The organism is Enterococcus wangshanyuanii (genome assembly GCF_002197645.1).
In the GTDB taxonomy this organism is placed as follows: Bacteria; Bacillota; Bacilli; order Lactobacillales; family Enterococcaceae; genus Enterococcus_L; species Enterococcus_L wangshanyuanii.
The window spans coordinates 3,055,807-3,113,477 of the sequence record NZ_CP021874.1 but is presented as its reverse complement, the minus strand read 5'-3'; the positions used below and the strand labels follow the sequence as shown (position 1 = coordinate 3,113,477).

General features: G+C 37.9%; 48 protein-coding genes and 1 pseudogene (2 of these 49 only partly in view). 13 read left to right on the top strand and 36 right to left on the bottom strand.

The window, feature by feature from the left end:
• From CC204_RS15580 to CC204_RS15535, 10 genes are all read right to left on the bottom strand, one after another.
• On the bottom strand, positions 1 to 19 hold the start of the coding sequence (locus CC204_RS15580) for a DUF4767 domain-containing protein (RefSeq protein WP_088270999.1). 911 nt of this gene lie to the left of the window's left edge; only the first 19 of its 930 coding nucleotides appear in the window; the start codon lies at positions 17 to 19; its stop codon lies beyond the left edge, outside the window.
• Between the two features lie 153 nt (positions 20 to 172).
• Positions 173 to 823: a bifunctional 4-hydroxy-2-oxoglutarate aldolase/2-dehydro-3-deoxy-phosphogluconate aldolase gene (locus CC204_RS15575; RefSeq protein ID WP_088270998.1), complete on the bottom strand. Its 651-nt coding sequence runs from the start codon at positions 821 to 823 to the stop codon at positions 173 to 175.
• 21 nt (positions 824 to 844) lie between these two features.
• Entirely contained in the window at positions 845 to 1,915 is a 1,071-nt protein-coding gene (gene uxuA, locus CC204_RS15570; protein ID WP_088270997.1) for a mannonate dehydratase, read from the bottom strand.
• A gap of 42 nt (positions 1,916 to 1,957) precedes the next feature.
• Entirely contained in the window at positions 1,958 to 2,407 is a 450-nt protein-coding gene (locus tag CC204_RS15565) for a PTS sugar transporter subunit IIA (protein ID WP_088270996.1), read from the bottom strand.
• A gap of 33 nt (positions 2,408 to 2,440) precedes the next feature.
• Positions 2,441 to 3,334 carry a hypothetical protein gene (locus CC204_RS15560; protein ID WP_227011176.1) on the bottom strand — a complete coding sequence of 298 codons (894 nt, stop codon included), beginning with the start codon at positions 3,332 to 3,334 and terminating at the stop codon, positions 2,441 to 2,443.
• Positions 3,335 to 3,366: 32 nt separating this feature from the next.
• Positions 3,367 to 3,873, bottom strand: coding sequence for a PTS sugar transporter subunit IIB (locus CC204_RS15555; protein ID WP_088270994.1), 507 nt, complete (start codon positions 3,871 to 3,873; stop codon positions 3,367 to 3,369).
• Between the two features lie 24 nt (positions 3,874 to 3,897).
• On the bottom strand, positions 3,898 to 4,755 hold the full coding sequence (locus tag CC204_RS15550; RefSeq protein WP_088270993.1) for a PTS system mannose/fructose/sorbose family transporter subunit IID: 858 nt from the start codon (positions 4,753 to 4,755) through the stop codon (positions 3,898 to 3,900).
• 20 nt (positions 4,756 to 4,775) lie between these two features.
• Positions 4,776 to 5,621, bottom strand: a complete 846-nt coding sequence (locus CC204_RS15545; protein WP_088270992.1) for a PTS mannose/fructose/sorbose/N-acetylgalactosamine transporter subunit IIC — start codon at positions 5,619 to 5,621, stop codon at positions 4,776 to 4,778.
• A gap of 14 nt (positions 5,622 to 5,635) precedes the next feature.
• On the bottom strand, positions 5,636 to 6,739 hold the full coding sequence (locus CC204_RS15540) for an iron-containing alcohol dehydrogenase family protein (RefSeq protein ID WP_088270991.1): 1,104 nt from the start codon (positions 6,737 to 6,739) through the stop codon (positions 5,636 to 5,638).
• Between the two features lie 18 nt (positions 6,740 to 6,757).
• Positions 6,758 to 7,756, bottom strand: coding sequence for a D-isomer specific 2-hydroxyacid dehydrogenase family protein (locus tag CC204_RS15535; protein ID WP_088270990.1), 999 nt, complete (start codon positions 7,754 to 7,756; stop codon positions 6,758 to 6,760).
• Between the two features lie 657 nt (positions 7,757 to 8,413).
• Here CC204_RS15535 and CC204_RS15530 point away from each other — a divergent pair.
• Positions 8,414 to 9,304, top strand: coding sequence for a MurR/RpiR family transcriptional regulator (locus tag CC204_RS15530; RefSeq protein ID WP_088270989.1), 891 nt, complete (start codon positions 8,414 to 8,416; stop codon positions 9,302 to 9,304).
• 315 nt (positions 9,305 to 9,619) lie between these two features.
• Here CC204_RS15530 and CC204_RS15525 read toward each other — a convergent pair whose 3' ends face one another.
• The 5 genes from CC204_RS15525 to CC204_RS15505 form a co-directional block, all read right to left on the bottom strand.
• The gene (locus tag CC204_RS15525; RefSeq protein ID WP_088270988.1) at positions 9,620 to 10,447 is read right to left on the bottom strand and encodes an oxamate carbamoyltransferase subunit AllH family protein; all 828 of its coding nucleotides are present in this window, start codon (positions 10,445 to 10,447) and stop codon (positions 9,620 to 9,622) included.
• 226 nt (positions 10,448 to 10,673) lie between these two features.
• Positions 10,674 to 11,897, bottom strand: a complete 1,224-nt coding sequence (locus CC204_RS15520; RefSeq protein WP_162288361.1) for an amidohydrolase family protein — start codon at positions 11,895 to 11,897, stop codon at positions 10,674 to 10,676.
• Between the two features lie 21 nt (positions 11,898 to 11,918).
• Positions 11,919 to 13,256, bottom strand: coding sequence for a citrate transporter (locus CC204_RS15515; RefSeq protein ID WP_373285326.1), 1,338 nt, complete (start codon positions 13,254 to 13,256; stop codon positions 11,919 to 11,921).
• A gap of 48 nt (positions 13,257 to 13,304) precedes the next feature.
• Complete coding sequence (arcC, locus tag CC204_RS15510) at positions 13,305 to 14,237, bottom strand: carbamate kinase (protein ID WP_088270986.1); 933 nt, start codon at positions 14,235 to 14,237, stop codon at positions 13,305 to 13,307.
• A gap of 24 nt (positions 14,238 to 14,261) precedes the next feature.
• Positions 14,262 to 17,270, bottom strand: coding sequence for a bifunctional FdrA/YlbE family protein (locus CC204_RS15505; RefSeq protein ID WP_088270985.1), 3,009 nt, complete (start codon positions 17,268 to 17,270; stop codon positions 14,262 to 14,264).
• A 122-nt stretch (positions 17,271 to 17,392) separates the two neighbouring features.
• Between CC204_RS15505 and CC204_RS15500 the strand changes: the two genes are divergently transcribed.
• The 3 genes from CC204_RS15500 (at position 17,393) to CC204_RS15490 (ending at position 21,285) form a co-directional block, all read left to right on the top strand.
• Positions 17,393 to 18,985 carry a PucR family transcriptional regulator gene (locus CC204_RS15500; RefSeq protein WP_088270984.1) on the top strand — a complete coding sequence of 531 codons (1,593 nt, stop codon included), beginning with the start codon at positions 17,393 to 17,395 and terminating at the stop codon, positions 18,983 to 18,985.
• Positions 18,960 to 19,769: an alpha/beta hydrolase gene (locus CC204_RS15495; protein WP_088270983.1), complete on the top strand. Its 810-nt coding sequence runs from the start codon at positions 18,960 to 18,962 to the stop codon at positions 19,767 to 19,769. Before CC204_RS15500 ends, CC204_RS15495 begins: the two co-directional genes overlap by 26 nt.
• 76 nt (positions 19,770 to 19,845) lie before the next feature.
• Positions 19,846 to 21,285, top strand: a complete 1,440-nt coding sequence (locus CC204_RS15490) for a helix-turn-helix domain-containing protein (protein WP_162288376.1) — start codon at positions 19,846 to 19,848, stop codon at positions 21,283 to 21,285.
• A gap of 8 nt (positions 21,286 to 21,293) precedes the next feature.
• Here the strand turns inward: CC204_RS15490 and CC204_RS15485 are convergent, their stop codons facing one another.
• The 8 genes and pseudogenes from CC204_RS15485 to CC204_RS15450 form a co-directional block, all read right to left on the bottom strand.
• Positions 21,294 to 23,846: an HAD-IC family P-type ATPase gene (locus CC204_RS15485; protein WP_088270981.1), complete on the bottom strand. Its 2,553-nt coding sequence runs from the start codon at positions 23,844 to 23,846 to the stop codon at positions 21,294 to 21,296.
• Between the two features lie 344 nt (positions 23,847 to 24,190).
• A complete protein-coding gene (locus CC204_RS15480) occupies positions 24,191 to 27,196 on the bottom strand; it encodes an LTA synthase family protein (protein WP_088270980.1) in 3,006 nt (1,001 codons plus the stop codon).
• Between the two features lie 138 nt (positions 27,197 to 27,334).
• Positions 27,335 to 27,647: pseudogene (locus CC204_RS21830) on the bottom strand (HI_0552 family protein); the annotation flags it as partial.
• Between the two features lie 220 nt (positions 27,648 to 27,867).
• Entirely contained in the window at positions 27,868 to 28,605 is a 738-nt protein-coding gene (truA, locus tag CC204_RS15470; protein WP_088270979.1) for a tRNA pseudouridine(38-40) synthase TruA, read from the bottom strand.
• Positions 28,606 to 28,837: 232 nt separating this feature from the next.
• Positions 28,838 to 30,775, bottom strand: coding sequence for a bifunctional metallophosphatase/5'-nucleotidase (locus CC204_RS15465; RefSeq protein ID WP_088270978.1), 1,938 nt, complete (start codon positions 30,773 to 30,775; stop codon positions 28,838 to 28,840).
• A 190-nt stretch (positions 30,776 to 30,965) separates the two neighbouring features.
• Entirely contained in the window at positions 30,966 to 32,855 is a 1,890-nt protein-coding gene (locus CC204_RS15460; protein WP_088270977.1) for an ABC transporter ATP-binding protein, read from the bottom strand.
• Positions 32,848 to 34,584, bottom strand: coding sequence for an ABC transporter ATP-binding protein (locus tag CC204_RS15455; RefSeq protein WP_088270976.1), 1,737 nt, complete (start codon positions 34,582 to 34,584; stop codon positions 32,848 to 32,850). The genes CC204_RS15460 and CC204_RS15455 overlap by 8 nt, the downstream gene beginning before the upstream one ends.
• A gap of 4 nt (positions 34,585 to 34,588) precedes the next feature.
• The gene (locus CC204_RS15450) at positions 34,589 to 35,047 is read right to left on the bottom strand and encodes a MarR family winged helix-turn-helix transcriptional regulator (RefSeq protein WP_088270975.1); all 459 of its coding nucleotides are present in this window, start codon (positions 35,045 to 35,047) and stop codon (positions 34,589 to 34,591) included.
• 397 nt (positions 35,048 to 35,444) lie between these two features.
• Between CC204_RS15450 and CC204_RS15445 the strand changes: the two genes are divergently transcribed.
• The 3 genes from CC204_RS15445 to CC204_RS15435 all read left to right on the top strand — a co-directional run bounded on the left by CC204_RS15445 (position 35,445) and on the right by CC204_RS15435 (position 36,818).
• On the top strand, positions 35,445 to 35,675 hold the full coding sequence (locus tag CC204_RS15445) for a DUF3130 family protein (protein ID WP_088270974.1): 231 nt from the start codon (positions 35,445 to 35,447) through the stop codon (positions 35,673 to 35,675).
• Positions 35,676 to 35,742: 67 nt separating this feature from the next.
• Entirely contained in the window at positions 35,743 to 36,480 is a 738-nt protein-coding gene (locus CC204_RS21540) for an EndoU domain-containing protein (protein ID WP_227011173.1), read from the top strand.
• A gap of 26 nt (positions 36,481 to 36,506) precedes the next feature.
• The gene (locus CC204_RS15435) at positions 36,507 to 36,818 is read left to right on the top strand and encodes a hypothetical protein (RefSeq protein WP_088270973.1); all 312 of its coding nucleotides are present in this window, start codon (positions 36,507 to 36,509) and stop codon (positions 36,816 to 36,818) included.
• A gap of 284 nt (positions 36,819 to 37,102) precedes the next feature.
• Here CC204_RS15435 and CC204_RS15430 read toward each other — a convergent pair whose 3' ends face one another.
• Positions 37,103 to 37,612, bottom strand: a complete 510-nt coding sequence (locus CC204_RS15430; protein ID WP_088270972.1) for a DinB family protein — start codon at positions 37,610 to 37,612, stop codon at positions 37,103 to 37,105.
• Positions 37,613 to 37,744: 132 nt separating this feature from the next.
• Between CC204_RS15430 and CC204_RS15425 the strand changes: the two genes are divergently transcribed.
• The 4 genes from CC204_RS15425 to CC204_RS15410 all read left to right on the top strand — a co-directional run bounded on the left by CC204_RS15425 (position 37,745) and on the right by CC204_RS15410 (position 40,307).
• Positions 37,745 to 38,188 carry a LytTR family DNA-binding domain-containing protein gene (locus CC204_RS15425; protein WP_088270971.1) on the top strand — a complete coding sequence of 148 codons (444 nt, stop codon included), beginning with the start codon at positions 37,745 to 37,747 and terminating at the stop codon, positions 38,186 to 38,188.
• Between the two features lies 1 nt (position 38,189).
• A complete protein-coding gene (locus CC204_RS15420; protein WP_088270970.1) occupies positions 38,190 to 38,603 on the top strand; it encodes a DUF3021 family protein in 414 nt (137 codons plus the stop codon).
• Positions 38,604 to 38,728: 125 nt separating this feature from the next.
• The gene (locus tag CC204_RS15415) at positions 38,729 to 39,484 is read left to right on the top strand and encodes an ABC transporter ATP-binding protein (RefSeq protein ID WP_088270969.1); all 756 of its coding nucleotides are present in this window, start codon (positions 38,729 to 38,731) and stop codon (positions 39,482 to 39,484) included.
• Positions 39,465 to 40,307 (top strand): ABC transporter permease, encoded by an 843-nt coding sequence (locus CC204_RS15410; RefSeq protein ID WP_088270968.1) that lies wholly within the window; start codon positions 39,465 to 39,467, stop codon positions 40,305 to 40,307. Before CC204_RS15415 ends, CC204_RS15410 begins: the two co-directional genes overlap by 20 nt.
• A gap of 302 nt (positions 40,308 to 40,609) precedes the next feature.
• Here CC204_RS15410 and CC204_RS15405 read toward each other — a convergent pair whose 3' ends face one another.
• The 7 genes from CC204_RS15405 to CC204_RS15370 form a co-directional block, all read right to left on the bottom strand.
• Positions 40,610 to 41,323 (bottom strand): WxL domain-containing protein, encoded by a 714-nt coding sequence (locus CC204_RS15405; RefSeq protein ID WP_088270967.1) that lies wholly within the window; start codon positions 41,321 to 41,323, stop codon positions 40,610 to 40,612.
• Entirely contained in the window at positions 41,313 to 41,693 is a 381-nt protein-coding gene (locus CC204_RS15400; RefSeq protein WP_088270966.1) for an LPXTG cell wall anchor domain-containing protein, read from the bottom strand. The genes CC204_RS15405 and CC204_RS15400 overlap by 11 nt, the downstream gene beginning before the upstream one ends.
• A gap of 13 nt (positions 41,694 to 41,706) precedes the next feature.
• Positions 41,707 to 44,175 (bottom strand): hypothetical protein, encoded by a 2,469-nt coding sequence (locus tag CC204_RS15395; protein ID WP_088270965.1) that lies wholly within the window; start codon positions 44,173 to 44,175, stop codon positions 41,707 to 41,709.
• 51 nt (positions 44,176 to 44,226) lie between these two features.
• Complete coding sequence (locus CC204_RS15390; protein ID WP_088270964.1) at positions 44,227 to 45,399, bottom strand: WxLIP family cell surface protein; 1,173 nt, start codon at positions 45,397 to 45,399, stop codon at positions 44,227 to 44,229.
• A 239-nt stretch (positions 45,400 to 45,638) separates the two neighbouring features.
• Positions 45,639 to 46,723, bottom strand: a protein-coding gene (locus tag CC204_RS15385) for an IS3 family transposase (protein WP_120308903.1) whose coding sequence is annotated in 2 segments (ribosomal slippage) — positions 45,639 to 46,486 and positions 46,486 to 46,723 — 1,086 coding nt in all. Because the reading frame shifts where the segments join, the coding sequence is not laid out codon by codon here.
• 271 nt (positions 46,724 to 46,994) lie between these two features.
• The gene (locus CC204_RS15375; protein ID WP_227011267.1) at positions 46,995 to 47,750 is read right to left on the bottom strand and encodes a WxL domain-containing protein; all 756 of its coding nucleotides are present in this window, start codon (positions 47,748 to 47,750) and stop codon (positions 46,995 to 46,997) included.
• A 47-nt stretch (positions 47,751 to 47,797) separates the two neighbouring features.
• The gene (locus CC204_RS15370; RefSeq protein WP_088270962.1) at positions 47,798 to 48,583 is read right to left on the bottom strand and encodes a WxL domain-containing protein; all 786 of its coding nucleotides are present in this window, start codon (positions 48,581 to 48,583) and stop codon (positions 47,798 to 47,800) included.
• 542 nt (positions 48,584 to 49,125) lie between these two features.
• Here CC204_RS15370 and CC204_RS15365 point away from each other — a divergent pair.
• Entirely contained in the window at positions 49,126 to 50,556 is a 1,431-nt protein-coding gene (locus CC204_RS15365; protein ID WP_162288359.1) for a helix-turn-helix domain-containing protein, read from the top strand.
• Between the two features lie 336 nt (positions 50,557 to 50,892).
• On the opposite strand, the gene CC204_RS15360 is transcribed toward CC204_RS15365, so the two are convergent.
• The 4 genes from CC204_RS15360 to CC204_RS15345 all read right to left on the bottom strand — a co-directional run bounded on the left by CC204_RS15360 (position 50,893) and on the right by CC204_RS15345 (position 55,670).
• Complete coding sequence (locus tag CC204_RS15360; RefSeq protein WP_088270960.1) at positions 50,893 to 52,332, bottom strand: 6-phospho-beta-glucosidase; 1,440 nt, start codon at positions 52,330 to 52,332, stop codon at positions 50,893 to 50,895.
• A gap of 28 nt (positions 52,333 to 52,360) precedes the next feature.
• On the bottom strand, positions 52,361 to 53,671 hold the full coding sequence (locus CC204_RS15355) for a PTS sugar transporter subunit IIC (RefSeq protein ID WP_088270959.1): 1,311 nt from the start codon (positions 53,669 to 53,671) through the stop codon (positions 52,361 to 52,363).
• 266 nt (positions 53,672 to 53,937) lie between these two features.
• A complete protein-coding gene (locus CC204_RS15350) occupies positions 53,938 to 54,696 on the bottom strand; it encodes a MurR/RpiR family transcriptional regulator (protein ID WP_088270958.1) in 759 nt (252 codons plus the stop codon).
• 44 nt (positions 54,697 to 54,740) lie between these two features.
• Positions 54,741 to 55,670: an ROK family protein gene (locus CC204_RS15345; protein ID WP_088270957.1), complete on the bottom strand. Its 930-nt coding sequence runs from the start codon at positions 55,668 to 55,670 to the stop codon at positions 54,741 to 54,743.
• A gap of 257 nt (positions 55,671 to 55,927) precedes the next feature.
• Here CC204_RS15345 and CC204_RS15340 point away from each other — a divergent pair, with 257 nt between their 5' ends.
• Positions 55,928 to 56,743, top strand: coding sequence for a hypothetical protein (locus CC204_RS15340; protein ID WP_157894312.1), 816 nt, complete (start codon positions 55,928 to 55,930; stop codon positions 56,741 to 56,743).
• Between the two features lie 92 nt (positions 56,744 to 56,835).
• Here CC204_RS15340 and CC204_RS15335 read toward each other — a convergent pair whose 3' ends face one another.
• Positions 56,836 to 57,671, bottom strand: the 3' portion of a protein-coding gene (locus CC204_RS15335) for an anti sigma factor C-terminal domain-containing protein (RefSeq protein WP_088270955.1). Its footprint extends 91 nt past the window's final position; the window shows 836 of its 927 coding nt (coding positions 92–927); its start codon lies beyond the right edge, outside the window; it ends in the stop codon at positions 56,836 to 56,838.

The following is a 57,671-nucleotide window of genomic DNA, read 5'->3' as shown; positions in this document are numbered from 1 at the left end:
CCACAATAATCTTTTTCATTTGCTAGACTCCTTTTCCTTTGACCCATATTTCTGTCTGATCTTACTGACAATTATACCCAAACTTCCAATGAAAGTAACGCTTAATCCAAGACAAAAAACCACGACGTTCAATAACATCGCGGTTCTCCTATCTCCTATTTTCACTATGTTTTTATTTTTGAGTGACGGCTATTTTCTGAACAAGTGCCTTTAGTTCATTATTAGCTGTCACACCATTATCTTGCTTTATGCATTGCTCAGAAATAATGAATGAACCACCAACAGCCAGAACATGCTCATTTTCGATATATTCAAGAATATTATTTTTGTCGATACCGCCAGTTGGTAAAAAAGTCATGTCGTAAAACGGTCCGCTCAAAGCCTTGATTGCGTGTATCCCGCCATAAACATCTGCTGGGAAAAATTTAACGGTTTTAAGTCCATACTCTGATGCTTTTTGAATGTCTCCCGGAGTAGCTGTTCCTGGAAATATCGGAATATTTTCTAGCAAACAATACTCGATCACCTCTGGAACGATAGCAGGTGAAACAATGAACTTCGCTCCGTTTGCAACTGCTATTTTGGCTTGCTCGATCGTTCGAACAGTTCCCGCTCCCACAATCAACTTTCCAGATGCTGCTAATGTTTGGATCGCTTCTGCCGCCAGCTGACTTCGAAACGTAACTTCAATTAGATGAACTTCATTTTGAAGTAAAATCTCTTCTAGTTTTGCTAAATTACTGCTATCAGTCGCTGTATATAGCGGCAGCAACTTGCTCTCGGCCAATTGTTGATACACATCTCGCGTTATGCTTTTATTCACTTGCCCGCCCCTTTCATCGTCTTAGTTACGGTCATTTTTGATGATCGCTTCGTGCAGCCCTTGTAAATAGCTGATTCCTAAAGCCCGATCATATAAACCATATCCCGGCATTGCAATCTCACCCCAGATGGTTCGTCCATGGTCCGGTCGGATAACGCCATCGAAGCCAGCCTCTACTAATGCCTTCATGATTGCATACATATCCAGCGATCCTTCTGTACTCAAATGGGCGGTTTCTTTGAATTTCTTTTCCCCCATAAAACCAACATTCCGAAAGTGAACAAAATTGATTCGGTGTCCAACTTGGCGGATCATCTCAACCAAATCATTGTTTGGATCTGCGCCTAAAGAACCCGTGCAAAACGTGATTCCATTGTACGGAGAATCAATGATATCCATGATTCTTTTTAAATCGGATAAATTCTTGGTGATGCGCGGAAACCCGAAAATTTCCCAAGGTGGATCATCCGGATGGATCGCCAGTCTGACATCTGCCTCTTCACAAACTGGAATCACTTTTAACAAGAAATATTTTAGATTTTCAAATAAATCCTCTTCCGTTACACCCTCATAAATTTTGACCAGCCCATCAAATTTTTTCAGTCGTTCTTCTTCCCAGCCAGGTAAACTAAACCCCTTTGACTGACTATGGATCAGTTTGTACATCTCACTTGGCTCCATACCATCTACCACAGCCTGATCATAAACAAGAGAAAAACTGCCGTCACTATTTTCATATGCTAAAGAGGTTTTTGCCCAGCCAAAAATCGGTTTAAAACTGTAGCAAACCATTTTTATCCCACATTTAGAAAGGTTACGAATCGTTTGGATATAATTTTCGATATACTGATCTCTGTCAGCCGTGCCCGCCTTGATCGAATCATGAATCGCAACACTTTCGATACCTAATAACTCTAATCCGCCTTTTTCCACAGAATCCTTCAAGTCCTGAATCTCATCAACTGCCCACACGTCTCCCGGCAGTTTATTTAACAATGTACCCACAATTCCGTTGATTCCCGGAATTTGTGTCACATGCTGCAGTGGTATCGTGTCTTTTTTTTCACCATACCATCTAAATCCCCACTTCATGTTGCACCATCTCCATTATTTTGATTTTCTATTTCTTTCGGATCAAAAATCATCGTCCTCATCCGCTGCTTCTGTTTCAATCATCGAAACATGCCAAACCCCTAATCCATTTTCACCTTGTTCGACAACTGCTTCCGGAATTTGTTCAATCGGTGTTTCTAGTAATTGATGATTGATCGTTTCAAGCAGCATCGGCAAATTAGCCCCACTGATGATATAGATCTTTTCTTGTATTTCCTTTTCTAATTCTCTGATCGTAAGCAATGCCTGATTGTATGGACTGGCGCTCACTAAATCAACGAAAACGACAATACCATTCCCTTGGTCAACGAGCTGTATTGCTTCTTTGATTTTTTCTCCGACTTTTTGAATGTCTTCTCCTTGATTTAAGCTGACTGTAGCAATATTTTCAGTAGTCCCCATGATTACTTCAGCTGCATCTTTCAACCCTGTGCTGAGCGCACCATGGGTCGCAATAACGATTCCAAGCATTCTTTTAGCTCCTTTCAAAAAGGATTTTTTGCTTTAGTTCGTAAAAAAATCCTTGATTTGTTTTAATTTGTTTCGATCGATTTCCTTTTGATTCAATGTAGCCTTCTCAAGAAAATACCTTTCTCCTTGCTCCGTTTCACTTACTTTGGCTCCGAAAATGTAACTGATTTTAGAATCACTGTCTTGGTGTATGATAAATGACTGCGCTGCTTTCTCAGTGATTCGCTGACTAATAAAATGGAGCTCTTCCTGACTACCTACACAATCCAAATAATAAATCTGTGCTGCCGACCGACACGTTTCTTTCAGCAAGTTTAATCCTTGATCACCAAAACAGCCCTCATCCAAAAAAGCGAATGCCGTTTTAGAATTTTTGTGTGAAGCGATCAACATCAATAACGCTAAAATCGAAGACGTATTCCGAATCGTATTTTTGCGATTGGACAACCCTTTGGCAAGTTTACTAAATAGAAAAAAGTAAAGGCCATAACACAGGATCGCTGCCCACGTAGAAGGTTTTCCTAAATGGAACATCCCTGTCATGCGATTCATATAGAACACCGTCGCAACAAGTCCAAGAAGTAAAAATAGGAACAAACTGACCACAATAAAACGAATTGTCGCCTGTCGTTGTTTGGTCCGATCAAATAGCTGATAAGAGCCAAAACTTCTGAGAGGTGTATCATAATAGGTACAAATGATCCGATCAGCTGTTTCAATATTTCCGACGTAGACATTGCTGGAAATATACTGCTTTTTTTGCTGATACTCGATCACCTGAATATCTTCACGTAGCTTAGCGATATCTGTGACTAATGTAGCTAAAAAACGTTGCTTTTGTTTTTTTGTCCGTCTAACCTTATTAAGGTGCTGGTAGTGGAAAATCCAGTCCTCCAGCTGATCGTTTCGTTCCATCTTACGACTCACTTCCCATCCTCGCTTTGACTCGTTGACCTTTTTTATAAATTAAATTTTGCCAAAACCTCTTTCAGCGTTGATTTAGGAGCTGAGGGCGTTGCTTGAAAATAAATATCTTCTACACCGTAATTTTCGTTTAAGTCTTTTAATTTTTCTGCATCTGATTGATTCAAATACACGGATTTTGTTACTAGTAAGTCTTTTTCTGGATCTTTTTGTGCAATTCCACCGATATTCAATTCCTTCATTGGTACGCCGTGTGTGACTAGATCATAAATCACACTGATCGTTTTCGTGATCAAAATGCAGTTGTATTCTTTAAAATTGTATTCATCCCAATAAAATTTAGCTTTATCTGGTGTAATAACGATTGTTTTTTGTCCTGTTCGTCCTCCAGCACTTTTATATAATTCACGCATAAATTTATCTTTTGCAACCACATCATCCACCACAAAAATCGAATTTACACCGTTTTTTTGCGATAACGTCATCATAACTTGTCCATGAATCAAGCGCTCATCCACGCGAGCTAAATTGATAACACCCATTTCTATTCACTTCCTCTTCTTGTTTTATAAGATTCCAATAGCGGCCAGTACGATCAAAATTCCGGTCAGCCAAAGTAATGCTTGCGTTACTTTTAATCCTTTTTTCGTGTAGAACCAGTAAACACCCATCACCACAGCCAGCGGCAAGATTCCCGGAACGATCTGATCTAAGATATCCTGTATGACAAATTCTCGTCCTGAAATCTTAAATTGCAGTGCAGAAGAAACTTTGACATAATTTCCAGCTAGAATCCCCATCATGAAAAGCCCTAAAACAGACAAGGTTTCGATCGCATTTTGAACACCTGAACTTTGCATCAGGCCAGTTGCATTCCGTCCCATACTAAAGGCCTGACGAGCAAAGAACACACCTAGAATTGCTTGATATAAGGCAAACGCGATGAATGGGAATAAAGCACCTAACGCACTCCCTTGTTCAGCCCACGGTACTGCTATAGCAATAAAAATGTATTGAACCGTTCCAGAATCAATAGCATCTCCGATCCCGGCAAGTGCGCCCATCAATCCCGCTTTCGTGTTATACATCAAATCGTCCTGCATCAAAATTTCGGTCTCTTCATATTCTTCCTGTGCACGTTGCTGCTCCATAGAAGACATCAATCCAGTGATGACGCCGCCGCCCCAGCTTAATTGTGTATTGAAAAAGAGTAGCTGTCTTTTATACGCTGCTTTTAATTTATCCTCATCTTTATAAAGCTTTCGTAAAATCGGCATCATCGCATAAAGCAGCGAAGGTGCCAGATAGCGTTCAAAAGAATGGGGAATTTCGTTTGCAAAATGCCATCTAAGATAGGCTTTCGTTACATCCTTTTTCGTGATTTCCTCAGGCGCAAGATTTGTACTTTTGTTGATCTCTGTCATTTTATTCCCTCCTCTTTCCATTAGAATCCATCATCGTAATCGTCATCGTCGTCATCTGAAAAAGTTGCCACTGCTTCTCCATTGCTGCTTTGAGTAACTGGCGCATTCTTGCCTTTTTGAGATTGAACAAAAATCAATGCAATCAATACACCGAAAATCGCATAAGTCACCATTGTAACTTCCAAGGATTTGAAGACGATGCTGATGAAATAAGCAAGAAAGAAAAAGACCATATAATCTTTACGTCCGATAACATAAATCGTTGTAGCGATCCCAATGGCTGCTAAGCCTCCGCCGACAACTTCTAATACGTGGATCACAACAGTACCTTCCAGTGCAGTGATCACATCCGCGATCACTGGCGCGCCAAAATACAGAGCCACAAAGACCAACGGAACGAATAAGATAAACGAAGCAATCGTCGGGTACATGATGACCGAACGAGAAATAGCTTTCGGGTTTAAATCTTCTACTGCTTTATCCGTATATTTCCCTAAAAACGTATTGATAAAGAATCTGAATTGATACAAATAGCTACCCAACAAGCCAACGGGAACTGCTACAGCGATCGCAGCCTCTGGTGTTAAATTCCCTAACAATGCGACTGGAACAGCGATCGCAGCTGCAATCGAAGGTTCTGCCGGCATTGATCCGCCTGGTGAGAAAACCCCCATATAAATCATTTGCAGCGCAGCTGTCACGATCATTGCCTGTGCAACATCCCCCATCACTAACCCAACGATCAGACCCGTCATCAAAGGCGAGAAGCGTAAGGTAAGCGTTGCTCCTCCCCCTAACCACCTTGACATGACCGCCGCTGTCCACAATGCGATCAAGAAACTTTGCATCACACTTAATGTTTCCATATGTCCTCCTCCTGTTACCTTTTTTCTTTTATATAATCTTCCAGTGCCAGCAACGCATCTTTCAATGACGATCGAGTGATCGTTACAGGAATCAGATGAACCTTTTCTTTAGAATCAATAAATTCAATAATCTCATCGATCACACTTTCCTCAGGATAAATGCCCATTTGCTGTAAAGATACTGGTAAATCCAATGCTTGATAAAACGGCAGCAGTTGATCGATCATGCCCCATTTCTCTTCTAATGCCAATTGATAAAAAATCCCATAGGCCACTTTTTCACCATGTAAAAACGAATGACTTTCAGGAATATATTTGCTCATACCATCATGCATTGCATGCGCCGCAGCATTTCTAGCATATTTATCGCCTAACCCGCCAACCATTCCAGCTACTGCAAAAATGATTTCTGATAAGTGAACAAATTCTTCTGAAAGAATGCCTTGCTTCATATCCTCGATCGCCTTGACTGAATCCTGCATAATAGCCTCTTTACATAATTTTGCTGTGAAAGCCGCAAGCTGTAAAAAAGGCTCATTTCTCAAATGTTCCTGCTGTAAAATCGCATCTGACTCATACCATTTGGCTAATGTATCTGCTAACCCTGCGATAAAATAATCGACCGGGGCATCGATCACTAATTTAGGATCCGTAATCAAGAAAGCTGCTTGTCTTAAGTAATGCTCTGTCTTACCTTCTGCTTCACCGCTTTCTTTGTACATAACAGATAACGGTGTCCACGGCGCGCAATTACTTGCCAATGTAGGAATCAAACCGAAATCAAGATTAAGTAGATGAGCCGCATATCCTACTAAATCTGCCAACTTCCCTCCACCTACACCAATGATAAAATCAATTTCAGCCGTTTGTGCCAAATCAATGATCAAATCAACACCATAATAACTACATTCTCCACTATATTGATGATACGTAACCTCATACTTCTCACTTTCAACAAAGCTCAGATAGGTTTTAGCTTTTTCCCATGAAACCGTTCCGTGAACGAGCAAAATCTTTTTAGTCCCATATTCGTTCAACAAAGCTGGTACTTTTTCAATCGCTCCTTCATGGTACTGATAAAACTGCGGCCCAACTTTTACCTTCAAATCATTTAACATTTTTCCCACTCCTACTCATTAAGCAGTCACATGATCACGCACTTGAACCGTCCGTTCTGGCACTCTACCTGCTGCAACATCCTCAACATCTCTTACGCATTTTTCCCCCATTGCTTCGAGACACTCCATCGTATATGCAGAAGTATGCGGCGTCATCACTACATTTTCCATCGTCAAATAGGGATGATCTTTCCGTCCAGGCTCTTCTTCTAAAACATCTGTCGCAAAACCAGCGATCTTCCCAGTTTTTAAACCGTTTACAATTGCTTCTTCATCAACTAGCGCACCTCTTGCACTATTTGAGAGATACACATTGTCTTTCATTTTCTCGATTTCTTTATATGAAATCATGTGATAATTATCCTCTGTGAGATTTGCACACAAACAAATAATATCCGCTGATGCCAGCAACTCTTCCAGTTCAACTTTTTTGGCTCCATAGCTTTGAATATGCCGTTCTGATTTATAAGGATCATAGGCTAAGACTTCACAACGAAAACCATTTCGAACGATCTCAACTACTGCACTACCCGTATTCCCCACGCCAATTACACCAACAGTTTTATTGAATAACGTTCTTCCAACAAACTGCGCCCGATTTTCCCACAGGTCTTCTCTAACACTCAAATCTGCTTCCACTGTCCGACGTAAAATCGTCATCAAATTCGTTACATTATTTTCGGCTACCGCATCACGCTCAACTAGTGCCGGGATGATCGAAACGATCGTATGATGCTTTTCAGCTGCATGGATGTCGATATTGTTATAGCCGATGCCATGTCTGGAAATCAATAATAATTCGTCTTTATAATCAAAAAATTCCTCTGTAAAAAACGGGGTAACACTAGCAATAATGATATTGAATCCCTGAAGAACTTCTGCCAATTCCCGACCAGAAATTTCCGAATCGACTGTGACATGTTCAACCCGACCAAGAGCTTGTAGACGTTTGATATGATCTGGAAAAACTTTCCCAAAACTACTGGAATTGACAATTGCAATCGTATATTTTGACATGCTTTCACTCCTTTCACTGCCTCTGCAGGATTAAAATAAGTCTCAACAATAATTAAACTGACTGTATCAACGACATTTCTCTGGGTAAATAAGCACGCTTTTTACTATCGATAGTTTTTTTGAGTCAAAGCGTATTCAGTCAACATTTCTTGATTTCTGTACTGAACACCTAAATAGTACTTCTTAAAAAAAATTATGTAAAGGTTTACAACAAATAAAAAATATTTTTTATTAACAAGAGAAAGACTTTCATCATATTCGATTTGAAAGCGCATACAAAAAAATAGCGTAAACCTTATGAAAACAGCTGATCATTTCCTTCATTAAAGTGTTGTTCTCTTCAGTAAAGTACTTTAAGTATAAGTTTATGATCTTCTATCAAAAATAAATCCGGCGTATTGTTCACTCTTGTTATCAGAAAAAAATACCTAAGAGTTTAGATATAGTCGAATTTTTCCATTGTAATTTTCTAAAAAAATAAAAATTGTTTTTTACATTTTTATTCTCTATAATGATGTCTAAGAATTATCTGCATTTTTTTATGAAAAAAGTGCTATATTATATAGAAAGCGTTTAAATAGGTACTTCTTTTTCCTAAAATTGATTATCTGATTCCAAGCGTCATCAACTAGTTTCGTACTTTGAATGGAGGTTACTATGAAAAATCATTATCTAGACCAAAGAATACGATTAAAAAAAGGCAATCTCAGCGAAACGGAACAAAAAATTTCTCACTATTTTGTCCATTCCGATGAAATGCTCTCCCGCAAAACATTAGAAGAACTGGCGAATGAAATCGAAGTCTCACAATCATCCATTTATCAGTTCGTCAAAAAAATCGGCTATAATGGCTTTCAGGATTTTAAAATCGATATTGCCAGAAACTCTAATTATCAACCAGCCTTTCAAAATTTAAATATCAATACTGGCGCAGACGATATCACCCCAGAAGATACCAGTATCGATATTGCTAAAAAAGTAGTTCAATCAAATATTTACTCTTTAAGCAATGCGACACACTTTTTGACAGAAGAGCTTTTAAACCGCGTCTTAACGATCATCTATTCTGCTAAAACTTTACATTTTTTTGGGTTGGGTGGTTCATCGATCGTCGCTTTTGACAGCTTCCATAAATTTATCCGAACAAAATACCGCTGCAATTATATTTTTGATTATCATATGCAGCTCAGCTTTGTAACTAAACTGACTAGTGAAGACTGCGTGTTTATTTTCTCTCATTCCGGTCAAACGAAAGAATCCGTCAACTTAGCGCGCCAAATCAAAAAAACTTCGGCTAAAATTATCGTTTTAACTGGAAATAGTGGTTCAGAGCTAGTTACTTTGGCAAATCAGGCGATCATCGTTTTGACGGAGGAAACCTTGTTTAGAACCGAATCCCTCGCCTCACGAATCAGCTATTTAACGGTGATGGATATTTTATATACGAATGTCATGCATCATAATTATGATCAAAATATTGAATCGATCAAAAAAATTAGAGATAATATCAGTACGACGAAAACGAATCCTTATAATTTTACACCTTGATGTGATGGAAATGATCGAATCAGATCTAGTTGTTGTATTTAGTAGCATATCCTGATTTTAAGAGCCACTAGTTCTTTCAAACAAATAAAAAAAATTCCTGAATCTACTTTGATTCAGGAATTCTTTATCCACACGATTATTATTATATTTTCTGCCATAAATTCCAAGTTATATATACCCTCTATGCATTTATATGGTTATATAAAGATTTTTTAGTTTTCTATTAATCAACAGTTATATTATTTAACTTTTTGAATGCAGCCAAACTATCTTCATCCATAAAAAACAAGCCAGTAACTGAAAGGACCACCTCTCTTACTGAACTTGCTCTTTTATCACTGCCTTCGTTCCTAACAAAACACCATAGCACATATCATGTCCCGAAGTATGACCGACTTCTAACAGTCGATCGATTTTTTCTGCCACTTGTTCCATCGCTTCGTTTCTTTCTAATGATCTCCAGACATCCATCACAACTGAACTAACGTAGTTATCAAGCAATGCATAAAAATAATTTTCACTAATACTCGTTGTGGCTTTTATATGCCTTTTTATCTGCTCTGCAACTGCCGAAGCGTCAAGGTGTTCATAGGTTTTCAGCATAAATAAATACCCTAATAAAATATCATCTCCACTAGGTGTCAAGCCTTTGCCTCGTCCAATCAAATAGGTGACGATCGGCTCTAGATTAGTTCCTTTATTTTCAGCTAGCTGCGCAAAATAATCGGTCTCTTTTTTTCCTATGGGCAAACCGATGGCTTCTTCTAAGTGTTTCGCCTCCAGTAGTTCTAACAATGATTGAAGCTTTTCTTCACGATAGATGACCTGTTGGATTTTCAACTCTTCTTTACTGATCGGCGTTAACTGAATCGTCTGAATCCCTAATTGACTGTATACAGTCAATGAATCACGTGTCAGCTTGACTAGGTTTCCTTGTTGACAATACGGTTGAAGCTGATCAAAGTGAACTGCTGAAATTGTCATACCAAAACTAGATAAAAAATCCGTTGCAGTGTTCACATTGATCAAACGGTCATTTACAGATATATTGAATGAACGATCAAAAACACTGTGGATCTTGCCCATTTTGCCAAATAAATTCAATTCAGTTAAATATGTACTGATAATTGTCTGCTCTTGCATTTACTTCACCTTCTTTAAAAAAAAGAAAGAGTGAGCCTAGAGGCTGAGACAAAAGTGTTTAGCTCCGAGAAATAAGAAGGAATTCACGAAAATTGTTCTACAAATTTTTGTGAATTCCAGCTTATTTCCAAAGGAGCTACTTTTTTCTCGCCGTTGATTCGGGTTTAGAGAGCGAAACAAAACTGATTTTTAGTTTTGTCTTACTCCTATCCTCTTTCCTTCAAAATTATCTTAAAATATTGACTTTCTTATCGACTTTCACAGTCACTTTTCCGTTTTTGATCACGTAAGAGCGTTCTGGAAAATCGATCAATGCAGTTGCTACTGCTTGTGTATCCAGCAAGACTAAATCTGCTTTTTTGCCGACTGCTAAACCGTAATCTTTCAAGCCTAATGCTTTTGCAGGATTTTCAGTGATCATCGGTAAAACGGTTGGCAGGTCATCTGCTCCGCCAAGGTGTCCAACAGGAACAGCTAGCATAGCGATTTGAATCAAGTCACCATTGCCGTATGGTGTAAACCCATTGCGGATATTGTTTGTTGCTAAAGCTACGTTCACGCCTGCATCACGCAATTTACGAATCGGTGTAACTGCACGACGAACGTTGTATTGATCATTTCGTGCACCTAAATGCAGATCTGTAGCTGGCAACGGCATCACATTGATTTGCGCTTTGACCATTAGATCGATCACTTTAGCTAATTGTTCCGGCTCCATCGCATGTAGAGCTGTCAGATGCCCAACTGATACACGGCCTTCGTAGCCTTCTTTGATGGTTTTTTCGCATAGATATTCGATTGACGTATTATCTGCTTCATCTGCAAAATCTTGGTGTAGATCGATATCTTTATCATACTTCTTAGCGATCTCAAAAATCAAGTCGATATGCTCATTCGCTGGTGCATCGTTATAAGGGATTCCTCCAACAACGTCTGCACCCATGTCCATCGCTTCATACATCATTTTTTCAGTTCCTGGTGCTTTGAAAATTCCTTCTTGCGGGAAGGCAACAACTTGCATATCGATCAAGTCTTTGTATTCTTCTTTTAATTTCATGATCGTGTTGAAGCCTGTAAAGCCTTGTGCCGGATCAAATTCTGCATGGGTTCTAACTGCTGTCGCCCCATGGCTGATGATCATTTCTAATGCTTGTTTGGCACGGCTGTATATGTCTTCTTCTGTAAATGTCGGTTTCAACTTAGCTGTTACTTGAATCGCTTCTTGCAAGGTACCAGATTTGTTAGGTTCTCTATCTGCGATCAAGGCTTTGTCCAAATGAATATGGCTTTCTACTAAACCAGGAATCAACACTCGACCATTTGCTTCGATCACTTCTTTGGCATCTCCAGTGATTTCAGGTGCAATTTCAACGATTTTTCCATTGTCGATCGCTACATCTTGTAATGCTTCGCCATCTTTAATACGTGCTTGTTTGATCAATAAATCCATTTTTTCCACTCCTTATTTTGTTTATCCAAAAATAAAACCAATAACTAATAGAATAACTGACGCAAGACTCAACCATTTCACATTTCCTTTTACCACATCTAAAATCGGGATTTGGAAACCAGAAGACAATGCCTGCATCGTGATATTTACGAAACTCATTTGGCTGCCTAAACCGACACCTACCGTCACAAAACCTAATGCCAATGGCGGGAAGCCCAATGAAACAGCGACTGGCAAGACTAATGTCAATACCGAACCAACATAAGCTCCTGCTGGAATTCCGATCAAGATACCTGTTAAGATCGCTACAGGTACTACGATAAACTCAGGCGCATTTTGAGCAACACCTGCAATGACAGCAAAGGTTCCTGTTTGAGCGATCACATTGATGAAGGCTAAGAAAATCCCAACTTGGAATAAACGAGTCAAAATATACGTCGAACCATCGACCATCGCTTCGACAGATTGATTCATCGTAAAGTTTGTACATAAGTAAACCAAGACCAATGTCAACACCATATACACAAGCGGTGTGAAGAAAGCAAAGCCGATCAAGTCATTCACAACAGGGCCAAAAATTACAGCGAATAATAAGAAAATAGCTGGTAAGGTGATTTTGAACAACTCACCATTACTTTTTTGTTCATACTCATCATCTTCTGACTCTTTAAAGCCGATATTACGATGTTTCGTACCCCAAAAGGCTAAAACGATCGCTAAAACAACAAATAATAACCAGAATGGACGCATTTGTGACACATAAGAAGCCACGCTGACATCGCCTAATTTTGACACAATACTTGATTCAAGAGAAGCTGGTGAAGTTGTAAATGATACTGCTGCCGCTAATGACATCGCTGCGATCAACTCAGGTACAACACCCACTGCTGCAAAGGCTAATGGCGCAATAACCATTGCACTTCCGCCGCCGATCCCTGACATATAGGTTGCTGCTGCTAATAGAATAACGATAAACGCTGAAACATATTCTACTTTTCCTTTTGTCCCGCGTTTTGCTAAGGTTAGGGCCGCTGAATAACTGCCGGCTTTAAATACAGCCATTGCAACAGCTGAGTTGATGATCGGTACAGTGATACTCAACATAGATGGAATGGTTTCCAATAGTTGTGTATTCGCATCTGCTAAACTGATCCCGCCGATGATCATGGCCAAAATCCCAGCAACTAACCCAGCGATGATCATATCAACTTTTTTGAACAATAATACTAAAACTAAAATCAATGGTATCAATACTAAAATTGCTTTAAATCCTGTAGGCGCAACGACTTTATCCATTTCTGCCGCGTACGCACTGATTCCCGATAATCCCCCAATAAAAATCGAGAATAAAAGAAACATCATTTTCTTTCGTAAGTTCATCGTCCTACTCCTTCTTGTTCTTTTTAGTTAACAAACGATTTTTGTTCCATAGCCTTTAGGAATGTTCCCAAGGTTTTCGATAGAGGTGATGACAACTTCTCTGTCTTTTCGATCGTTGACAAAGGCAATCGCTGACTCTACTTTTGGCAACATACTTCCAGCTGGAAACTGGCCTTCTGAAATGTACTGCTGTGCTTCTGCAACCGTCAGTGTTTCTAATTTCTTTTGATCTGGTTGATTGAAGTTAACATAAATGTTATCAACACCTGTCAAAACAATCAAACGCTCTGCTCCAATTTCTTCAGCTAATTTTTGTGCAGATAGATCTTTGTCGATCACTGCTTCAACCCCCGTCAATATTCCTTGCTCGTCAGAAACAACTGGAACGCCACCACCGCCGACACAAACGGTAATAACGTCTGCTGCGATCAATGATTGGATCGCTGCTTTTTCGATGATTCGTTTTGGCTCTGGGGACGCGATCACCTTACGGTAACCACGTCCAGAATCTTCTGCGTAAACGCCTTCTCCTTTCATCACTTTTTCATCTGCTTCTTCTTTTGTATAAAAAGGCCCGATCGGTTTTGTTGGTGTCGTAAATGACGGGTCGTTTTTATCCACTTCTACTTGTGTTACAACACTGACAACACTTTTTTCTACCCCTTGTTTCTTTAATTCATTTTGAAGCTCTTGCTGGATCCAATAGCCAATACTGCCTTCGGTCATCGCAACATTTGTATCTAGTTTCATCATCGGTGTTTTTTCAGAATCACCCATTTGTTGCTGGATCAGCAAGTTCCCCACTTGCGGTCCATTTCCATGACACAAGACAACTTGTTCTCCTTGTTTGATAAATGAAGCGATCTCAGTTGCTACATTTCTAACAACCTCACGTTGTCCTTCATCTGTCGGAATTTTATCTAAAATGGCGTTTCCGCCTAAAGCAATCACGTTCAGCACGTTTTCTTCCTCCTTAGTAGTCGATTAATCGACAGTGATACCTAACTCTTTTGCATACGCTTCTAAAGCTTTTTCAAAACAAGCGAGAGGTGCACGGACAGTTCCTGCACCGATTTGGCCAACACCGGCATCTTTATGAGCGATCCCTGTATTGATCACTGGTGTGATCCCTGTTTCAACGACTTTACGGATATCGATACCTAAACAAGTTCCTTGGAAGTCCCAAGTTGGAATCGTCCAGGTTGGATTGTGTGTATCACTGATTTTTGCCATTTCATTTGATGTATCAAGCGCATCCTGGAAGCCACCTGCACCAACGAAACGAGTAACACCAGGCGCTGCAACCATTGCCATACCACCAACTCCGACTGTTTCTGTGATCGCACTGTCACCCATATCAGGGTTGCCGTCTTCTTCTGTAAAACCAGTAAAATATAGACCTTTTGGTAAGTTCACCGGTGCAGTAAACCATTCATCATTAGTTTCAGCAATACGAACCCCAAAGTCCACACCATTTCTGGCAAGTGTCGTTACGATCGTACCTTTGGCTTCTTTTCTTGCTGTATCAACCATCGTTTTACCTGCTGCCATCATGATATTCAAGAAGAACTGATCAGTGTCTGCCAAGAATTTCATGACATCGAAGCGGTCTTGAACATCCATATCGACTAAGATGATATAAGGAGCGATTTCACGTAAGAAGTTCAATGATGCTGCAAAGTTACGTTGATGGAATTCATCTCCCATCGTGATCGAACGAGCGATCAGCACACTTAGGTTGATGCCGTCTTCACTTTTACTTAACGCTTTTGAAAGAGTTGGCCCTAAAACATCGCGTAGCCAGTTCAATCGTGTGATCACTTCTTCTGAGAAGGCACCAAAACGTAAAACTTTTCCGATCCCTTCATTCATTGTACAGTAGCCGCGTGTGCCATCTAAGCGGTTTTCTACGACAAAGACAGGCATATTTGCTGATGTGATCCCGCCCATTGGTCCTACGGCATTCACATGATGACAAGGGATAAAACGAATCTCATTGTTTTTGATCATTTGACTAACTTCGGCTTCATTCGCTGCCCAGCCTTCAAAAATTGCTGCACCGACTACAGCACCTTTCATTGGACCTGTCATTGCTTGCCATTCAATTGGCGGACCTGCATGTAAGATTGTTTTTTGTGCTTCATTCAGTTCTGGAATCACTGTTTTGGCTAAGACAACATCTGTCAAGAATGGTTGAGCATTTTTGATTTTTTCGATTACTTTTTGGTTTTCACGATCGATTTCTTCTGCATGATCTTCTAAAGCATTTAGAATTTTGATCATTTTCTTATTGCCGTTAGCTCTTGGTTTCCAGTTGAATTGTTCAGATTTACCATCGAATTTTTGAATCGATTCATTGAAACTTTGTAATCCGACATTGATGATTCTTGGTTTTGTATTCAATAGTTCCATGACTTTTTCACCAGCCGCTGGAACTGCAATTGTTTCACCTTGATAAGGAGCAACTGCTTTGTCTGCTTCTGACAATGAGATGCCTTTTAGACCTAAAGCAAGACGAACAGCTTTAGCGTTACTTGGTGCAACCAAAACGTTGTTTTCTTTTAGTTGATTCACTGCTTGTGCATAGTTTTGCGGATCATTGTTTGTGCCTACAACGGTTGCAACAAAATACAGTTCACGTCCATTTGCCGCGGCTTTTGCTTGCTCTTCTTTGATGACAGGAAGTAAAGCACCGACCATATCTTCGTGAGCGCCATAACCAAGAACGAAATCAAGTAAGATTACGCCAGTTTTTTGATCCTCTGCGTACTCACGGATTTTTTTGATGCGGACTTCTGGATCGATCATTGGATGCGGTTTGCCTTGCGTATAAATATCGTCGCCTAGATCGATCACATCATAGCCATGTGATTTTAAGACATATCCTTCTTTTTTCACTAAGCCGTCTAAACCTAATGCTTCTGAGATCAACATACCAGCTTCTGCAGCTAAGGTACCGCCAGAATACAAACCAGTGATTACTTTTTCTTCACTTAATGCACGAACTTTCGGCATTTCGATTTCTTCAAAGTAATTGGCTTTGATCGCTGTATCATTGGCTAGATCAACCGCGATTTGAGCTGTTTCTTCTAATGTATGAGCTAAATAAACTTTGCCTTCATGAGCCGTTGGTTTTTCACCTAAGAAGATCGCTACAACTGGTTTTGATATACTTTGTAATAGTTGAACGACTTCATCACGTACTTCTTTTGCAGGTGGTTTAGAGATGACACAGATCACATCTGTTGGTTCGTGGTTCTCCAAAGCAACGATAGCATCTTTCATTGTCACTGCACCGACTTTATCACTTAAATCACGTCCGCCAGTACCGATAGCATGTACAACACCGCCGCCTAAACGATCGATGATCGTTGTTACTTCTTGGATTCCTGTTCCAGAAGCGCCAACCACACCAATATTTCCTGGCGTGATAACATTTGTGAACGCGATAGGAATACTTGAAATGATTCCAGTACCACAATCAGGTCCCATCATCAACAATCCTTTTTCATGTGCTAGTTTTTTCAATTTCACTTCATCTTCAACGGGGATGTTGTCTGTAAATGAAAAGACATGTAGCCCATTCTTTAAAGCGGTTTCCATTTCAGCTGCACCATATTCTCCTGGAATACTGAATAATGCCATATTAGCATCCGGTAATTCTTCCAGCGCTTCTTTCCATGAGGTTGATGCATGATCTTTTTCATCTGCACCCTTTGAGGATAAATCACTTAGAAATTTATCGACTTCTGGCAATACTTGATCCATGATCGTCGGTTCATCGCTATCGACAACGATCATCAAATCATTTGGTGAAGCAGCCTTTGCTTCATCTGTCAGCAGTTCTGTGTTTAGTAAAATGTCTTTATTGGCATCTGTCCCCATCATCAGTTGACTCATTTTGACAGCAGAAAGCGCATTAATTTGGTTGGTCAACAACATCAAGTTAATGGAATCTTGGTAATTATTCTTTAAAATTACTGTGTTTAACATATGTATCCTCCTATCTCTCTCTTACGTTTTTATTGTAATCCAAAAATGAATGTGTTTTCATCGGACAATATTCTAAAAAAATGATATAATTTTTATCCATATAGGGGAAAAAGGTGATTTTAATGAAATTGAAGGAACTTTTGTCGATCGGAGACTTAAAAACGAGTAAAATTCTAACGAAGGAGATCGGCCTGGAAAATGATGTGGAGTCAGCGATGGTGCTTGAAGCTATTGATATTGAGCAGTGGAGCAAGAAAAACCAGCTGATTTTGACTTCTTTTTACGCATTCAATGGGCAATCAAATGAAGTATTGGAAGAATTTTTTTCAAAGATGCAGGTTATTGGTGTGAGTGGTTTAGTGGTAAAAATGGATCGATTCATTACGATGATCCCTACTTGGTTCATTGATTTATGTTTTAAATATCAAATTCCTTTGATCAAAATCTCTCAGGAAGTTAGTTACGAAAAAATCTTACTCACGATCTATGAGCCTTTGCTCAATCATCAAACACATATTTTGCGTACGTATTATGAAGTGCGGCAACGATTTACTCGATTAGAAAAAGGCTTTCCGACATTAGAAGCCATCATGCAGGAATTTTATCAGATCATCGGGAGTCCCTGCAGCTTGAAATTGATCGATAAACATATTGAAATCAATTTTGGAGAACAAGCCAAAGACGGCATCGTCTTATCGCGTGAAGCTGTCACAAATGGCGAATTTACGAAGAATGATTATTCTCTTTTACAACTTTATTCGCAATCGAGTGTCAAAACACAGCAAGCACTTGAAGTCAGTATTTTTAACAGCTATTCATCCAATTGTTTATTATTAGTTTATTTAAATGAACCTGAGATCAAGGAAACGGATCTTGTGATTATCGAAAATACGATCGATGTGCTGCAGGAAAAATTCAATACAGAACGTTTATTGAAAAAAGAGCGCTATACTCGTTTAAATAATTTAGCAGATGCGATTTTACAAAATACGCCGGCTAACCCAGATGAGCTGGATAGTTTGTTGCTTGAAGCAAATATGAGTCTATTTCCTTCCTATCAGGCGGTGGCTTTTTCGACACGTTCAACGACGATTCAGCTGATCAAGGAAAAAGTTCTTTCATTATTACGCTCGCTGAAAGTCCGTTCTATTTTTTTCGATCAGCATAGCTATTCCGTCGTTCTTTTTAATTTTGATGGAGCAAATGGCAGCATCACAAAGGAGCAGGTCGAGCATCTTTTAGAGAAAACGTTAGAGGCAAATCCTGATCTATCCTTGGCGATCAGTAATGTCAAACCAAAGCAGGAAATCAAAGAGATATTGATGGAATGCTTAGATATTTTACGGTTCAATGAAGAATTTTATAGCGATGCGATCGTTAGTTTAGCGGATATCGGGATTTTTCGCTACTTTATCCAAAATGAACAGTTAAGTGAAATGGATACGTTTGTTCCTGAATCCTTGCAGCAGCTAGCGAATAACAATTACGATCTTTTTGAAACGTTCTACCAATTTTTAAGAAATGAACGAAACTACAAGCAAACAGCTGAAGCGATGTTTTTACATTCGAAAACGATCCGTTACCGTTTAAATAAAGCCGAGCAGCTGTTAGCAATTGATTTTTCTAATCCTTTACAGCTTTTAAATTATGAAATCGGCACCTATATTATCAAAATGAGGAGAAAAGCCCATGAAAAAAACACGCCAATTAGCTAATGGCGCAGCTGTAGATATTTATCAAGCAGAAGGTATTGAACCACAAAAAACGATCATTTACTTTCACGGCGGTGGTCTTATCTATGGTACAAAAGGAGATTTAACTGAAGAATTAAAACAAGTCTTTTTAAAAAATGATTTCCAAGTGATCGCCGTCGATTATTTACTTGCACCAAACACAACCTTACCAAATATCCTGACTGCACTTGAAGACACAGTTGCTTTATTGAAAGACGAAGTGATCCAGTCACGCCCATTCGGCTTTTGCGGACGTTCTGCAGGGAGCTTTTTGATGTTGCAGTTAGTTAAGCGAGGAGTAACACCTCGACCTGATTTTTTGATCAATTTTTACGGATACACAGACTTATCGTTTCTTGATTCGCCACGACATTTAATCGAGCAAACGATCTCTGAAAAAGAAATCCAGCAAGTGGATCAAGAAAATAAAATCTGGGATGATCCTTTTTTGAATAGATACCTTCTTTATCACTATGCTGTTCAAAACCAAATGATCAGTAAATTTTATGGCATAAATGAGGAAACTATCCATGAGTTCGCCATCACAAAAGAAACGCTACAGACATTTCCTCCTTGTTTCAGCAGCGCCAGTAGTTCTGATGAAGAAATCCCGTTTCGCTATAGCAAACTACTTGGAAAAACGATTCCTAACAGCAGATTTGAACCTGTTTACTATCTGGAACATGATTTTCTTAAGCTTTCACAGGACAGTCAGGTACAAAAGGTGCTTAAACATTTAGACAACTGGTTAACTTCCGTATTATAATAACGTATTGGTCGTTGATTTGATGTCACCTCGGATCAAAGATACTTGAATTCTGGAGGGTCTCACTATGTATTCAATGCTAAAAAAAATCATTACAGAAAAAGATATCCAACGGCAGATCCTATTATTGGAGCAGTTGTTGAATCAGCAAACCATTACCGCAAAAAATCTGTCAGCTACTATAGGCACAACTGAACGAACGATTTTTTCAGATTTACAATTGATCCGCGAGCAACTTCCTTTAGGTTGGTCGATCGAAACGGACAGTTCTGGTATTCGTTTGGTGAATGCCAGTAACGCACTGACGAACGACATATGGGAACTCTTTTTAGATCAGTCTGTCAGTGTCCAACTAGTCAAAGAATTATTTTTCACTAAAGAATTAGTGACACCAACGTTTCTTCAAAATAGTGGTGTTTCGTTGGAAACATTGAAACGCCATACAAAGAAAATCAACCAGCAGTTAAAATCTTATCATGTCGAAATCAAATTGACTGCGTCCAACGCCAAACTCTTGGGTGAAGAAAGTGCCATACGTATTTTTTATCATCGGCTGCTCGTTCCTTTTACTCACAATAATTACTTTTTCACAGATTATGCGATTCATGAAGAGCATTATTTCCGTTTTCTAAAAAAAATCAACCGCTCGTCGATTTCTGTCGATACTGAACAAATCTTTGGTGCCTGTTGGTTTTTTATCAATACGATTCGGATCAAAGCGAATTGCCGTATCGAAACATTTCCATTTGAGCAGTCAGATGCACTGTTTGCTTTGTATGCCCCCCACTTAGAGGATTTGTATGCTAAAGAAGGGATTTATTTACAGGGAGAAGAGATCTTTTTTGCTTTTTTCTGCTTTTTAGAAAGCTGGAACTATGATAATCATTACGGTACTCAATTGAAGGAAGTGTTCAATCAGCAGTATGGTTCTCTAGAAACAGCCGTGCAGTCATTTGTTAGCCATTTAGCTGAAGAAATCGAACTGCCAAGACTAGCTGTAACACCGTTAGCCTCTAATTTAGTTTTATTACTGATCAAATATATTGAATCGCCTGTTTTATCTGAAATGTTTCAACTGGAATATCAGGAGTTGATCATAAATAGACAAAACCAATGGCTGGATTTTAATACGAGAAATCAACAATTACTAGATATTCTAGGTTCAGAAGTGGCGATCCATTATCCAGATTACTTTTTTAATTTGGCAACCTTATTAGAACAACAAGCAATATTTTCAGTTCAACCTCAACTCTTAACTGTCTACTTTATTTATCAAGGCGAACCTGCCTGGAAAGCTTTTTTACAGCAGGAGTTAGCTGATTATCTTGGAAATCGGGTCACATTAAAAGCCATTGAATGGACGGAACTATCAGAAATCCAGTTAAAAAAGACAGATTTGCTTGTTTCTAACTTTCCTTTGGAACGCATCACGATTCCAGTCTTCTATATTTCTTCGATCCCAACAAAAAATGAGCTCCATCAGTTGAAAGAGCTCACGTTAGAACCATATCTGTAATTCTACAACTAGCGACAAGCATCGCTAGTTGTTTTTGTTTTTTTAGTCCTTAGATATCTTGTCACTCTCTTTTCAACCTCTACTACCAAGAACAACAAGAACACATTTCCTAAAATGACGATTTGTTGCGCCATACTAAGTCCAACGGTTCCGATCAATTGTTGTGCGACAGGTAAAAAGACGACTGCTGTTTGTAGCAAAAGTAAAATCCCTAATGATACAAATAACGCTCTATTTTGCAGTAAGCCTTTGTTTAACGATGGATTTACCAACTCTCTACAATTGATCATATATGCTGCTTGCGCTAAAACGATGTTTTGTAAGAGCATCGTTTGCTGTAACGCTTGTCCATCAAAATTCATTGCTAGCAAGTACGCTGGAATCATGATGAGCAATGAAACATAGACGATCCTAAACATACTATAGCCGGATAAAATCCCTTCATTCGTCTCTCTTGGCGGTCTTTTCATTGTATCTGCACTCGCTTTTTCAAAGCCTAGAGCATAAGACAAAGTGATCGTCGTTACCATATTGACCCATAAAATTTGAACAGGAGTCAATGGCAACGGCTGATTTGCCATAAGTGCCCAGACGACGATCAAGCCTTGCGCCAACGCTGTCGGTAAAAAGAAGTTGATCGTTTTCTTTAAATTATCAAAAATCCGTCTACCTTCTTTGACTGCCTTAGCGATCGTATGGAAATTATCATCTGCTAAGACCATATCTGCCGCTTGCTTACTCACTTCACTACCTTTGATTCCCATGGCAATACCAATATCCGCTTTTTTCAATGCAGGGGCATCGTTGACACCGTCACCCGTCATCCCAACGATTTCTCCATTATTTTGTAAAGCTGTTACGATTCTTAATTTGTGCTCTGGTGTTGTTCTGGCAAAAACATCAACTTGCTGTACTTGAACGGCTAGCTCTTCTTCTGTTAAATGGTCGATATCTACCCCTTCTAATACTTTGGCTGTGTGTTTCAGACCGATCTGTTCACCAATCGCTTTTGCGGTCTCCTTATGATCTCCTGTGATCATTTTTACCGCAATCCCTGCCTCTTGTGACTCTTTGACTGCTTGGATCGCGCTTTGTTTCGGTGGATCGATGATGCCGGCTAAACCTGCAAACGTCAACTCTGACAGCATCTCATGTGTCAGTTCCTGTTGTGACGTGACTTTCTTATAAGCAAATCCTAGCACTCTTTGCCCTTTTTGAGCTAATCCCGAGGCTTGCCTTTGCCAGCTTACTTGCTCAGTTTCAGATAGAGCTGACTTTGCCATCAAGACTTCCGGAGCTCCCTTTACAAAGATAACTGCTCCTTGTGCTTCCGGATGTAGCGTTGCCATATATTTATAGCTGGAACTAAATGGAATTTTCCCAATAACTGGTTTTAGTTTTAAATCAGCGTCTTCCACGTAATGAAGCAACGCTAATTCAGTTGGATTTCCCTGTAGTTCACTTGCTGACTGGTGATCTTTTAATTTTAGTTCCTGACAATTGTTCATGATCTCTTCGATCATTTGCGGCTCATCCGTTGCTAGATCCACAACGGTCATTTTATTTTCTGTCAACGTTCCGGTTTTATCTGAACAAATGACAGTCATGGCTCCTAAGGTTTCCACAGAAGGCATATTTTTGATGATCGCATTTTCATGGGCCATTTCTTTTACACCCATTGATAAGATCATTGTCAAAACTGCTGGCAATCCTTCTGGAATCATCGCAACGATCAAGGCGATCATCGCGGAAAACATCAGATTCCACTCCATTCCGTGACGGAAGGTTGTGAAGAAAAGTAGGAAAACAATCAAGATCATGATTCCTCTAAAAATTTGTTTATTCAGCTGATGCATTTTTTTCACTAACGGTGTTGTTTGAGCTTTGACTGATTGTAGTGCATGGTTGATTTTACCAATTTCAGTTGAATCTCCGGTCGCGACAACAATTCCTAAGGCTGAACCAGCTTGCACCAAGGTACCAGAAAACGCCATATTTTTTTGATCGCCGGCTGGTGCTTCTTGCGCTAAAACCTCAGTATTTTTTTCTGCTGCTTCTGATTCCCCTGTTAAAATCGACTCTTCGATCAAAAGATCATGCACTTCAATTAATCTTAGATCTGCTGGTACCACATCACCAGCCTTTAATGCGACGATATCTCCTTGCACCAGTTCTTCTGCAGATACGAGTGTTTTCGTGCCTTCTGAAAGAATGATCGCCTCTTGTCCCATCATTTGCTTAAGCCCATCCAGTGACTCTTCTGCCTTGCGCTCTTGCCAATAGCTAACGAAGCCATTGATCACAACGACTAAGAAAATAATTGCTCCTTCAACGAAATCCCCTGTAACAAATTTTAAGATTGCCGCTGCCGTTAACACGAGCATCAATAGATCCGTATAGTGTTTTAAAAATTTTTGCCACGGTTTTACTTTTTGTGTTTCTTCTATTTTATTATAGCCATCGGCTTCCAGACGATTTTTCCGTTCGGCTTGTGAAAGTCCGCTAGGGTTCGTTTTTGTTTGCGTCATGATTTGTTCTATTGTTTGTTTATACCAGCTCATAAATTACTCCTCCTGTTATTCTTGATACCCTTATTATACGTAGTGGAGATTCTTATAACGGTCGATAATTTCAGGGCTGGCTGAAAAAAATGTGTCCTTGATTGTCGCTAAAATAAAAAATCAACTCTGAACACCTATAACCAAAATAGAAGAGTGCGAATCAAAACGAAAAATCAGTTTTGATTCGCACCCTAAAATGTAATAAACGGTAGTTAAAAATCAGGTTCTTCGGTAATTTCCTAAAAATCAAGCAATACACAAAAACAGATTGTTCAATTTTTACTCCAATTACTCGTACTTTCTCTGGCACAACTCTATACAACAATATCGTTTATGATCTGATCCTACTCTTGATTTACAACGGATTGACTCGCCCATTCAGAAGCATACTCTTCTCCCGCTGTTAAATCATACTGAATCAAACGATACTCATGTAAGAGTTCTTTTTGCTTACTTGATAAATCACTTTCAGATAATGTTTTATTGTTGTCTGTCACAAAAATCTTTTGACCATTATAATTATTCGATATACTTGCAGATGGATCTGTCGTTGATGCTAAAACATCATTCGTCAGCTTCGTCATCAATGCATAAAATGGAGTGATTTTGATGTTAGCCTGCTCTAAAGCTAAGGAAGGAAAATTATATGGAGCAACAATTTTTTTATTTAGTTTCTTGCTGCGCTCTCGGCTATAGCGATTACTATAAATAAAATAGTCCGTTTCATGCTGAACCAAACCGTATTTCCCCATATTATTCCCACTATAAAGAGAGGGTAGATGATCACCATAAAAAACAAACGTGATTGGTTTTTCTATTTTATCCAGCTCTTGAATAAAATATTTGACCGCTTCGTCAGTATAATACATCCCCTGCATATACGTGTTCAGCTCCGAATGTCGATCTCTCACTACTGCATTTCCACTAAAAGAAAAATTATTTTCCTGATAGTAATCCTTATAAGGCATATGATTTTGCATAGTTGACAATTGAATAAATTGTGTCGTATCAAGGTTTGCCTTTAATTTATCCAAGGTCTCGTTATAGGCTGAAAAATCAGAGATATAGATATTGTCGTCTATTTTATCTTGATACGTTAATTCATCTGGTCCGTCAACGTAATAAAACGTATCAAAACCAAATTTTTCAAAAACATTTTTGCGGTTGTATAGAGTTGCTACATAGGGATGAATCGCAATAGTTTCATCAAATAAATTCGTAATATTTGGTGAAACAAATTGTTTTTCTACTAATTGGGTATACGGTGTCGGTAATGTTGGAGAAAGATTGCTGATGTCAAGGCTCGTCAGCGCCCCCCACTCCATGTTTGCCGTACCGCCTCCATAGCCATTGGAAAGCATCAATCCACTAGTCGTTTGTTTCATCAGTTGTCGAACATACGGCATCGGATCATTATCGATCGTCAGGTTTGGCACACGTTTTGGGTCGCTAAAGCTTTCACTCAGATTAAAGATCACTGTTTCATTTTCTGCCCAATCCAACCGGTCTTTGTTGATTGTTTCGGCTGCTTTATCATACTTTTTCATAATCGCTTTGACCTTCTCTTCAGAGTAATCCTTCGGCTCATCCATTACTAATACGTCGATATTATTCAAAAATTGGACAATTGGCCCATTGATCTGAGCGCCTAGTTTTTGATTATAGAAATAACGATTTACTCTAAACAGATTAAAAAATAAGTATGATGGAGAATTTTTATGATTCACAAAAAATAGACTTGAAAAGAACAGTAAGATCACCGTCAGTTCGATCCCTCTTTTTTTCCAACTGATTTTTAAATTGTACAATCGCTTTGCTCTACGTTCTAATATATAGCTCGAAATCGCTAATAGTACGATCACTGCAATACCAACGAAAATAATGATTGGATTGACCATATCAATAATTTCATTGATACCTGTTAATAGTTTTAAATCAGAAGGCAGCACAGGTTCTTCCCGCAAAGCAATCTTTAAATAATTCGAAATCGTGATCACTAAGTCGATAACTAGCGTTAGAATAAACGAATGCCAAAATTTATTTGTGATGATCAATAAGAATATGAAAAACATCATAATAATCAGTACATTCAAAAAAATCGGCGCTTGCCTTTTCAGTAAAATAAACCCATACGCATTCACTGTGTCAGAAACGCTGATGCTCAATTGCTTCTCAGAAATCAAAAACATTTGAATAATCGTAAAAATATAGAAAAACAAAGCTGTGAAAATGAGACGGCGTTTGTATTTAAACCATTGAACCACTTTTAAAAACATATTCTTTAAATCAGCTAGTGATCCCACTGTCAATTTTCGAGCAACAAATGTGAAAATTTTTGTTTTTTGAATCAAGATATTACCTATAGCTAATGCTAGTGAAGCCCCAAACCAAAGACCAATATACAGCATCATTGACTTTAGCCATTGCCCACCTGAATCGGGATACGCTTTTCTGTAATAGGTTGAAATAATATACGGAACTAATGGTATATTGATTGCCAGTTGGTTGCTGACTAATGTCGCAGCAATCGTATCCGTTGAAACAGTCCATCTTAAAAACTTTCGACTCTCTAAGCTAATAAATAAACTCAGTGTATAATACATAGCAAATAAAGAAAACGGCACACAAAAACGTGTTGCAGTCGAAACATCGTTTCTCATCTGCAAGGAAACTATAGCCATAATGAAAATCGTACTGACCAAAAGTGATGCACTCACCATCAGATGCATCAAAGGAAAACGAACTTTTTGTAGTACTTGCATCCGTTGCAGGAAATAGCCAAGCAAGACAAGATACAAGACCCAAAGAATACTTTTCCCTTCTTGAAATCCCCATAAATCTTTACTAAATAAGGTTGGTAGCACCACAAATAAAAAAGAAATAAGCAACAAACTCCTTTGGAGTCTTTGCTCTGACGTTTGATCCAACCATGAGATAAGCTTAGGCAAAAATAGTAATACTAGTACACAAGATACGCCATAGCCAAAATTATTTTGACTGATCGGAAATAAAATCATCCAATAATCACGAATATTAAGTGAATTTTGCAGGAAAAAGAAGAAAATATTTATTGCAACAGATGTTAGGATATACATCAAAAAATAGTGCCCTAACTTCTTAAAAATATTCTTTTCCTTAAGTTTTTTCGTATAAAATCCCAAATAGATAGGAAAAAGATTGATTCCTATCATGACCAAAGCATTGATTACTTGATACAAATAAAATCGTGTCGCATAAATCGAATGTTCAGGAATTTCTATTGCTGAACGTAGTACTCTTTGAATCACCATCAACAAGCAGGCCACAATTATCGGTAGGTAATTGAACCTTGTAGATTTGTTTTTAACCATAAAATCTCCCTTTTACATTATATCTTCCAAATAAATAACATAATTTCCAGTATAGCATAAAATCGTTTATCAGCCCATAGGTTCAGGAAATCCTGTTCAACGTACACAACAATTTCCAAATAAGCCTTGCTCCTGATTTCACCGATGCCTTAACTGACTTTCTCCAAGTGCAAAATACAACGGAGCAAGTTTTTCCAATGTCTTTACCGTCACTTGATTGATCTCCTTGATTTGTTCTATTTTAAATAATAGATTACCGATTTGAAAAGTTTGATCGTACACTAACGCTTCCTGCTTGCTGCTCACTTTTGTAATGTTGAAACATCAGATAGACTTGAAATTGTTTTTGATTCAATAAAACCGCTAAGCATGCATTTTCCTTTTGATGCTCTGAACTACGATACGCACTCCAAAAATGGCTGCGCAAATTCCAACTATTTGTCCAACTTTCTGTTTACTCATTTGATACTCTTTAGGCAATTACTTTGCGACCTATAACTGCAAGTCTTTCTACTGTTGCCACTATTTTTTATAGTCAACTTTGATCATTTCGATCTCAGCTTCTGTCTTAATTTTTTTATCACTTGAAGGTGAATCCGTCTCAGTTGAATAATTGAAATGCAGCGATCGTTAGCTCCATAGTGCCTTCTTAAATGAAACACATGACTCTCTTAATAATACACTTCATCAAGAAAAAGTCCTTGCGCCGGCACCGTTTCGCCCGCTTCACTTCGGACTTTTTGCTCAAATATGTCATCGATCGTTGTGATAGCTCTTTTGCCACTGCCAATTTCCAGCAGTGTGCCCATGATGATCCGAACCATTTTATATAAAAAACCATCTCCAACAAAAGTAATCCGCAGCAAGCTTCCTTCGCGATGGATCGAAAGATCATCGATTGTTCGAACGGTCGATTTTTTTGTCTTTTTCAATGCAGAAAAACCGATGAAATCATGTTTTCCAATCAATTTCTGACAGGCTTCATTCATTAAATCAAGGTTCAATTCTTGCGGAAATTGAAAGCTATAATTCCTCTCAAACGCTGTTGGAATAGAATCATTCCAAATATAATAACTATATTTTTTCCCAACTGCATTATAACGCGCGTGGAAACGTTCAGGCATGTCTTCTACTTTTTTCACTACAATATCTCTTGGTAAATAGCGATTTAAAAAATCGAGTATCTCGCTTGTCTTCATCTCAGTATCGGTCTTAAAATTTGCTACTTGTCCACGAGCATGTGTTCCAGCATCAGTTCGACCGGAACCGATGATTTCTATCTCATTTCCTGTCATTTGCTTTAAGACTTTTTCGATTTTCCCCTGAATCGTTTTATCAGAATCTCCAAGTCGTTGCCAACCAAGATATCTGGCACCATCATATTCAATCGTCAATTTGATATTTCGCATTCGCTTATTTCGCTCCTCATTATCCTTTTATTTCTATTAAAAGTGTCAATTTATACTATCACAGAACGAATACTGAAAACAATTTGAAGTTATATTCAATAAAAAAAGCGAGCTTGAAACATAACTCTTCAAGTTATATTCCAAGCCCTTCATAACTAAATAAATGGTGGGAGCAGAGGCAATTCCTTGAAAATAAACCTCTCTGCTCCAACCACACTTTTTCTAGTGCTATTTATTTTTTTCGTTGTTCACTGATTTTTTGGTATAATTCACCCGTCGTTTTCACATTACCGATATCTTTAGCTGTTAAATCAGCTTTTTTAGCTAAGTCTTGAATCAATTCGTCAGTCGCTGGCTCAGATATATTGATCGACGCAATATTCGTCACACCCTCTTCGCTAGGCAATTCTACTATTTCAGCATTGATCAACTCTACGACTGCTTTTCTTTCAGGTGCTTCTGTATCCACACCAACAATACGCCAATTATTTAAAAATTTCCCTTCATACACGCCGTTTTTTTCTTCTTTGATGTAACGAGCAGCCAATTCACGAATTCGGCCTTCTTTTTCACCAAATGCATCTTGCGAAAATGTAGAATAACCTTCTTTGAATTTACGCCCAGCCAAAGGTCCATCCTCTGACACTAAAAAGTTCATTCGATATTGATTCATGCCGATTTTTAAGCTTTCTCCATCTGTGATCGGTGTTTCATCAATCCTTCGCAAATTAGTAATGCGTTCACCCGCTTTTTTAGATAGATCGATATCGTATTTTACATTATAGAAACGATCATTTGTATTATATTTGCTGGAACGGCGTTCAACATTATAGCTGACGGTTACGTCTCCTGGTTTTGTTTGGTTATAATATTCTGCGCCCCACTCCATGTAGTCTTTTAAATCTTTCCCTGTAATATCGTAGACAGTCACTTCTCCGTCTGTAAATTGATAATTTCGAGCGATATCTTTTTTCTTGATTTCCCCCATATCTAAAGAAGGCGTATCTGTATCGATCTGAAACGCAACGACATCTGCATTTTGACTATAATGAAGCATCACTTCGCCAAAGAAATTGACTAATGGCGTTTCTTGAATTTGAGCAGAAGAAATTCCTTTGATCTCATCTTTTGGCACTAAATCCATTCCCGTCAATTCCCCAAGTACTGTATTGGCATCTTTTCTAGCTTTCTCGTGAGAAGCTTGTAAAAGATCATTGATCTCTTGATCTTCTTCATAGCTAGCTACTTCGATCGCTGAACCAGCTTTTTTCTTGACTTCATAGCTGTCACCTTTTTTAACTAAGTCTAAATCCACACGAGAAACGTAGCGCCCGTATTTATCCGGTTCAACGATCAAGACATCATTGATAAATTCTTCTTCAACTAGTGTGTGCATATGTCCCGCAAAAACAACATCCAATTCTGGTACTGCTTCTGCCATATCGGTAACGCCTGTATTGTGTACATCATTTTCATTATCGATCCCCATATGGACAACACCGACAAGAACATCAACTTTCTTTTTCAGGTCTTTGACAGCTTTTTTCGTTTCTTCTACTGGATCTGTCAATTTTTTCCCGTCAAAAATATCCGTATCTTTTTTGAATTCAGCGACCATCGGTGTCGTCATTCCAATAAATCCGATCTTGACACCATCTTGTTCCACGATTTTATATGCGTCATAATAGGGTGTTCCATCCTCTAATGCGACATTTCCAGCTAAGACGCCACCTTCGAATTGGTCGGTAATTTTATCCAATACACCAAACCCATAGTCAAACTCATGATTGCCCATTGTCCAAACATCATAATCCAGTGCTTTCAGCACTTCCGTCGCCGGATGCGGCTCATCGTCTTTGTATAACTCTGCTGAATTGTCCTGAATCAAATCTCCAGCATCAACTAATAAGACATTGTCATTTTCCGCTCTGATTTCCTTTACGATTGTTCCGATTTGGGCAAAACTTCCAATTTTATTTTCAACATCTGTCGCATAATCCCAAGCCATATAACGCCCATGGATATCAGACGTTCCTAAAATCGTCACTGTTTTTTCATTTGCCTCCTGTTTTTCTCCACTACTTGCACTATCCTTATTCTCTGAAGAACAGCCAGCTAAAAATCCCATCCCAAGGAAAACAGTTATCCCCACACTTAAATACTTTTTCATTTTTTATGCGTTTGGTGCCTGACCAAACGACTCCCCCTTTTTCTTTATTAGAGTAACCACAAAATGAATACCCTTTCATTACCGTAGCATAGTCTATTTTAGAAAACAACATCCGATTGTATATTTCACAAAAAAAGAAAAGCCGCACCCAGTATCTGTGCGACTCCACTTTTACAACATATTTTGATGTTTAATCTAATTCAACTTTACCTGTATACAATTGATAATAAACACCCTTTTCAGCCAAAAGATCTTCATGATTTCCTCTTTCAATGATTCGCCCATGATCCATTACCATGATCACATCTGAGTTTTGGATCGTTGACAATCTATGCGCGATGACAAAAACTGTTCTACCTTCCATCAATCGATCCATCCCTGCTTGAACATATTTTTCCGTTCTAGTATCAATACTTGAGGTGGCTTCATCCATGATCATGACCGGAGGATCAGCAATGGCGGCTCTAGCAATAGCTAAAAGCTGGCGTTGGCCTTGAGAAAGTCCTTCACCATCACCGGTAATCACTGTATCGTATTTATTCGGCAGATTATTGATAAATGTTTCTGCATTAGCTAATTGTGCGGCTTGGAGCACTTCTTCATCTGACGCGCCTAAATTACCATAACGAATATTTTCCATGATCGTCCCTGTAAACAGGTGCGTATCCTGTAATACAATGCCCAATGATCTTCTTAGTGAGTGTTTTTTGATTTTCTTCACATTGATGCCGTCATAGCGAATCTTACCTTCTTGAATATCATAGAAACGATTGATCAAATTCGTGATCGTTGTTTTACCAGCACCTGTCGCTCCAACAAAGGCAACTTTTTGTCCCGGTTCGGCATATAATTGAATATCTTTTAACACTTTTTTATTTTCGGTATAACCAAATGAAACATCTTCAAAACGAACATCTCCTGTTAGCTCTGTATAGGTCACGGAACCGTCTTCGTGCGGATGTTTCCAAGCCCAGATCCCCGTCCGTTGTTCATTTTCCACTAGCTGTCCGTTTTCTTTCGTTACATTGACCAGAGTGACATACCCTTCGTCTACTTCAGGTTTTTCATCGATCAATCGGAAAATTCGATCAGCACCCGCTAATGCCATGATCACAAAGTTGATTTGCTGTGATACCTGACTGATCGGCATATTTAACGAACGACTCAATTGCAAGAAAGAAGCAATCATACCAATCGTCAGTCCTGAAATGCCGTAAACAGAAAATAATCCACCGATGATCGCTAACAGCACATACTGGATATTCAGCAGGTTCATCATGATCGGCATTAAACTGTTGGCGTATTTATTAGCCTGAGTTGCACTTTGACGAAGTGATTCGTTAAGTGCTGTAAATTCTTCGATCACTTTTGGTTCATGATTGAAAATTTTTACTACTTTTTGCCCATGCATCATTTCTTCAATATAACCGTTGACTGATCCCAAATCTTTTTGCTGTTTCCCGAAATACTTCCCACTTCTTCCAGCAATCATTCGAATCGTCAGAATCATGATCCCCACTGAAACGATGACGATCAACGTCAATGGAACACTGATCGTGAACATAGCAATGAAGACACTGATAAAGCTAACGATCGCCGCAAGCAAGTTAGGAATACTTTGAGAAATCATTTGACGCAGCGTATCTGTATCATTTGTAAAATGACTCATGATATCACCATCAGAATTCGAATCAAAATAGCCGATCGGCAAAGTTTCCATATGGGTAAACATTTGATCACGAATCTCTTTTTGTGTTCCTTCACTGATCCGCACCATGATCAAATTATAAAATAGGTTACTCAAAATCCCAATACCGTAAATAAAGGCCATCGTAGTGATTGCTTTTAATAGATCAGAAAAATCAGGATTGCTTTGTCCTAGTAACGGCGTGATATGATCATCGATCACAACTTGAAGAAAGAGCGAGCCGCGAACATTCGCGTACGTACTTAACAAAATAAAAAGAATCACTAACACCAATAAGCCTTTGTATTTTTGCAGCATATAAGAAAATAAACGACTCAAGGTTTTCAAAGGATTTTGAGGCCCACGTGCACCTTTTTTAGGATCATTACTCATCGTCTTCACCAAATCCTTTCTGTTGAGATTCGTACACTTCTTGATAAATTGGATTTGTTTGTAATAGCTCTTCATGAGTTCCAATCGCATTGATCAGCCCATTATCCATCACAATGATTCTGTCAGAATCTTGAACCGAAGAAACACGCTGTCCGATGATAAAGGTCGTTGTTCCAGGAATTTCCTGTCTCATGCCTTCACGAATCAAGCGATCTGTTTTTGTATCTACAGCACTAGTTGAATCATCCATGATCAAGATTTTCGGCTGCTTCAACAAGGCACGAGCAATACATAGTCGCTGCTTTTGACCACCAGAAACATTATTCCCGCCTTGAGAAATCATCGTATCGTATTTATCGGGAAATTCTTGAATAAAACTGTCAGCCTGAGCGATTTTACAAACACGGATCAAATCTTCATCCGTCGCCTCTTCGTTCCCCCAGCGCAGATTTTCCTTGATTGTCCCTGTAAACAGCACATTATTTTGCAGCACCATACTAACCTGATCTCGAAGTGTCTTTAAGTCGTAATCACGAACGTCGTGCCCGCCGACTTCGACTAATCCTTCTGTTACATCATATAATCTTGGAATCAGCTGAACCAATGTTGATTTAGAACTTCCTGTCCCACCGACGATGCCAATTACTTCGCCCGGTTTGATCGTCATATTGGCCTGTTTTAATGCAAGTTTTTCCGGATCATTGGCATAGCTAAAACAGACATCCTTGAAGGTCACACTGCCGTTTGGCACGTCATATAAGGGATGATCATTATTTTTCAGATCACTTTCTTCAGACAAAACTTCTGTCACACGCTCAGCAGAGGTGCGTGCAATGATCACCATGACAAACACCATCGAAAGCATATTTAAACTCATCAAAATCTGCATCGTATAGGTGAACATACTGACTAATTCACCTGTCGTCAACGTTCCGCCAACAACAAATTTCGCGCCTAACCAAGAAATCAACAACATACAGGTATACACAGCAGATTGTAATATTGGGTTATTAAATGCAACTATACTTTGAGCACGTGAGAAATTTTTATAAATATCCTTAGACACCGTTTTAAACTTCTCGTCTTCAAAATCTTCTCTAACATAGGACTTAACTACTCTGATCCCTTGAAGATTTTCCTGAACGACATTGTTCAGACGATCATAGATCCGAAATACTTTTTCGAAAATCGGATGAGCAAAATAAATCACAACACCTAATCCAATCATTAAAAATGGCACGACCGCCAGATAAATGATCGATAGGTCTCCATTGATTTTAAATGCCATCAATAATGAGAAGAAGAAAATCAAAGGACTACGTACAAGTAAACGAATAATCATTTGATACGCATTTTGGATATTTGTCACATCTGTCGTCATCCGTGTAATCAAACTTGAGGTAGAAAAACGATCGATATTAGAAAATGAAAATGCCTGTACTTTAGAAAATAAGTTATCTCTCAAATTTTTCGCAAATCCAGCGGACGCAACGGCTGCATAACGACCAGACATCGCCCCTAAAAACAAAGCGATGATTGCACAAATAAATAATAACCCACCATACATTAAGATGGCCTTTGTATCGCCTTTTTCGATGCCGTTATCGATCATCATTGCCATGATCAGCGGAATAATGATATCTAACGCAACTTCTCCTGTAACATAGAGCGGTGTGATGAGACTTTCTTTTTTGTACTCACCAACATTAGCAAGTAATTTTTTTATCATACAGTCAACTGCCTCCCTTATCTATTTTGATATTTTTACTGTTTTCTGACAGCTTTTCCAATACATGAAAAAATACATCTAATTCTTCTGTTGGAATATTATTGATCAACCGATCATCAAAATTCTCCAACTTATCAATATTTTCTTTGACCTTCTGCTCACCAGCAGCGGTCAAAAAAATTGCCTTCAAGCGATTGTCTTCCTTGCAGGAGTGCCGTTCGATCAATCCTCGTTTTTCCATTCTTTGTATGATCCCGCTCACTGTGGATCGGCGAATATCAAATTCCTGTTCAACATCTTTTTGATAAACAGCTTGGGGTTCACAATTTTTCCGATGAATAAAATTCAAAATCCGCATTTGGATACCAGATGAAGGCTCTCCGTCTTCTTTCAGAATTTCAGCAACTTTTCTATTTAATTCATTTGATACGATCCTTACTCTAAGCGCCGTTTTCCTACTCATTATTTCCCACCGCCTTAATAGTTCGCTGCCTAACTATTCTACGATAAACTCCTAGTAAAGGTCAAGTTGATTTTCTGAAAACTAATGAAAAACTCACTGATAAGACTCAAATTAGCGGTTTAGTTTTCCCAAACAAAAAGCGTGCTTGTCATAGTTAAAAAGGAACATAGGGAGCATAATTATTTCGGCAAATCCTTCCTTTCATTTATCAAAAAAAGATGGGCAGATGAAATAAATTGAAAAGATCCCTGTCTTTCATTGTGTTATTCTTAAATTACATTATGTTTTTAATGGTTGGTTATTTAACTAAAAAATTATTGTCTATCTATGGCGTTTAATTGGGGTAAAACAATGGAATTGTACTAGTATCATCAAATTAAGCAAAGGAGATGTTCATATGTCAGATAAAATCAGTACCGATGCAGCTACGGTAAATACTCTAAAAAGTACATTTACAAGCAGTCTCTCATCCTTGTCATTCAAACCAAAACAAGCAAGTAGCATGAGCTTTTCTGAAAGTAGTGCAGCTAGCGGAATGAAAAGTAGTGTTTCTTCTCTAAGTTCTATCGTCTCAACATTCAAAAGCAACGCGTCTAAAGACATTGGCAACTTAGAAACAATCCATTAAGCCATCAAACAGGCTGAAAAAAATGCAGTAAAGTAGGTGCTTTAAAGAGTTACATGAACTGTTTCGTGTGCATAATGTTGAATTGTTTAAAGAGTATGGACCAGAGATTTTTAAAATCCTTACCAATATTGATGATATTGAGATCCTGCTTGCGAAAGATTCTACGACGATGCAGCTCTCATCTTCTGGTGTTTTCTTGTTGCTTGCAGTATTGCCGATCGATCGTGTGAAAGATATTTTGAAGTCAGCTAAGCTGCTTAGAAATGGTGATTATACGCTGGATGCGATCAAGTTGACTGCTAAAGAGTGGGAAACGTTGAAAGAGTTTGAGAAGTCGGCGGATGTTGTTAAGACTGTTGATAGAGGGAAAGATGTAGGGAAAGTTGGAATTCCAGAAAAAAGTTTAAAACATGCAGATGTCGGAGATTTTACAGTTAATCCTGCAACGGGGAAAGTGTCTAAAATGAAAGGTGGCGGACATGGTCAATCCAACATTGACTTTCTAAAGGAAAATGGATTTGAAGTAAATGTTAAAAAAACTTATCCCAATGGTGTTAGAACTGGCAATGTTCCACATCATAAAACCCCATCCAAACGTACTGGTACAGGACAAGCATGGTTCCCAGAAAATTGGACAAATAGAGATATAGAGCGCGCGGGCCAACAGATTGCTAATCAACCGAACTTTGCAAGAGCTACTAACGGTGAAGTTATTTTTGAAGATTATAATGGTGTACGGGTTGGTGTAATAAAAACCGAAGGGAAAATCGGAACTATTTTCCCAGATGGTACAAAACAACCGTAAACAACTAAGTAGAGAGGAGAAAAAATTTGAATATATATAATCAAATTACAGAAAATTTAGAGGAACGAAGAAGTATAAATGAAGAGGATGATTTCGGACTTGAAAGAAGTTGGGAAAAATTAACCAATATTTTATCCATAAATGAAAGTGAAACTATTAGTTATTTGAAGAATTGCTCTAAGGAAGATCTACTATTAATTAGTTCGGTTTTTGATGATGTTTCCGAAAAATTACAAAGTAAGCAATTTATTTCTTGTTTAAGAGAACTTGATAAAAAATATCCTGAGTTGCAATTAACCTTTTTTATTGACGATGCTGAAAGTTATATTCAAAAATAAATAAACACCTAACTTAGAATCTTATTGATATCAGAGATTATAAAATACTGATATCAATAAGATTTTTTAAATCCTTACCACTATTGATGATATTGAGATCCTGTTCGAAAAAAATTCTGCAACAAGGTAACGTCCATCTTCTGGTTCTTTCTTATTACTTACAGTTTTACCAATTGATCGAGAGATAGATATTTTGAAGTCAGGTAAGCTACTAAGAAAATGAATAATATAAACCACAAAACTCTTCTATCCTATTTCTCAGGACCTATTTTTACAGCTTCTTCTTATCTACCAATCACTAATCTTCTTGTATACACAGCCTGCCCTGAATGCATAACCGCATCATCGATCGCAGATACTAATCGAACCTGACGTGTAACAGGCGGTGTCCAATTTTTATCAATGATTTCACTAAGTGATTCCTCTTCAAGACTTTCTAGGTAGTCGTTTGTCAAAGCAATACTCGCCGCAAGATAATCAACCAATAATTGTTTATCTTTCACAACTACTTTAGCCGCTTCTTCTGGGGTATGGCACCAATCTTCCGTATCATCCGGCAACGCTAAAGCAAATTTTTTACTCCAGCCAGCGGTCAGCCACAGTGGTTTCGTTTGATTTAGTTCTGAAATTTGATAGTCTAATTCACGAGCAGTATGCCACATCAGCCAAGTGACTGATTTAATCAAGGGCTTCGGCATTGTATTTGCTTCATCTATACTCATTTGATTCAGCGTATCTTCAAATCTTTCCTGTGCTCGTTCGAGCGTATCAATAGTTAATTGTGTGATTTTCATACGTCTGTCCTCCTCTTTCTATACAAACAGTTTACTCCTGTACTTCTACTACATCAACTTATCTCATCTCTAGCACCGTTTAATAGCTGTGCTATAATAACTATTAAAATACACATCAGAAAGGAAACACGTGTGAAAACGACTATTGAACTAATTGATTTACATCAAGAAGAACAAGCAGACTTTAAAATCCACCAACTATCACCAGCAATTGAAAAAGTCATCGGTATTTTAAAAGAAGATGAACATTTTCTCTTGGGTGAAATTGAAAATGTGCTGTACAAAATCCCTTTTTCAGATATTTTTTATATTGAAGTTGTCGACAAAAAAAGCTTTCTTTATACTGAAAAACAAGTCTACCAAAGTACAGATAGACTTTATCAGTTAGAAGAACGACTCTCATACTTTGATTTCATCAGAGTCTCGAAGTCGATGCTTTTAAATGTTGAAGCGATCAAAGCAATTTCGCCCTTGCTGAGCGGACGTTTTGAAGCGTTATTGGTAAATAGTGAAAAAGTAGCGATTTCAAGAAAATATGTCCCTGCACTAAAAAAAGGCTTAGGAATGGAGCGATAAAATGCGTGTAAAAGATTATTTAAAAGAAAGTTTTCGCTTGACTTCATTGATTTTTACGACCTTGGTGATCATCAATTTATTTCTTCAGACAGAGGCTCTAACTCATTCCCTTGCATATATGCTGCTGATTTCTGCAATTTCAGGTTCATTGCACTTTCTGATCGAAGATAATGAAAAATATTCCAGTCGTCGTATTCTTTTTAATCAAGGGCTGTATTTGCTGATCATTTGTTTGCAAATAGCTATTGCAAATATGGTATTACATTGGGAACTTGGAACAGTTGGATTGTTATTAAATTTCATGATCGTTTTTCTGATCTATTTTTTTATTCGTTTTATTATGTATAGTAATGATCGAAAACAAGCAGACGAGATCAACCAATTCATCCAAAAACGGAAACGGGATAGGTCTTAAATGAGACTTATCTCGTTTTTTTACCACTTAGTTTCAATTTCAGACCACTTAGTCAAATACGATTGTTCTCCTGAAAATAAATCGTTATAGTTGATTTATCAACAAAAATAAAAAGGAGAAAAACAATGAATGACTTAGTCAAGTTAACAAACATCGGAAAAAAATATGAGCAACATGAAGTGTTGAAAGCTGTCTCATTTTCCATCAAAAATGGTGAACTCTTTTCAATCCTTGGACCTAATGGTGCTGGAAAATCAACACTGATCTCATTGATCTTAGGCTTGATAAAGGCAGATACTGGAGAAATAATGCTTGATGGAAAAACACTAAATACAGATTCGCTCGAACACAAATCGCTGATTTCAGTCGTCTTTCAAAATAGCATCTTAGATGCTGAATTATCTGTAAAAGAAAACTTGGTGATAAGAGCCTATTTTTACACTCAAAATTGGAAAGACGCAAAAAAATTAGTGGAAGAAAAACTCCAAGATGTACAAGGCACTCATTTATTAGCTAAGCGTTACGGAGTATTATCAGGAGGCGAACGACGAAAAGTAGATATTGCCAGAGCTCTGTTAAATACCCCAAAATTATTATTTCTCGATGAACCGACAACCGGATTAGACATTCTCTCACGCGCAGATATGTGGACCTTGATCCATCAGTTAAAAGAGAAATATCAAATGACCGTTGTATTGACTACACATTATATGGAGGAAGCCAGAGATTCAAATACGATCTTAATGCTGGCGCAAGGACAAGTCGTGGCTTATGAGACACCAGAAAATTTGAAAACAAGTTATCAATGCAATACATTGGAGGATGTTTTTTTATCGATCATTAAAAAGGAGCGAACAACTTATGAACGCATTAGTGTATAGAGGGTTAACCTTATTTTTTAAAAATAAACAAGCGGTGGTGGGTTCATTTATTGGTGCTTTGATCATGATCGGTTTATATGTCTTTTTACTCGGAGATAGTATCGTCAAACAATTATCTATGTTGTCAAACCCGCAATTAGTCATCGATACCTGGATGCTGGCTGGTGTGATTGGGATCGCTTCTGCTAGTTCTACGTTAGGTTCTGTGAGTCAGCTGATTCGGGATAAAGAGCGGAATGTTTATACAGATTTCATGATTTCACCTATCTCTAAAAGTAAAATCATGCTTGGTTATTTTCTTAGTACTTTTTTGATATCTACGATCATCACGATCGCAGTGATTCTCGTAGCTGAGTGTTATATCGTCTTTGTTTCAAATGGCAGCTGGTTATCTTTGCCACAATTTTGTTTGCTGCTATTAGCTGGGCTTTTGACCGTTTTATGTTCTTCTGCCTTCATGTTTTTTATTGCCAGCTTCTTTCGGAGGATCGATACTTTTTCAACGATGACCTCTATTATCGGTCCACTACTCGGCTTTTTGACAGGTTGCTATGTCCCGATCGGGAGTTTGCCAGAAGCAACGAGGACTGTTATTCAATATTTTCCTCTAACGAGCGGGATCGTTTTGATTCGCCGCATTCTGACTGAAAATGCCTTTGCAGCAGATCGCTCTGAAGTCACGCAAGCGGTTAAAGAAGAACTTGGAATCGTCATGAACTATTCCCATGAAGTCCTTATTCCCATTGGGATTCTAGCTATTTCTAGTATCCTTTTCTTAAGTATCGCCCTTTGGAATGTGAAAAGAATCGAAATGAACCGGTAATCGTTGCAAACCTATTAGCATAATGCTGATATCTTTCCATTTATGATGAGCATAAAAAAAGACTGAAACAGTTGTCTAGAGAGCTTGACTCTTTTAGAACACTGTTTCAATCTGATTATTTCTCATTTAATAAAGGTATATCACCCTTGATACTTGCCTGATCAATTGTCCTTTTTTTGTTAAAGCTTTTAGCAAAGAGAGTATAGCTACCGTAACACTTCATACGATGAATGCGATACTTTAAACCATTTTATAAAAGAACAGACTATACTTCTACTTTGCTTGTATCATCCAGACGGATGTTAAATCTCGCCTGTCGCAAGTATCCAAGTAAATGAAGTCGTATATTTGCCTTCTTCTTTTGAGACTTTACCTGGTACTTTTAGTTGGATTGCTTCATCCGCATCATTTTCCGTGCCAAATGTGCCAATCCAAGTTCCAGTTCCTTGATCTTTTGCCGCAACAAGTAACGGGCTTACTTGTCCACTAGGATCCAGTTGAATCGTTCCTTTAGTTGCCGGTTCATCTCCATCACCTAGTGTATAGATCTCAGGTGCTTGTAAAACAATTTGAGCGCCTTTTAAAGAACTATCTTCGGTTTTAAACTGGCCATTTTGCTGAATATATAATGTCCACCCAGCATTTTTCCCACTATTATCTGTTACTTGAAAAAAGTTCGGCACTTCTTTTTCTTCGCCATCAAGATAATACACAACATCTTTCATTGCAAAGTAGTTTTCATCCTCATCACTTGATTCATGACTTGAAAAATTCCAATCAGATGCATAATCAATACTTAGAGGTCCTTCTGTCCCTGGTTTTTCTTCGCCTGGATCTATGACATTTGGGGGATCAATAGGATCTACTGGCTCAACGATAGACAGATTTTTTTCATAGCGTAAAAATGCATCTGAATTGGTTTGGTTTTCGTCATCAGCCCATACGTTGCTGCCGATCAATGCAGCGCCGGCAATCAATGTTACTGCACCTAATACGATTCGTTGTTTATTTTTCATGCTTTTTCCTCCTTGCTTGCCCTAGAAGGAATAAACAGAATAGAACAAAGAGTAGAGCTAGTCCTACAGTAGTAAACTTGGAAATAATCTCACCTGTTGAAGGCAATTTGCCAACAGGCTTTTTACTGGAGGTCGTTCCATTATCTTCTATTTCATTGCTTTCAGAAGGCTTTCCTCCATGATCGATTTCACTTGATTGTGTGGTTTCTTTTGTTTCCGTAGTTTCTGTAGAGTCAGTCGACTTCGTAAATTCTACCACACCGTTCGTTGTATAGTTGGAAGCATAAACTGGCTGATTAAAACTATTAAAGCAAGCAATCATGCCCAAACACAACAAAAATGAAATGAAGCTTTTTCTGTACTTATTCATTTAAACTTCCTCCTTATCTTGTCGGATCACTTGTCAATGTCCACGTTACAACAGATGTGTAATTTTTCGATTTTACTTGTCCGGGTTTGACTTTTAGCAATAGTCCATCATCTTTGGACATCATTATTTCATAATTAGAGGAAGCATCTGCTGCAGAACCTTCCATAACAATCGAGCTGTTTGTAGGAGATACAAGTTCTTCTACTCCATTTCGCTTGTTGATTAAGATATCTTTGACTTCTTCCCCGTCAGAATTTTTGAAATTCTCTGCATTGACAGTCAATAACCAGTCAACCCCTAAAGAAGTGTTCAATAAGATATCTACATTTTCTTCTTTATTTACATAGGTCGTTGAAGAATTGATCGCACTCTTTTCAAATACGATATTATCAGGTACGTCTATAATAGCCAATTCCTGCTCTTCATCGTCTTCTACAAGAACATTTATCTCACGCGTTACTTCTTTATTTTCTTTACTTTTGGCTGTAATGACAGCTTTATAAGTGCCTTCTTCTGCTTTTGTCGTTGTACTCGTCACTGCTGCCGATGGGTCACTTCCATCATCCATGTTCCAAGCTTTCAATTCCGCTTTTTCTTGGATCAATGCGAATAAAGCTGCTTCATTTTCACAAGCATTTATTTCTTTCACAGTCAATTCCACATCGATTGCATCGATCGCAACCAGTTCAAGATCAAAAAACTCTGTATTCTTGTTATAGATATTCGTTGGAACTTTTAAATCGATCTTATCGATATCTGGGGTTTTAGAATCTGCTAGAATGACATCTGACCATTTAAAACCAATGTTTGATGTATCAGCAGGACCATCCGCACCATGACTTAATACAGGATCATGGATCGTATTATGCTCTTTGATGATTTCACCAAACGACGTCAAATCAAGTTCTTCATGCTGTTTTACTTTCGTAATTTCTGGTGTTGCTTCTAAGTGACGAATCTCTTCATCTAAGGAGACTACATTTGACTTAACTTCAAGGTTATTTTCAGAATATAACTCTACAGTATTGTCTCCCAAATGTAGGCGAGACTGGTCTAATTTAATATTGCCTGAGGTATGATGCGTCTCATCTAAATCGACTTCTTCAACCAATTCAGCTTCCTCATCATTGTATTTGATATAAAGCTTGTCATGATCTCCTTCAATATCGTCTAATTCATAATGAATATCTGCCACAGTACTAGCTGTATCATAGAAAATATGCTCATCTGTATCTGCCTCAAGCTCTGGTTCCGTTTTTGCATCACCATAGTAGTAATCTGCACCTGTTGTCATCGACTCACCAGGTTTCAATGTCTTAACATCAGTTCCTAACTGATAGCCTGAATCTCGACCAGGGATCATCTGTTGATTTCTCGTCCAATCTCTGCCTTCATATCCAGGTATTGAAAAATCATCTCCAAATGCGTTATTATAACGAACGCTTGTGTAGCCACCAGAAGTAGAACCTGTGATCATTCCTGGAATATAGTGTGTATAATCACTGATCCATTCGTTGTTCTTATCTTGCAGAATAACATTGAATTGTTCTTTTCCTTTAACCTGCATATAGAATCCTTTATCTCCACCTAATGAATAGATCGGCACAGAGTCACTATCTACAAATGTATCTACATATTCCATCACACCAAAATCGATATCTTCATCACGATTGTTGATGAATTTCCATCTTTGGCTAGATACCCCTTTGACTTTATCCAATACTAAAGAAAATTCGATATCAAAACCATCTTCCGTATACATAACTGCTCTCAGCTCACCAACATTACTGTCTTCGCTGTCTTTTTTGAAAAAGTGGATCTCTTTATCCTTTTGATAAGAATAACGAGTGATCCCGCTATTTCCCAAACCAATGACTGCATTATTTGAGCCTTTATTGATCCGCGTCCCGTTTACATAAGGATTGATACTTTGAGCGGTAAAGTAATAGCTATTGTTATATACATAGGATCTATCAGCAGTTGCTGATGAACCCTTTTTTAAGATGATCGGCTCTAAATAACCATGTGAATACGTACCTGAGGTATTTACTCCAGCTCTTGCACGGTCCATCATTCCACGGAACCCGAACAACACACCGTTTTCTGCTGTAATAAACCCATCTTTTGTTGTTCCTGGTGTCAATGTTTCAAATGAACTATCTATATTAAATTTATCTCTTGTATATTCTTCACCAAAATCTGTTAAAAGTCGTGTAAAATTATCATCTAAATTTATTTCCTCATCTAATTCAGCATCTGTCGTTTCTATAGTTGCTTGCGTTTCTTCACTTTCTAGTTCTGAGGATTCAAGTGCATCATCTTCTTGTTGTTCTTCGGAGGTTGTGAGATCTTTACTTTTATAGTGCTCAGTAATTTCATCAGATGTGACAGTTTTCGTTTGGGCTAACGCATGTGTCATTGGCATCAACGCCGCGAATATCAATACTGCACAGCTAACTTTTACTAAAAGTCTTTTCTTCATTTACCAGCCGCCTCGCTTTTCCAATAGTCAGTAGACTATTTACTTATTTCCTCATTTTTTAGTATCGTCAGATCCTTTTTGGGATTTGATTTTCTTCTTGTTCTTTGTTGCTTGTTTTTTGTTCGTTTTCTTGCTTTTGTTTTTTGTTGTCGTTGTTTTTTTCTCTGGTTCTTTGTCTTCTTTTTTCTTTTTATGTAAAACAAATAGGATTAAAAGGATCAAAAGAAGAATAACTGCAATCGCAGCGATCAGAATATACAACCAAAGTTTCGATTCTTTATCTAATTCAACAGCTGCTTCGTTTAATTTTTTGGCTTCTTTATTATCTATGGTGAAATATTTTACCCAGTGATAGTCTTCTCCATCACCTGTTGCGTCCATTTCAAGTCGATAGGTTCCAGCTTTGAATTCTTTATTATCCCATGAAATAGGAAAGTCAAAATTAGAGTTTGGAACCATTCTCATATCTTCTTTTTTTGTTTCATGTAGGACTTCTTTGCCTTTTTCAGTATATACACGAGCATCAACACTTAAATCTTTCACAATCTCTGCTTCTGTATTTTGTAAGTTCGCTTGCACAAAATTACGATAATTCACTTGAGTTGGTACAATGTCGTTCAGTTCTAAGTGCGTCTTTACTTCATTTGTTGTTTCTCGTAAAGAAACACCTACTACATATGCAAATTTATTTTTAATTTGGACGCCACCTTCTTTGGTGTCTTCCGCATCTTCTTCTTTTTCGCTAAAATGTAATCCGCCTAAAATTAAGCCATCATATTCTTCTTTAGGCATAGTAATATCAATTTTAGAAACAGCTTGTCCATTCGCAGGCAATTTGATTTCTTTTTGCTGCGGCTTTACAATAGTAGAAAATGGTGTTTTCAATGTACTATCGTAATCTGTTCGATCAGACTGACTATAGTCTGCTACACCGTTGTCGTTTGTAAAAGCCGTATTCGCATTGACTTCAACGGTCAATTCTTTATCTGTATTGTTTTTTAAGGTTACATCAAGCGTTTGCTTTTGATCTGGTTTCATTTCTAAATCAAAATATGTTTTACTTCTATCTTTCTGATTTTGGGGAATTTCAGGTGTGACAGCAAAACTCATATTTTCTGCTGAAGCAATAGTTGCGCCAAATAAAAATTGGCAGCTGACTACAATTATAATGGAAGTTACTGTTATCAATCTAAGCAGTTTTTGTTTGATCATGATACTTTTCATTTTGTTTCTTTCCTCTTTTCTTGTATTTGCATAAGTGTATGACAGTCGTGTCTGGCTCCTATGTCAATACTCCGAACAAAAAAAGGCGAAAGAATTGCTTAATGCTCATTAAAAATAATAAATAAAAGAGACGTGTGAACCAATGCCTCTAAATTAGACGGCACATTTCTCTACTGATCAAAAGAAGACGCACTTAAATAACCCCTTCAATCGTCTTTTTTTGAAAAAAGGGGACGTTACTAAGCAACAAGAGAAATTCGATCTGTATTGTACCAACGAATGTAACTGTCAATGCCAACGATGGCTTCCTCAAGTGTTTTAAAGGATTGGAAATTCACATATTCGCGTTTCAAAATAGAGTGGAAGCTCTCTATTCTTGCGTTGTCCCCTGGACAACCTTTTCTTGAATAAGAATGCTTTATTTTTTTATTCGTTAATGTCTGATTAAATAAGTCGCTTGTGTATTGGCTTCCCATGTCGCTGTGTACTATTTCTATTCCTTGTGCCTGTAAATTTACTTTTTCTAGCACGCTTGTTGCTAATTCTTTCGTCATGTGGGCACCAACTTTATGAGCAATAACCCGACGGGTTTCTGGATGATAGAGACTGGCTAAATACGCCCACTTTCCTCTCACTGGAATATACGTGATATCCGTTAAAAGAACCTTAGACCAATCACTCTTTTTTCTGATTAGATTAGGTAATTGAGCGACTTCAGTATAAGATTTAGGTTTTTTCATTTTCTTTATCATCCGAGAGTGAATCCCTAATTCACGCATTAAACGATAAATTAGGTAACGACTGACAGGGATATTCAGTTCTTCTTTAAAATATTTTGTCATTCTTGGATATCCATACATCGGATAGGCTAACCAGGATTTCAATACCTTTTCTTTTATCTGTTGGCGTCTGCGCATTCGATCGCTAGGCATCCAGTTTAAATACGCATAATAGGTGGTTCTTGGGATTTTAAGAACCCTTAAAATACGAGTAATGCGGTGCTTTGCTTCTAAATTGACACGAACGACTCGTAAGACAGTCGCTCGTCCTTTGGCCATCAACTCTTTGCCAAAAGCACCGCCGCTCGCTTTAAAATAGCATTTTCTTCTTTCAAGCGTTTATTTTCTTTTAGCAATTCTTGCTCTTTTATTGAAAGAACATTTCGATCCAATGGATCTGCCTGCCGTATCCATTTCGTAAGTGTAGAGACACTTACATTGTATTCTTTCGATAGTGAGTTCGCAGACCGACCGGTCTGACTTAATGAAATCATGGATTCTCTAAACTCTTTTGAATATCTTGTAGCTGTGTTTTTTGTCTGCATAATAAAAACTCCTTTAATAGATTATAGCGAACAACTTGTCCGTATTTCTAGTATAGGAGCCTCTCTTCATTTTTACGATTCAAATAAATGATATGAACAGAATGAATGCTCTAGAATATAGCACTCACTCTGCATATCATTGAAAGAGCTGTCACAGTAGCAGGTAGATACTTGGTTATATAAGATCACTTTTCGTTTTCTTCTATAATGAGACCTCAAGTAAATACCGTTCAACATTCCTCACTCTGTCATATCTTTGCAAATATGACAATTAAGCTTCGCTTGCTACTAATGTCCAAGTCAACTCAGAAGAATATTCTTCATTAGCGATTTTTTTAGATGTTCCTGGTACTGATAAAGTGACATCTTGGTTTTCTTCTTTTGGATCTGTTGAAGCTTCATTTCTATCTTTAGGTTCACCAAAAGAGTATGACCATGTTGCCATTCCTTGATCTTCATTAGCAGCCATTACTTTCGTTGCGCTACCTACTGGGATCGTTACTGTTTTATTGACTGTTGATGGTGTTGCAGATGATGGCGCATCGCCCATATTTACAACTTCACCGTTCGTGATTGTAAGTTCTGCTCCAGCTAAGATATCTTCGTTAGCTGTTTGGAATTCAGTACGTTCTACTTGTAAATCCCATCCGTCATTTGTTCCGCGGTTATCAGTGATTTGGATGAATTGAGGAATGTAGACAGATCCTTCTTCATAGTTCCATTTTGCTAATAGTGGATGGTAAGCTTTTGTGCTACCTGAAATTTTTTGTTCTCCGAATTGCATGTGTGATACATAGTCAATTCTTAGAGGGCCGTTTTCACCGCCACCTCCACCGGGTTCTGGATCTGGTTCACCTGGATCTGGATCTGGATCAGGCTCACCTGGGTTACCTGGATCTGTCGGGCCTTCATCTTCAACGAATGTTACAGTTGCGTTTGATGTTGCTTCATCTGCTAAAGCAGGAGTTGCAATCCCTAGTACTAATGCACTTAGTGCAAGGCTGCTGATCAATTTTTGTTTAGTCATTTTCAATTTAATTGCCTCTTTCTACTATTAAAATGTATTTTTTATTTTTATACTTCTGTTTGAGATAATGTCCAAGTTAATTCAGATACGTATGTTGCATCTTCATTTTTCTTAGCTTTACCAGGAACTTCTAATGTTACAGCGCTGTTTGTGTCAGTAGCATTACCGTACTCTTCAGTACCGAAAGCAATACTGTTTACACCCATACCTTTATCTGTTGAAGGTGTCACGATCGTTTGATCATTCGCTTGCCCATCTAATTTAATGTTCCCTTTTGCAGCTACTTTTGTAGAATCGCCATTGTCGTTTTGTGTAAATACTTGGTTATCTGAACCAAGAGTTAAAACAGCTCCTGCTAATTCTTCATTTGTATCAGCATCTACAAATTGTGTATTTGAAACTTCTAATTTCCATCCATCATTTTTACCACGGTTATCCGTTACTTGAACAAATGTTGGTAAATAGACAGTTTCACCTTCAGAGTTTACTGAACCATTGTATTTTGCATAATATTTTTGTGTACTACCTGAGATTTTACGGTTACCAAAGTCAATACCTGATACGAAATCAATTGTTAGTGGACCTTCCATGTCTCCTCCACCATTTCCGCCGCCGCCTGGCTCTTCAATGTCTGGATTTTCTGGATCGACCGGATCGATGATTCCACCGCCGCCGCCTTCTTCTCCACCGTCACCGTCATCGCTGAATGTGATCGTTCCTTGAGAATTTGTTTGTCCGCCTACTTCTTCTGCTGCAAATGCTGGTGTTACGGCTGATACTGCGATCGCAGCTAAAGCCACACCGCTAACTAGGTGTAGTTTGTTTAATTTCATTTCTTTGTTGCTCCTTTGATATTTTATTTGAAAGTTTTCTCAATTACTTTTTCGAAAAGTAGAGAACAACATATTAGATGCTGTTCTCTTGAAACTTTAGAAAAGTATCCGCAGCAAGAACTTCCAACTTGCTGCAAAATCTAGTATAGCTACTTTCTAACTCATAATTTTTCATTTTTATATAAATAACATTTGTTCTTTTGCAAAAACAGCGGTAATATAGTATTTAAAACATTACCATTTTTTAAAAATAAATATTATTTTTAATAAAACATTTGCAAAAAAAGTTCTTCGTTTCTTTTTAAAATTAAATGTCACTGCTTACATAATCGTTTTTTTTCTTTTTTTGCGTGGATATTGTCATTTTTTAGAAAAAATCTATAATTTTATCAGTTATAAATAATATACTAATAAAGAAAGGATTTGCGTGACAAGTTATGAACCATTTTCTAGATAACACTTTGCAAAAAAAATACCGTATCCTTGAGTTAATCAATAGCTCTCCTGATTATTCCGCTTCACAGAACAGGATTTTAGAAGAATTGGATATCTCTTTAGGAACACTTAAGCGTTCCGTAAAACTGATTGAGGAGGATTTTCGACTGTTTAAATGTGAGGACAAAATCCAGCTACTCTACAATGAAGATACTAAAACCTATCAATTGAACATTGCTGGAGATTTCTCATTACAATTCGTTTTTCTATTTTATTTGAAGGAATCGATTCGATTCAAATTGCTTGAGGGGATGTTTACGGATACTTTAGGTGATATATCTGAAGTGGCGGATCAGTTTTATCTCACATATTCTTCATTAAGAAGAGAACTTCAATACTTAAAGAAGGAATTGTCAAAATACGGATTGAGCATTGATACTAAAAAGAGAATTAAAATCCAGGGCGATGAATTGCATATTCGATTTTTCTACACCGTTCTCTATTTAGATTCATATGGCGGACAATCTTGGCCTTTCCCATATATTCATCAGCATGAGATCAATCAAATTTGTACTTTATTTCCTACAGAAATTTATAACCCTACCGTTGCTGCTAAAAAAATCTTACTTAGTTTTTTTACTGCAAATTCGCTCGTTCGTGCAAAAAATGGCCATATAATCGATCCATCTATTATGAATGTCCCATTATTTGACTCTAAACATTCTTCTTATCAGCCTGCCATTGATAAGCTAAGTGCCATTTTCAAAAAAATGCTTCCTCTTGCAAATGAAGAGCAGCGTCTTATTGAGATTAAAACATTATTAAGCTGTGTTTTAGCATTTGGTAGTTACCCTGGCGTCCCTAGAGTATCCCATTTCTTTTATTTAAATAAAGAATTACAGGAACAAGATTTTTTAAGCAGTGTTCTTCATTTGATGAATCAATTAGAAGATTATGCGATTTCTCCACTCACTAATGATGAATACAACTCGATTTTCAATAAACTTTGTTTAACGCACTATCGTGTTCAACTCTTTAACAACAAAGCTTTTATTAATTTACCTATTTGGACAAATCCTAACGATGATCTGCTGACTTATAATAGACAGCGTACCGCTTTATTTACAGAAGCACTCGAACAGGAGTTTACACACCCTATCATGTCTAAGTTTTTAGATTACAAAAACTATTTACTTTTTGAGTATCACAATATTTTATTGCATACTTTAGATTGGGAAAAACATAAGCCGAATATTCGCGTACTGTTTCTTTCAAAATACAGTACGAATAAATTAGAGAATATGGTTACTAGCAGTTTTAAAGCATTGTATAATTTTGACTCTACCTATGAACTTACGTCTCAAGTGGATTTGATCATAAGTGACATGATTTTATCTAGTCAAACCCTTTCTACAATTGGCGCTACCCAACCAACGATTTATGTTCAACCGACGGTTTCTGTCGCTGATTATAGAACGATTGCTAAAAAATTGTCTGAATTGACATGGAAAAAAATGAAACAAACAGAGCATCTTTAAATCGATGACGATACAAGAAAATAGACCTGATTTTGAAGTGTACGTTCAAAATCAGGTCTATTTTTTTTAAGCGTCTATTGATGATTCATCATTTGAAATGATACACCCAAAAAAAATTGGCAAAAAGACAACCAAAACATTAAAACTTTGATCAAAATGCTTGTAACAGCTATGAATAACTTTCATTTGACTGACCGATCATCTTTCAACAAAAAAAAGGATACTATAATGCTCCTTAACGGAATACTATAGCAGCCTTTTAATATTTTACCTCTTTATAGAAAACAATGGTCATTTATGCTTAACAGAATAGTTACACATTTCTTTTTATTCTACTTAAAGCTTCTCGCCATTCGTTTCAATCACTTTTTGATACCAAGAAAAGGAGTCTTTCTTTAAGCGTTGAAGGGTTCCGTTGCCTTCATTATCTTTATCCACGTAGATCATCCCGTAGCGTTTTTCCATCTCACCGCTGCCGAAACTTACGATATCGATCACACCCCAAGGAGTGTAGCCAATGACAGGTACACCGTCTTCTACGATTGCTTTTTTCATTTGTTCGATGTGCTTGCTTAAATACTCCACACGGTAGTCATCATGAACGGTATTGTCTTCAGTCAGTTGATCATAAGCGCCAAATCCATTTTCCACAATAAACATTGGCAAATCATAGCGTTGATAAACGGTATTCAACACATAACGCAAACCAACTTCATCGATAGGCCAGCCCCAGTCAGAGACCTCGATATACGGGTTTTTGACTATTTTGGCCTGTTGAATATCTTCTGTCGCCTGTCCTTCGATCTCTTCAAGCGTTGATATCGTGCCAGACATATAGTAGCTAAATCCGATATAATCAACGGTTCCTTCTTTCAAAATAGCTAACTCTTCTTTACTAATGTCTATCTGATAGTTTTTTTCCGCCCAATATTTTAGTGCATAGGTTGGTACTTTTCCGCGGGCATGAATATCATTATAGAAAAATCTGCGTTCATTTGCTTTGACTGAAGCCATCATATCCTCAGGATTACATGAGTATGGATACACAGGAACATACGCCATCATACAACCGATTTGAAAATCAGGATTAATTTTTTTCCCCTCAATCACAGCTGCAGCACTGGCAATCAGTTCATTGATCCCCGCCTGAAAAACAAGCTCTTCTTTTTTCGTCTCATCTTCTATGATCATCGCTGAATTTGTCCAGACGTGCAATGGATCTTGTCCGTCGGCCTGATTATTGATTTCATTGAATGTCATCCAGTAAGTTACTTTGTCTTTGTAGCGTTCAAAAACACAAGTAGCAAATTTTACGAATAAAGGAATGACTTCTTTGTTTGAAAAACCACCAAACTTCTCGTAAATATAGTACGGCATTTCAAAATGAGACAACGTGATCACTGGCTCGATCCCATGTTCGATCAATGTATCAAATAAACGATCATAATATAATAATCCCGCCTCATTGGGCTCCTCTTCTACTCCTTTAGGAAAAATCCGACTCCATGCGATAGAGGTCCGAAAACATTTTAAGCCTAATTCTTTAAACAATTCAATATCTTCTTTGTAATGATGATAAAAGTCAATTGCTTCATGGTTTGGGTAATATTCTCCCTCAATGACTCCTTGTGTTATTTTTCGAGGAATCCCATTTCCACCAGCAGTCATTACATCAGCGATGCTCAGCCCTTTCCCCTCTATATTCCAAGCACCTTCTGCTTGATGAGCTGCAATCGCGCCGCCCCATAAAAAATTATCTCCTATTTTATTCGTCATGATTACGCTCCTTTAATGAAAATATCTCTTATAACTCGATTTTTTGTGCTCGGTTCGATGCAATGACGAAAGGAAGGTAAATGACTGTCGATACGGCCAAACAAACGATCCCTACTACTACTGCAACGATATTTCCACCGGTTCCTAAGAACAGATTGATGATCCCAGGCGTCGTCCACGGTACGCCTATTGCTGGCGAAGGCATGATCTGCCATACGACTGTCACAAAGTAACCGATCAAAATGTTGACCATCGGAACTAAGATAAACGGAATGATCAATAATGGATTTAAAACGATCGGCAGACCAAAAATGATTGGCTCATTGATTTGGAAAATACCAGGAACTAACGACATTTTGGCAATTTCTCTTTGTTCCGGACGTTTTGAAGCAATAAAAATCGCAATGATCAGTCCCATTGTCATACCTGTTCCGCCCATATTTGCGAACATATCATTTAAAATGCCCCAAGTTTCTTTATACGGTACATCCCAAAGTGATCCTCCTTGATTGACAAAGTCAAGGTTCGCTAGATCCTGTTCCGTAAAAATAGCAGAACGAACCGCATTCAAGGTATTTGGCCCGTGAATCCCGATTGAAAATAGCAAGGTTTGGATAAAAGCCAGCAATAAAACACCTACTACATTTCCGCCAAGATCACGCAGCGGACTCTGGATTCCTTTATAAATCAATTCATTGATTCCTTCTGGTGCAATCATCAGAACTAAAAAGTTGATAATTGCAGCTACTCCTACAACGATCACAATCGGGATCATACTTGAGAAAGAACGAGATACAGCCGGTGGAACCATTTCCGGCATCTTGATTTGCATGCGTTTAACTTTAAAAAGTTTTGGTAAAAATTCTCCGACCAAACAGCCAACGATCATTGCCACAAATAATCCTTGCGCCCCTAAATATTGTGTGCTGATCACATTCAAGTCGTCAGCGTTAAAAGGTTTTGGGTACAAGATCATAAAACAAGCAATACTTGTTAGACCAACCAAAGTCGAATCTGCTTCGAAATGCTTCGCTAAAATTTGAGCGACTAAATACGTAATAAAGATACTCATGATGTTGATCGTTCCATTGGCTACAGAAGATAGTACTTGCTGAGCACTTTCTAAATTTGGAAAAATACTCGATAATCGTAATAATTGCACAACAAAACTGTCGTTTGAAAATAAAATATTGTTGACTAAAATAACGAGTGACGCCGAAATCGTCAATGGAAAAATCAGCATAAAAGCATCTCTGACCGCTGCAATATGCCGTTGATTATTTAGCTTCGTCGCAACCGGCACTAGTGAGCGATCGATGATCTCATTGAATTTTTGCATAGATAAAACCCCTTTCATTTTATGAATCTATTATTACATATCCTCAATCACTAAATAAGTAAGCGCCTCCCTTTAGAAAAAAATTCCGAGAAAACAAAATAAATTCCATGCATGAAACAACCTGTTCCAGTGAGCAGAAAAACTCGCTGAAAGCTCTTTTTTATTTCAGCGCTGAATCTTACATCATCTGCAAAAAAGAATAAAGCACTGAAAAACACGTTGCTACAACCTGTTTTTCAGTGCTTTATTCTTTTCGTTTTTGTTGATCACTGATCCTTACGAAAATCCTTCAAATAACTGATAAGCGTTTCCAAAATAGCGATCGAAGGTAACTGACTCGTCAGATCTAGGTAGATATCCTTACGCTCTTCTTTGATTTCATACTCGATAGAGTAGTCACATTGTTGAGCCAGCGTACTTTTTTTATTTAAGGTAATACAATATTTTTTTACGATATTCTTATCTTCTAATCCTGCAATCACTTCGATCAATTCTTTCGTTTCACCAGAAACACTTAGAAAAATAATCACATTTTTTTGATCTCTGCGTAAAAAACTTCGAATAGGATAGGTCAAATCATCCAGAGCAATCGATAAATAGCCTAAACTAGCGAGTTTTCTTGCGCTATACTGGGCAATGGCCCCTGATGCACCCATTCCCATGAATAAAATGCAGTCACTATCACGCAAGGCAAGTGCCATATTCTTTATTTGATATTCCACATCAGGATGAAAGATGCCCATATTCAAAGAGTCCACTCGTTCTTCGATCCCAATGTGCTTTTTAGTTTCATCTTGACGAACATTCTCTAAATGAGTGCCGATATAAAAACGAAATTCAGGAAAAGAATGAAAACCGATTTTCTGAACAAAGCGAAAGACAGATGTTGAGGAAACATGTGCACCATCTGCAATGTCACGAACACGCATATAGGGGATTTTCTCTAGATTATTCACAATAAATCGGTAAATTTCTTGTTCTACAGAGGACAGGTCATTTAATTTTAGGTAATCAAATATCGCCATTTCGGTCAATCTCCTTTAGTTCGATAAAAAGATTATACCATAAATTATTTAGTGACCGCTTGATGGATCTGATAGACTGCACCAATCAGCCCAGCATCATTTTCTAATTTTGCCGGAATCACGGGTGCGATCGTTTTTCCTCTCAAATAATTGATCGACGCATGTCTTGTTTCGACTTCTACTAGTGTTTTCTGAAGTTCTCTATGGAACGTTTTGTTCGCGCTGACACCACCGCCAATTAAAATAGCCTCCGGATCAAAGCAGCTAATTAGATTGACTAATCCAACAGACAAGTCGACATAAAATTGCTTAGTGATCTCTATAGCAAGAGCATCTCCTTCTTCAGCTAAAGCAAAAATTTCTCTCGCATCATTGATCGGACTAACATTTTTTTGTCTTTGTTTCTGTGCTTCATTATAAAGCGGGATCAATCCACCGACGATTGCGCTTCGTTTATTGATCGAAACCGCTTCAATATCACCTTTTTCCGGTAACTTATCGATCATCATCCAGCCAAATTCACCAGCCATGCCATGTGCTCCACGATAAACCTTTCCATTGATCACAATTCCTCCACCAACACCCGTTCCCAACACCAAACACAAATAATTCTCCATGCCAATAGCATTTCCGATCCATTTTTCTGCGATCGCTACTGCGTTTGCATCATTTTCGACCGTTACCGGCAGACCTGTCAGCGCTGTCAATTTTTCTTTAAAATTTTCTCCATACAACGGTCTGATTGCCCCAGCAGTCAACATAAGTCCATCTTGCTGTACGATTCCCGGCGCACTCATACCGATTCCTTTAATTTGAAACCGTGTCTGTGCATCTTTGACAATCGCTAAAAGACTGGCATAAAAAGAATCAGGTTCATATTCCGTCTTGATACTTCCTTTTTCTAAAATCGTCCCATTTTCATCCAGCACACCATATTTGACCGTCGTTCCACCTATATCAAATCCTACATACATCACATAACATCCTTTATTATTTATTTTAGATGCAAAAGTTAGTTGCTCAAGCTCATTGTATCACACGTGTTTAAGGATTTTTTTCCTTTTTAACACAAAAGAGCAGCAGTGGGTTTCATTAAAAAAATAGAAATACGTTTTTCGTAAATGCTCTAAGCTGACCTCCAATCTTAGCCATGGTACACTTAAGATATAGACTATAAAATTCCTAGCAGTGTACTGTTTTTCGTGCATAAATCGACAGGAGATGAATGCTTTTGAAGAGAGACCGCCAACAACTATTCTTTATCTTTTTATTGTTTGCTTTATTTGCATTGACTAATTGTTTACTCCTTATTTTAGGTGAGTCCCCTCGCGGAATCTTACTAAATCTAATTTCTGGTCTAGCTTTCACTCCAGTAGAAGTCTATGCTACTGTCTTTTTTCTGGAGAATTTTTTACGAAAACGAGAAGCAAGAATCGAGGAATTAAGGGAAGATACAGACTATTTTTCGATTGCCAAAGAAGACCAACTGCAGTTGATTTGGACGATCAAATATTGCTTGCTGGAAAATTTTTCTACAGAAGCTCATGAAGATGTTGATGCCGCCTTCTACAATTTATACATTCAACGAGCACATGTCCTTTCTGCTGAATTTTGGGAAACCACCTTGCTGGCTGAACATCTGGCGCCTTCTACAAAAAAATACAATCCAGTATTTAGAGGAAAAGATACTGCCCAACTTTCTGCACTTGAACTTTCTACCGAAATCGGGAACTATATGAGAACAGAAATTACTGATTTTTATGCTATTTACTTAAAGTTTATCCCATTAGATATCTTCAAAGAACTTCACAGTATTTATAAATCGATCGAGATCAGTATTTTATTTAGTGACAATGCTTATTTACTTCAAACCAAACAAGATCTGATCGAAAAACAAAAAAAGAACAAGCTAACTTTTGAGGAATACGAGAAACTAGCTCAACTCTCACAAGCACTTTTAGCAGACATTTATCAACATATGCAAAATATTTCAGCGATGACGCTAGAACATCAGACAAAATTGCAGAAAACCAGACCGGATCGCTAAGCACAGATCGTTCGGTAAAAATAAGACAAGGCTAAAGATCAGAAAAATTCTGAATTTCAGCTTTGTCTTTTCAAGTATATAAAAATTTCCGTTTATTTTTCCGGCGTAATGTATGGAACCATCGGAACAGTCACACCGATCGAACTCCCTCTAATAAAGGACGCCTCTTTTAAATTAGCCAAATTTTGTACTTGTCCTGTGACCATTACGCCTCTAATTTTTATATCCTCCAGCTTTTTGTCTTGATTCTCATCAATGAACGCTGTGACTTCTTGACTATTCGCAGAGGAGACAGCTGTTTTAAACGAGCGAAAGAAATTCTCTTTGTCCGCTTCCGCATCGATTATTCGATTTTTTTCATCTACATTTAATTGAAAACCGTACACAGGCATGCCAGAAGGCCCCTGACTTTCATCACTTTCTTCAGAAAACAGGTATAACCATACAACATTGACATTCTCTGGGAACATTTTCTTCACTTCATTATAGGTATATGGCTGATCAAAAGAAATCGCTACCTCGGCGACAGAATCTTCTATAGCCTGAATGTCATCCAATTCATTTTTTACGCCATCATAATAATGTTCGATCTTTGGATTATAAAACGTAGCAACTTTTTGTTTCGTTTGACGATTGTACTCATATGAATTTTTTGATGAATGGTACCAAGAAGGCATCAGTTCATTGTAGTCGATCGATTGTTTGAACAAACTATACTTACTACGTAGACTACTCCAAGGGACAATATAACCATCTATATTTTTCGATTGATTCGTAACGACCTCTCCGCCAAAAATTGAGCTGTTGGAAATCACTTGTGAATCTATTTGTGTATTCGGAGAAGCGATCGTTTGATAGGCAAACAGTGCTTTATCTAATTTATGATAATTCCTTGTTGAGACTTTATCTACAGTAATGACCAACAAAA

Coding starts and splice junctions, on each gene's coding strand:
- CC204_RS15535 (WP_088270990.1), bottom strand. CDS start 7,756: ATGTCAAAATATACGATTGCAATTGTCAATTCCAGTAGTTTTGGGAAA.
- CC204_RS15555 (WP_088270994.1), bottom strand. CDS start 3,873: ATGGGTGTTATCAATTTAGCTCGCGTGGATGAGCGCTTGATTCATGGA.
- CC204_RS15550 (WP_088270993.1), bottom strand. CDS start 4,755: ATGACAGAGATCAACAAAAGTACAAATCTTGCGCCTGAGGAAATCACG.
- CC204_RS15405 (WP_088270967.1), bottom strand. CDS start 41,323: ATGAAAAATAAACAACGAATCGTATTAGGTGCAGTAACATTGATTGCC.
- CC204_RS15455 (WP_088270976.1), bottom strand. CDS start 34,584: ATGATAAAAAAATTACTTGCTAATGTTGGTGAGTACAAAAAAGAAAGT.
- CC204_RS15465 (WP_088270978.1), bottom strand. CDS start 30,775: ATGAAAAAGTATTTAAGTGTGGGGATAACTGTTTTCCTTGGGATGGGA.
- CC204_RS15350 (WP_088270958.1), bottom strand. CDS start 54,696: ATGGCGATATTTGATTACCTAAAATTAAATGACCTGTCCTCTGTAGAA.
- CC204_RS15415 (WP_088270969.1), top strand. CDS start 38,729: ATGAATGACTTAGTCAAGTTAACAAACATCGGAAAAAAATATGAGCAA.
- CC204_RS15360 (WP_088270960.1), bottom strand. CDS start 52,332: ATGACGAATAAAATAGGAGATAATTTTTTATGGGGCGGCGCGATTGCA.
- CC204_RS15410 (WP_088270968.1), top strand. CDS start 39,465: ATGAACGCATTAGTGTATAGAGGGTTAACCTTATTTTTTAAAAATAAA.
- CC204_RS15565 (WP_088270996.1), bottom strand. CDS start 2,407: ATGCTTGGAATCGTTATTGCGACCCATGGTGCGCTCAGCACAGGGTTG.
- CC204_RS15540 (WP_088270991.1), bottom strand. CDS start 6,739: ATGTTAAATGATTTGAAGGTAAAAGTTGGGCCGCAGTTTTATCAGTAC.
- CC204_RS15460 (WP_088270977.1), bottom strand. CDS start 32,855: ATGAGTAATGATCCTAAAAAAGGTGCACGTGGGCCTCAAAATCCTTTG.
- CC204_RS15485 (WP_088270981.1), bottom strand. CDS start 23,846: ATGAGCTGGTATAAACAAACAATAGAACAAATCATGACGCAAACAAAA.
- CC204_RS15500 (WP_088270984.1), top strand. CDS start 17,393: ATGAAATTGAAGGAACTTTTGTCGATCGGAGACTTAAAAACGAGTAAA.
- CC204_RS15375 (WP_227011267.1), bottom strand. CDS start 47,750: ATGACTAAACAAAAATTGATCAGCAGCCTTGCACTAAGTGCATTAGTA.
- CC204_RS15420 (WP_088270970.1), top strand. CDS start 38,190: ATGCGTGTAAAAGATTATTTAAAAGAAAGTTTTCGCTTGACTTCATTG.
- CC204_RS15530 (WP_088270989.1), top strand. CDS start 8,414: ATGAAAAATCATTATCTAGACCAAAGAATACGATTAAAAAAAGGCAAT.
- CC204_RS15400 (WP_088270966.1), bottom strand. CDS start 41,693: ATGAATAAGTACAGAAAAAGCTTCATTTCATTTTTGTTGTGTTTGGGC.
- CC204_RS15480 (WP_088270980.1), bottom strand. CDS start 27,196: ATGGTTAAAAACAAATCTACAAGGTTCAATTACCTACCGATAATTGTG.
- CC204_RS15345 (WP_088270957.1), bottom strand. CDS start 55,670: ATGTATGTAGGATTTGATATAGGTGGAACGACGGTCAAATATGGTGTG.
- CC204_RS15390 (WP_088270964.1), bottom strand. CDS start 45,399: ATGAAAAGTATCATGATCAAACAAAAACTGCTTAGATTGATAACAGTA.
- CC204_RS15370 (WP_088270962.1), bottom strand. CDS start 48,583: ATGAAATTAAACAAACTACACCTAGTTAGCGGTGTGGCTTTAGCTGCG.
- CC204_RS15490 (WP_162288376.1), top strand. CDS start 19,846: ATGCTAAAAAAAATCATTACAGAAAAAGATATCCAACGGCAGATCCTA.
- CC204_RS15520 (WP_162288361.1), bottom strand. CDS start 11,897: ATGGATTTATTGATCAAACAAGCACGTATTAAAGATGGCGAAGCATTA.
- CC204_RS15355 (WP_088270959.1), bottom strand. CDS start 53,671: ATGCAAAAATTCAATGAGATCATCGATCGCTCACTAGTGCCGGTTGCG.
- CC204_RS15495 (WP_088270983.1), top strand. CDS start 18,960: ATGAAAAAAACACGCCAATTAGCTAATGGCGCAGCTGTAGATATTTAT.
- CC204_RS15525 (WP_088270988.1), bottom strand. CDS start 10,447: ATGCAAGAGCAGACAATTATCAGTACATATTTAACTGAATTGAATTTA.
- CC204_RS15430 (WP_088270972.1), bottom strand. CDS start 37,612: ATGAAAATCACACAATTAACTATTGATACGCTCGAACGAGCACAGGAA.
- CC204_RS15545 (WP_088270992.1), bottom strand. CDS start 5,621: ATGGAAACATTAAGTGTGATGCAAAGTTTCTTGATCGCATTGTGGACA.
- uxuA (WP_088270997.1), bottom strand. CDS start 1,915: ATGAAGTGGGGATTTAGATGGTATGGTGAAAAAAAAGACACGATACCA.
- CC204_RS15395 (WP_088270965.1), bottom strand. CDS start 44,175: ATGAAGAAAAGACTTTTAGTAAAAGTTAGCTGTGCAGTATTGATATTC.
- CC204_RS15445 (WP_088270974.1), top strand. CDS start 35,445: ATGTCAGATAAAATCAGTACCGATGCAGCTACGGTAAATACTCTAAAA.
- CC204_RS15450 (WP_088270975.1), bottom strand. CDS start 35,047: ATGAGTAGGAAAACGGCGCTTAGAGTAAGGATCGTATCAAATGAATTA.
- CC204_RS15515 (WP_373285326.1), bottom strand. CDS start 13,256: ATGTTTCTTTTATTCTCGATTTTTATTGGGGGATTATCGGGAATCAGT.
- truA (WP_088270979.1), bottom strand. CDS start 28,605: ATGCGAAATATCAAATTGACGATTGAATATGATGGTGCCAGATATCTT.
- CC204_RS15505 (WP_088270985.1), bottom strand. CDS start 17,270: ATGTTAAACACAGTAATTTTAAAGAATAATTACCAAGATTCCATTAAC.